This is a genomic window from Kitasatospora sp. NPDC001527 (assembly GCF_040298605.1).
Lineage (GTDB): Bacteria > Actinomycetota > Actinomycetes > Streptomycetales > Streptomycetaceae > Kitasatospora.
In genome coordinates this window covers 1-57,671 of record NZ_JBEPAM010000032.1, presented here as the reverse complement: position 1 = coordinate 57,671, position 57,671 = coordinate 1, and the positions used below count along the sequence as shown (strand labels likewise).

At 74.0% G+C, this 57,671-nt stretch carries 44 protein-coding genes and 1 pseudogene (1 of these 45 running past the window's edge); 38 read left to right on the top strand and 7 right to left on the bottom strand.

All coding sequences use genetic code 11. The features are described from left to right. Both ABT238_RS25530 and ABT238_RS25525 read left to right on the top strand, forming a co-directional pair. Positions 1 to 89 carry the end of a response regulator transcription factor gene (locus ABT238_RS25530; protein ID WP_350569093.1) on the top strand. 667 nt of this gene lie to the left of the window's left edge, so the window shows 89 of its 756 coding nt (coding positions 668-756); its start codon lies off the left edge, out of view; the stop codon is at positions 87 to 89. A 6-nt stretch (positions 90 to 95) separates the two neighbouring features. After that, a complete protein-coding gene (locus ABT238_RS25525) occupies positions 96 to 1,535 on the top strand; it encodes a sensor histidine kinase (RefSeq protein WP_350569092.1) in 1,440 nt (479 codons plus the stop codon). A gap of 36 nt (positions 1,536 to 1,571) precedes the next feature. On the opposite strand, the gene ABT238_RS25520 is transcribed toward ABT238_RS25525, so the two are convergent. Then, positions 1,572 to 2,579, bottom strand: a complete 1,008-nt coding sequence (locus tag ABT238_RS25520; RefSeq protein WP_350569090.1) for a TAXI family TRAP transporter solute-binding subunit — start codon at positions 2,577 to 2,579, stop codon at positions 1,572 to 1,574. Between the two features lie 73 nt (positions 2,580 to 2,652). Here ABT238_RS25520 and miaB point away from each other — a divergent pair, with 73 nt between their 5' ends. Further along, on the top strand, positions 2,653 to 4,155 hold the full coding sequence (gene miaB, locus ABT238_RS25515) for a tRNA (N6-isopentenyl adenosine(37)-C2)-methylthiotransferase MiaB (protein WP_350569089.1): 1,503 nt from the start codon (positions 2,653 to 2,655) through the stop codon (positions 4,153 to 4,155). Positions 4,156 to 4,237: 82 nt separating this feature from the next. Next, the gene (locus ABT238_RS25510) at positions 4,238 to 4,936 is read left to right on the top strand and encodes a class III extradiol dioxygenase subunit B-like domain-containing protein (protein WP_350569087.1); all 699 of its coding nucleotides are present in this window, start codon (positions 4,238 to 4,240) and stop codon (positions 4,934 to 4,936) included. 39 nt (positions 4,937 to 4,975) lie between these two features. Here the strand turns inward: ABT238_RS25510 and ABT238_RS25505 are convergent, their stop codons facing one another. Next, positions 4,976 to 5,269 carry an antitoxin gene (locus ABT238_RS25505; RefSeq protein WP_350792506.1) on the bottom strand — a complete coding sequence of 98 codons (294 nt, stop codon included), beginning with the start codon at positions 5,267 to 5,269 and terminating at the stop codon, positions 4,976 to 4,978. 147 nt (positions 5,270 to 5,416) lie between these two features. On the opposite strand from ABT238_RS25505, the pseudogene miaA reads away from it, so the two are divergent. From miaA to hflX, 5 genes and pseudogenes are all read left to right on the top strand, one after another. Continuing rightward, positions 5,417 to 6,352 (top strand): annotated as a pseudogene (gene miaA / locus ABT238_RS25500) (tRNA (adenosine(37)-N6)-dimethylallyltransferase MiaA); the annotation flags it as partial. Positions 6,353 to 6,603: 251 nt separating this feature from the next. Next, positions 6,604 to 7,155, top strand: coding sequence for a hypothetical protein (locus tag ABT238_RS25495; protein ID WP_350792494.1), 552 nt, complete (start codon positions 6,604 to 6,606; stop codon positions 7,153 to 7,155). Between the two features lie 92 nt (positions 7,156 to 7,247). Then, on the top strand, positions 7,248 to 8,159 hold the full coding sequence (gene dapF, locus ABT238_RS25490; RefSeq protein WP_350792482.1) for a diaminopimelate epimerase: 912 nt from the start codon (positions 7,248 to 7,250) through the stop codon (positions 8,157 to 8,159). A gap of 204 nt (positions 8,160 to 8,363) precedes the next feature. After that, positions 8,364 to 10,655, top strand: a complete 2,292-nt coding sequence (locus ABT238_RS25485) for a RelA/SpoT family protein (RefSeq protein ID WP_350792465.1) — start codon at positions 8,364 to 8,366, stop codon at positions 10,653 to 10,655. Between the two features lie 151 nt (positions 10,656 to 10,806). Further along, complete coding sequence (gene hflX, locus ABT238_RS25480; RefSeq protein WP_350569080.1) at positions 10,807 to 12,315, top strand: GTPase HflX; 1,509 nt, start codon at positions 10,807 to 10,809, stop codon at positions 12,313 to 12,315. Between the two features lie 72 nt (positions 12,316 to 12,387). Here hflX and ABT238_RS25475 read toward each other — a convergent pair whose 3' ends face one another. Continuing rightward, positions 12,388 to 13,578 (bottom strand): trypsin-like serine peptidase, encoded by a 1,191-nt coding sequence (locus ABT238_RS25475; RefSeq protein WP_350569078.1) that lies wholly within the window; start codon positions 13,576 to 13,578, stop codon positions 12,388 to 12,390. Between the two features lie 330 nt (positions 13,579 to 13,908). Here ABT238_RS25475 and ABT238_RS25470 point away from each other — a divergent pair, with 330 nt between their 5' ends. From ABT238_RS25470 to ABT238_RS25450, 5 genes are read left to right on the top strand one after another with little or no spacing between them, the layout of a single operon-like run. Continuing rightward, positions 13,909 to 15,741, top strand: coding sequence for an IucA/IucC family protein (locus ABT238_RS25470; protein ID WP_350792430.1), 1,833 nt, complete (start codon positions 13,909 to 13,911; stop codon positions 15,739 to 15,741). Next, a complete protein-coding gene (locus tag ABT238_RS25465) occupies positions 15,633 to 16,334 on the top strand; it encodes a GNAT family N-acetyltransferase (RefSeq protein WP_502884333.1) in 702 nt (233 codons plus the stop codon). The genes ABT238_RS25470 and ABT238_RS25465 overlap by 109 nt, the downstream gene beginning before the upstream one ends. Before the next feature lie 15 nt (positions 16,335 to 16,349). Continuing rightward, positions 16,350 to 17,762 (top strand): lysine N(6)-hydroxylase/L-ornithine N(5)-oxygenase family protein, encoded by a 1,413-nt coding sequence (locus ABT238_RS25460; protein ID WP_350569073.1) that lies wholly within the window; start codon positions 16,350 to 16,352, stop codon positions 17,760 to 17,762. Further along, positions 17,740 to 19,566: an IucA/IucC family protein gene (locus ABT238_RS25455; RefSeq protein ID WP_350569072.1), complete on the top strand. Its 1,827-nt coding sequence runs from the start codon at positions 17,740 to 17,742 to the stop codon at positions 19,564 to 19,566. Before ABT238_RS25460 ends, ABT238_RS25455 begins: the two co-directional genes overlap by 23 nt. Before the next feature lie 12 nt (positions 19,567 to 19,578). Further along, positions 19,579 to 21,711 carry an ATP-dependent DNA helicase gene (locus tag ABT238_RS25450; RefSeq protein WP_350792377.1) on the top strand — a complete coding sequence of 711 codons (2,133 nt, stop codon included), beginning with the start codon at positions 19,579 to 19,581 and terminating at the stop codon, positions 21,709 to 21,711. A gap of 100 nt (positions 21,712 to 21,811) precedes the next feature. On the opposite strand, the gene lexA is transcribed toward ABT238_RS25450, so the two are convergent. Then, positions 21,812 to 22,693, bottom strand: coding sequence for a transcriptional repressor LexA (gene lexA, locus ABT238_RS25445; protein ID WP_502891461.1), 882 nt, complete (start codon positions 22,691 to 22,693; stop codon positions 21,812 to 21,814). 344 nt (positions 22,694 to 23,037) lie between these two features. On the opposite strand from lexA, the gene nrdR reads away from it, so the two are divergent. The 13 genes from nrdR to ABT238_RS25380 all read left to right on the top strand — a co-directional run bounded on the left by nrdR (position 23,038) and on the right by ABT238_RS25380 (position 41,607). Further along, a complete protein-coding gene (gene nrdR / locus ABT238_RS25440) occupies positions 23,038 to 23,535 on the top strand; it encodes a transcriptional regulator NrdR (protein ID WP_350569069.1) in 498 nt (165 codons plus the stop codon). Positions 23,536 to 23,749: 214 nt separating this feature from the next. Further along, positions 23,750 to 26,632: a vitamin B12-dependent ribonucleotide reductase gene (locus ABT238_RS25435; RefSeq protein WP_350569068.1), complete on the top strand. Its 2,883-nt coding sequence runs from the start codon at positions 23,750 to 23,752 to the stop codon at positions 26,630 to 26,632. A 300-nt stretch (positions 26,633 to 26,932) separates the two neighbouring features. Continuing rightward, entirely contained in the window at positions 26,933 to 28,591 is a 1,659-nt protein-coding gene (locus tag ABT238_RS25430; RefSeq protein ID WP_350569066.1) for a sensor histidine kinase, read from the top strand. Continuing rightward, entirely contained in the window at positions 28,588 to 29,034 is a 447-nt protein-coding gene (locus ABT238_RS25425) for a roadblock/LC7 domain-containing protein (RefSeq protein WP_350569065.1), read from the top strand. Before ABT238_RS25430 ends, ABT238_RS25425 begins: the two co-directional genes overlap by 4 nt. After that, positions 29,031 to 29,420: a DUF742 domain-containing protein gene (locus tag ABT238_RS25420; RefSeq protein WP_350569063.1), complete on the top strand. Its 390-nt coding sequence runs from the start codon at positions 29,031 to 29,033 to the stop codon at positions 29,418 to 29,420. Before ABT238_RS25425 ends, ABT238_RS25420 begins: the two co-directional genes overlap by 4 nt. Next, positions 29,401 to 30,078, top strand: a complete 678-nt coding sequence (locus tag ABT238_RS25415; protein WP_350569061.1) for a GTP-binding protein — start codon at positions 29,401 to 29,403, stop codon at positions 30,076 to 30,078. Before ABT238_RS25420 ends, ABT238_RS25415 begins: the two co-directional genes overlap by 20 nt. Next, the gene (locus ABT238_RS25410; RefSeq protein WP_350569060.1) at positions 30,075 to 31,319 is read left to right on the top strand and encodes a cytochrome P450; all 1,245 of its coding nucleotides are present in this window, start codon (positions 30,075 to 30,077) and stop codon (positions 31,317 to 31,319) included. Before ABT238_RS25415 ends, ABT238_RS25410 begins: the two co-directional genes overlap by 4 nt. 59 nt (positions 31,320 to 31,378) lie before the next feature. Next, a complete protein-coding gene (locus ABT238_RS25405) occupies positions 31,379 to 32,590 on the top strand; it encodes a cytochrome P450 family protein (protein WP_350792282.1) in 1,212 nt (403 codons plus the stop codon). Positions 32,591 to 32,862: 272 nt separating this feature from the next. Then, the gene (locus tag ABT238_RS25400) at positions 32,863 to 34,302 is read left to right on the top strand and encodes an ABC transporter substrate-binding protein (protein ID WP_350569057.1); all 1,440 of its coding nucleotides are present in this window, start codon (positions 32,863 to 32,865) and stop codon (positions 34,300 to 34,302) included. 178 nt (positions 34,303 to 34,480) lie between these two features. Beyond that, entirely contained in the window at positions 34,481 to 35,473 is a 993-nt protein-coding gene (locus tag ABT238_RS25395; RefSeq protein WP_350792255.1) for a carbohydrate ABC transporter permease, read from the top strand. Further along, on the top strand, positions 35,470 to 36,387 hold the full coding sequence (locus ABT238_RS25390; protein ID WP_350569053.1) for a carbohydrate ABC transporter permease: 918 nt from the start codon (positions 35,470 to 35,472) through the stop codon (positions 36,385 to 36,387). The genes ABT238_RS25395 and ABT238_RS25390 overlap by 4 nt, the downstream gene beginning before the upstream one ends. A gap of 171 nt (positions 36,388 to 36,558) precedes the next feature. Continuing rightward, positions 36,559 to 39,753: an Ig-like domain-containing protein gene (locus ABT238_RS25385; RefSeq protein WP_350792230.1), complete on the top strand. Its 3,195-nt coding sequence runs from the start codon at positions 36,559 to 36,561 to the stop codon at positions 39,751 to 39,753. A 231-nt stretch (positions 39,754 to 39,984) separates the two neighbouring features. After that, positions 39,985 to 41,607, top strand: coding sequence for a DUF4153 domain-containing protein (locus ABT238_RS25380; RefSeq protein ID WP_350792219.1), 1,623 nt, complete (start codon positions 39,985 to 39,987; stop codon positions 41,605 to 41,607). A 95-nt stretch (positions 41,608 to 41,702) separates the two neighbouring features. Here the strand turns inward: ABT238_RS25380 and ABT238_RS25375 are convergent, their stop codons facing one another. Next, positions 41,703 to 43,241: an MFS transporter gene (locus ABT238_RS25375; RefSeq protein ID WP_502884332.1), complete on the bottom strand. Its 1,539-nt coding sequence runs from the start codon at positions 43,239 to 43,241 to the stop codon at positions 41,703 to 41,705. 167 nt (positions 43,242 to 43,408) lie between these two features. Here ABT238_RS25375 and ABT238_RS25370 point away from each other — a divergent pair, with 167 nt between their 5' ends. The 3 genes from ABT238_RS25370 (at position 43,409) to ABT238_RS25360 (ending at position 45,697) form a co-directional block, all read left to right on the top strand. Then, positions 43,409 to 44,101 (top strand): TetR/AcrR family transcriptional regulator, encoded by a 693-nt coding sequence (locus tag ABT238_RS25370; RefSeq protein WP_350569045.1) that lies wholly within the window; start codon positions 43,409 to 43,411, stop codon positions 44,099 to 44,101. Positions 44,102 to 44,184: 83 nt separating this feature from the next. Continuing rightward, a complete protein-coding gene (gene rnhB / locus ABT238_RS25365; protein ID WP_350792177.1) occupies positions 44,185 to 44,895 on the top strand; it encodes a ribonuclease HII in 711 nt (236 codons plus the stop codon). 100 nt (positions 44,896 to 44,995) lie between these two features. Beyond that, a complete protein-coding gene (locus ABT238_RS25360; RefSeq protein WP_350569042.1) occupies positions 44,996 to 45,697 on the top strand; it encodes a hypothetical protein in 702 nt (233 codons plus the stop codon). A gap of 82 nt (positions 45,698 to 45,779) precedes the next feature. Here the strand turns inward: ABT238_RS25360 and ABT238_RS25355 are convergent, their stop codons facing one another. Next, on the bottom strand, positions 45,780 to 46,469 hold the full coding sequence (locus ABT238_RS25355; RefSeq protein ID WP_502884329.1) for a hypothetical protein: 690 nt from the start codon (positions 46,467 to 46,469) through the stop codon (positions 45,780 to 45,782). A gap of 311 nt (positions 46,470 to 46,780) precedes the next feature. On the opposite strand from ABT238_RS25355, the gene ABT238_RS25350 reads away from it, so the two are divergent. Beyond that, on the top strand, positions 46,781 to 48,937 hold the full coding sequence (locus ABT238_RS25350) for a RecQ family ATP-dependent DNA helicase (protein ID WP_350569041.1): 2,157 nt from the start codon (positions 46,781 to 46,783) through the stop codon (positions 48,935 to 48,937). A gap of 147 nt (positions 48,938 to 49,084) precedes the next feature. Then, positions 49,085 to 49,432, top strand: a complete 348-nt coding sequence (locus tag ABT238_RS25345) for an ArsR/SmtB family transcription factor (protein ID WP_350792149.1) — start codon at positions 49,085 to 49,087, stop codon at positions 49,430 to 49,432. Between the two features lie 64 nt (positions 49,433 to 49,496). On the opposite strand, the gene ABT238_RS25340 is transcribed toward ABT238_RS25345, so the two are convergent. Further along, complete coding sequence (locus ABT238_RS25340) at positions 49,497 to 50,870, bottom strand: cation:proton antiporter (RefSeq protein ID WP_350792131.1); 1,374 nt, start codon at positions 50,868 to 50,870, stop codon at positions 49,497 to 49,499. Positions 50,871 to 51,131: 261 nt separating this feature from the next. Between ABT238_RS25340 and ABT238_RS25335 the strand changes: the two genes are divergently transcribed. The 6 genes from ABT238_RS25335 to ABT238_RS25310 form a co-directional block, all read left to right on the top strand. Continuing rightward, the gene (locus ABT238_RS25335; protein WP_350569037.1) at positions 51,132 to 52,181 is read left to right on the top strand and encodes a hypothetical protein; all 1,050 of its coding nucleotides are present in this window, start codon (positions 51,132 to 51,134) and stop codon (positions 52,179 to 52,181) included. Positions 52,182 to 52,298: 117 nt separating this feature from the next. Further along, complete coding sequence (locus ABT238_RS25330) at positions 52,299 to 52,652, top strand: ArsR/SmtB family transcription factor (protein WP_350792093.1); 354 nt, start codon at positions 52,299 to 52,301, stop codon at positions 52,650 to 52,652. Next, a complete protein-coding gene (locus tag ABT238_RS25325; protein ID WP_350569034.1) occupies positions 52,649 to 52,897 on the top strand; it encodes a hypothetical protein in 249 nt (82 codons plus the stop codon). Before ABT238_RS25330 ends, ABT238_RS25325 begins: the two co-directional genes overlap by 4 nt. Before the next feature lie 151 nt (positions 52,898 to 53,048). Further along, a complete protein-coding gene (locus ABT238_RS25320) occupies positions 53,049 to 55,346 on the top strand; it encodes an MMPL family transporter (protein WP_350569033.1) in 2,298 nt (765 codons plus the stop codon). Between the two features lie 230 nt (positions 55,347 to 55,576). Further along, a complete protein-coding gene (locus ABT238_RS25315; protein WP_350569032.1) occupies positions 55,577 to 55,795 on the top strand; it encodes an MbtH family protein in 219 nt (72 codons plus the stop codon). 91 nt (positions 55,796 to 55,886) lie between these two features. Continuing rightward, a partial coding sequence (locus tag ABT238_RS25310) for a condensation domain-containing protein (RefSeq protein ID WP_350792023.1) occupies positions 55,887 to 57,671 on the top strand: 1,785 nt, incomplete at its 3' end.

Below are 57,671 nucleotides of genomic sequence, written 5' to 3'. Positions count from 1 at the left end.
AGGCCGTCCGGGGCGTCGGCTACCGGCTGATACCCGAGTGCCCGGCCGCGGCCGGTGACACCCCGCCCCCGGCCCGCGCGGAGCGCTGACCGCACGTGCGCACCCGCCTGCTCGGCATCCTGCTCGCGCTGATGCTCTGCGTGCTCGCCGCGCTCGGCATGCCGCTCGCGGCGGCGTTCGCGGCCGCCGAGCAGAGCCGGGTGGTCGTCGACCGGCTCGACGACGCCGCCCGGTTCGCCCAGGACCTGCCGACCTCCGGGCTCTCCGGTCTGGAGTCGGCGCTCAAGGGGGACCCGCAGCCCGCCCCCGGCGACGTCAGCCGCCGGCACGCGCTGGACGCCGAGGTGGCGCGCTACCACGAGCTCTACGGGGTGCGGATCGGCATCTTCCAGCGCGACGGCATGCCGATCGCGGTGGCCCCGGCCGGCTGGGGGGTGCCCTCGGAGGGCTGGGGCGACCAGGCCTTCCAGGAGGCGCTGGACGGCCGGCGCAGCCACAATCCGCCGCAGGTGTGGCCGTGGACCCCGGACCGCACGCTCACCGTCGCCACCCCGGTGGTCCGCGACGGCGACGTGGTCGCCGTGGTGCTCAGCGAGTCCCCGACCGCCGCGCTGCGCGCCCGGGTGGTGCGCAAGTGGCTGGTGATCGGCGCCGGCGAGGCCGCCGCGATGATCGTCGCGGTGCTGCTCGCCGCCCGGCTCACCGAATGGGTGCTGCGTCCGGTCCGCACCCTGGACCGGGCCACCCACGACATCGCCACCGGCCGGATGAACGCCCGGGTGGCGTCCGGCGGCGGCCCGCCCGAGCTGCAGCGGCTGGCCCGCTCGTTCAACGAGATGGCCGACCACGTGGTGCTCGCCCTGGACCAGCAGAAGGCCTTCGTCGCCGACGCCTCGCACCAGCTGCGCAACCCGCTGGCGGCGCTGCTGCTGCGGGTCGAGGTGCTCGGTCTGGAGCTGCCCGAGGGGCACGAGGAGGAGCTCGGCGGGGTCCGCGAGGAGGGCGTCCGGCTGGCCCGGGTGCTCGACGACCTGCTCGGGCTGGCCACCGCCGAGCACGCCCGCCCCGAACCCGAGCCCACCGACCTGGCCGTGCTCACCCTGGAGCGGGTGGACGCCTGGCGGCCGCTGGCCGGTCAGCGCGGGATCGAGCTGGCCTGGGAGGGCCCGGCGCTGGCGCTCGGCCTGGCCGACCCGATCGGCTTCGGCAGCGCGCTGGACGCGGTGCTCGACAACGCGCTCAAGTTCGGCCCCGGGGGGAGCCGGGTGCGGGTGCTGGTCGCGGTGCGGCGCGAGGAGGTCGCGGTGACCGTCTCGGACCAGGGCCCCGGCCTCACCGAGGAGGAGCTGGCCCGGGTCGGCGACCGCTTCTGGCGCAGCACCCGGCACCAGAACGTGGACGGGTCGGGCCTGGGCCTGTCGATCGCCCGCACCCTGCTCCAGGCGGCCGGCGGCTCGCTCACCTTCGGGACGGCGACCCCGTCGGGCCTCGCCGTCACCCTCGCGGTGCCCCGGGCCGGGCGCAAGAAGGCCTAGCGGGAAGGACCGGCGGGAAGGCCCGGCGGGAAGGCCTCAGGGCTTCACCGAGCGGTAGTAGCGGGCGGCGCCCTCGTGCAGGGGGAGGGGGTCGGTGTAGACGGCGGTGCGCAGGTCGACCAGTTGGGCGGCGTGCACCTGGGCGCCGATCTGGTCGCGGCTGTCGATCACCGCCCGGGTCATGCCCTGGACCAGGTCGGCGTTCACGTCGGCCCGGGTGATCAGCAGGTTGGGCACGGCGACGGTGGCGACCTCGTCCTGGGGCTCGGCGTTGGGGTAGGTGCCCTTCGGCATGGTGGCCGCCCGGTAGGCGTCCGTGCCGCCGCCCTCGACCAGGTGGATGGTCTCGGCGAGGTCGCCCAGTGGCACGATCCGGATCCGGACGTGCTCGGACAGCGTGGTGAGCGCGCTGGTCGGCAGGCCGCCGGACCAGAAGAACGCGTCCAGCCCGCCCGCCCGCAGCTCGTTCGCGGCGTCGGTGATGCCCAGGAAGGCCGGGGCGATGTCGCGGTCGGGGTCCAGCCCGGCCGCCGCCAGCAGCCTGCGGGTCACCAGGTTCACGCCGGAGAGCGACTGGCCGACGCCGACCCGCAGGCCCTTGAGGTCGGCGGCGCGGCGCACCGGGGAGTCGGCCGGCACGACCAGCTGCAGGTAGTCGTCGTAGAGCCGGGCGATGGCCCGCAGCTTCTCCCGGCCGGGGCCGGTGTACTGGGCCACGGCGTCGGCGGTGGCGATCGCGAAGTCGTCCCGGCCCGAGGTGACCCGGGCCAGGTTGTCGATCGAGCCCTCGGAGTTGTCCAGCTCCAGCCGCACCCCCGGCATGGCCTTGGCGAGGTGGGCGTCCAGCAGTTGCCCGTACCGGTCGTACACCCCCTGCTTCACGCCGGTGGCCAGCCTGGTCTCGCCGCGCGGGTAGCCGGTCGAGCCGCTCTCCGACAGCCACCAGCCGCCCAGGCCCGCGAGCACCAGGACGAGGACCAGCACGATCCGCCACAGCGGCCGGCGGGCCGCGGCGCGTAGGCGGGAGGGAGTGCTGGGGGCCATGCAGGGATAGTGCCAGGCGGGGGAGAAGAACGGGAGGGGGAAACCTCTTCACCGGTGCCCGTACCCTGGTCGGGTGAGCGGTGACAGCGGATCGAAGAGCTACAAGGTCGTCACGTACGGCTGCCAGATGAACGTCCACGACTCCGAGCGGCTCTCCGGGCTGCTGGAGGACGCGGGGTACGTCAAGGCGGGGCAGGACGGCGACCCCGACCTGGTGGTGTTCAACACCTGCGCGGTGCGGGAGAACGCCGACAACAAGCTGTACGGCAACCTCGGGCAGCTGGCGCCGGTCAAGAGCCGCCACCACGGCATGCAGATCGCCGTCGGCGGCTGCCTGGCGCAGAAGGACCGCGACACCATCGTCCGCAAGGCCCCCTGGGTCGACGTGGTCTTCGGCACCCACAACATCGGCCACCTGCCGGCCCTGCTGGAGCGGGCCGCGGTCGAGCGCAAGGCCCAGGTCGAGATCCTGGAGTCGCTGGAGACCTTCCCCTCCACGCTGCCCACCCGCCGCGAGTCCGCCTACGCCGCGTGGGTCGCGATCTCGGTCGGCTGCAACAACACCTGCACCTTCTGCATCGTCCCCGCGCTGCGCGGCAAGGAGGAGGACCGCCGCCCCGGCGACGTCCTCGCCGAGATCGGGGCGCTGGTCGACGAGGGCGTCATCGAGGTCACCCTGCTCGGCCAGAACGTCAACGCCTACGGTTCCGACCTGGGCGACCGCGAGGCCTTCTCCAAGCTGCTGCGCGCCGCCGGGCAGATCGAGGGCCTGGAGCGGATCCGCTTCACCTCGCCGCACCCGCGCGACTTCACCGACGACGTGATCGCCGCGATGGCCGAGACCCCGAGCGTGATGCACCAGCTGCACATGCCGCTGCAGTCCGGCTCCGACCGCGTCCTCAAGGCGATGCGCCGCTCCTACCGGCAGGAGCGTTTCCTCGGCATCATCCGCAAGGTGCGCGAGGCGATGCCGGACGCGGCCATCTCCACCGACATCATCGTCGGCTTCCCCGGCGAGACCGAGGAGGACTTCGAGGAGACCATGAAGGTCGTCCGCGAGGCCCGCTTCACCAACGCCTTCACCTTCCAGTACTCCAAGCGCCCGGGCACCCCGGCCGCCGAGATGGACGACCAGATCCCGAAGGCGGTCGTCCAGGCCCGCTACGACCGGCTGATCGCCCTCCAGGAGGAGATCTCCTGGGAGGAGAACAAGAAGCAGGTCGGCCGCACCCTGGAGATCCTGGTCGCCGAGGGCGAGGGCAAGAAGGACGACCGCACCGACCGGCTCTCCGGCCGGGCGCCGGACAACCGGCTCGTTCACTTCACCCGGCCCGCCGAGCCGGTCCGCCCGGGTGACACGGTCACCGTGGAGATCACCTACGCCGCGCCGCACCACCTGCTGGCCGAGGGCCCGGCGCTCGCCGTGCGCCGCACCCGGGCGGGCGACGCCTGGGAGAAGCGCCAGGCCAAGCCCGCCGCCAAGCCGGCCGGCGTGATGCTCGGCCTGCCGTCGATCGGCGCCCCGACGGCGCTGCTGCCGGCCGCCCCGGCCGGCGGCGCCTGCTGCGGGGACTGACCGCGCCGGAGCACGCGGGACGGCCCGGTGGGACCCCTCGGTCCCGCCGGGCCGTCCCGCGTTCTTGGCTAGAGTGATCCACATGCTGGTTGCCGCCGCCGTCTGTCCCTGTCCGCCGCTGCTCGTCCCGGAGGTCGCCGCCGGGGCGGCGCCGGAGCTGGAGCCGCTGCGCGCGGCCTGCGACGAGGCGCTCGCGGTGGTGCTGGCGGCCGCTCCGGAGCTGCTCGTGGTCGTCGGCACCGGGCCGCAGGCCGAGGTGTGGACCGAGGGCGGGGCCGGGTCGTTCCACCGGTACGGCGTGCCGCTGGTGGCCGCGCTGCCCGGCGGCCGGGCCGAGGGGCCGGAACTGGCGCCCGCGCTGACCGTCGGCGCCTGGCTGCTCGGCCGGGCCGGGGTGACGCTGCCGACGCACGCCTGCGCGGTGCCCGCCGACGCGCCCGCCGACCGGATGCTCGGGCTGGGCCGGGGGCTGGCCGGGCTGGCCGACCGGGTCGGGCTGCTGGTGATGGGCGACGGCAGCGCCTGCCGGTCGCTGAAGGCGCCCGGCTACCTGGACGAGCGGGCCGAGGGCTTCGACGCCGGGCTGGCGCGGGCGCTGGGCTCGGCGGACACCACCGCGCTGGCCGCGCTGGACCCGGGGCTGGCCGCCGAGCTGAAGGCCGAGGGCCGGGCGCCCTGGCAGGTGCTGGCCGGCGCCGCCGAGGGCGCCGGCCTCACCGCGCGGCTGGGCTACCAGGACGCCCCGTACGGCGTGGGGTACCTGGTCGCCTCCTGGAGCTGAGCCTCCCGGAGCCGGGCCGCGGGGCCCCGGCGGGGCCGGTCAGGCGGTCGGACCCGGGGAGCCGTCCGTCGGAGTGCCGGGAGCGCCAGGAGCGCCGGGAGTGCCGGGAGTGCCGGGAGCGCCGGGCTTGTGGGCGAAGTCGTCGACGGCGTCCTTGGCCTTGCTGGTGCCGTGCTCGATCTTCTCGGTGTACTTGCCCTTGGTGGCCTTGTCGATCGCGCCGCCGGCCTTCTCCACCGCGCTCCCGATCTGATCGCTGTGCTTGCCGGCGAACTCGCTGGCCTTGTCCTTGAGCTCTCCGGCCTTGCCCTTGAGGTTGTCCATCAGACCCATGGCGCCTCACCCTTCCTCTCTGTCCCTCTCACAACGTCCGGCAGGACGGAACCGTTCGCAAGGGGACGGGCCGGTGGAAAGCGGGTGCAACCGGGGCGCGGCGGGCCGGGCCGACGGCGGGCCGGCGTTCCCTGGCAGACTTGACCGGTGAGCAGCTCCACCACCGCCCAGTCCGCCCGCCCCCGCGTCGTCTCGGTCGTCGGCGCGACCGCCGCCGGCAAGTCCGACCTGGCCGTCGCCCTGGCCCGCGCCCTCGGCGGCGAGGTGATCAACACCGACTCGATGCAGCTCTACCGCGGCATGGACATCGGTACGGCCAAGCTCACCGAGGAGGAGCGCGGCGGCATCCCGCACCACCTGCTGGACGTCTGGGACGTCACCGAGGCCGCCAGCGTGGCCGAGTACCAGCGGCTGGCGCGGGCCGAGATCGACCGCCTGCTCGCGGCCGGACGCACCCCCGTCCTGGTCGGCGGCTCCGGCCTGTACGTCCGGGCGGCGATCGACGAGATGGACTTCCCGGGCACCGACCCCGCGGTCCGCGCCCGGCTGGAGGAGGAGCTGGAGCTGGCCGGCCCGTTCGCGCTGCACCGGCGGCTGGCCGAGCTGGACCCGCCCGCCGCGGAGGCGATCCTGACCAGCAACGGCCGGCGGATCGTCCGGGCGCTGGAGGTCATCGAGATCACCGGGCAGCCGTTCACCGCCAACCTGCCGAGCAACACCGCCGTGTACGAGGCGGTCCAGATCGGCGTCGCGGTGCCGCGTCCCGAACTGGACGAGCGGATCACCCTGCGGGTGGACCGGATGTGGCGGGCCGGGCTGCTGGACGAGGTGCGGGAGCTGGAGGGGGCCGGGCTGCGCGAGGGGCGGACGGCCTCCCGGGCGCTCGGCTACCAGCAGGTGCTGGACCACTTCGCCGGCCTGTGCACGGAGGACGAGGCGCGCGCCGAGACGGTCCGGGCCACCAAGCGCTTCGCCCGCCGCCAGGAGTCCTGGTTCCGCCGGGACGACCGGATCCACTGGCTCGCACGGCCGGCCGGCACCGACCCGGTCGAGCTGCTGGACCGCTCGCTGGAACTGATCGACCATCAGGAACTCGCCGTCCGACAGGCGCTTTCCGGCCATCCGGCGGTGCAGTTGCGCGCGCAGACGGGCGTGCAGGACGGCATGGCGGTCACGGCCGGATCACGTGATGGCCACGGATCACCCGCCGACCCCGGTCAGGCCCGGAACGCCACTCTGGACATGCCATCATCGATGCCGTAAGGGTCGGCCCGGCGGGCCGGCCGTGCCCGGCCGCGAGTCCGCGCTCGTGTCGAACTGTCAGGGGAGGCCGCGTGTCCACGGGTACCGGCCCCGAGACCGGCCGGAGCGCCAGGTCCGCGAACGGCGCGTCCGGCAACGGCGGTGGCCGTGCCACGGCGCAGGCCGGCGACCTCGACGCCTCGACGCTGCCCGACCTGCCGGTGCTGCCCGGCCTCGACGCGCCCACCTCGTACGCGGTCGCCCTGCCGGCCCTGGACACCCGCGCCCCCTCCGGCGCGGTGCACGAGCGGGAGATCCGCCCGCGCCGCCGGCTGCGCTGGTGGCAGACCCTGCCGATCGCCCTGGTGGCCACCGCCGGCTCGCTGATGTTCGCCTTCCCGCTGGCCTTCGGCTCGGCCGGGGCCGGTTCGGCGATGATCGGGATGCTCGGCCTGCTGCTCACCGCGGCCTCGCTCGGCTGGGGCGCGATGGCGGCCCGGCACGCGGGGTACAAGTGGCCCGGCCTGCCGCGCCGCGGCACCGGGGAGCGGGCCGGGTGGAAGGCGATCGTGATCTACACGCTGATCGTGCTGGCCGCCTGCGCGCTGGCCCTGTGGCGGGTCGTCCGGCTGTCGGGTCGCTGAGGCGCCTGCGGGCCCTCCGGCTGTCGGGTCGGCAGCGGCTCGGGGCGGAACCGGAGGGCGCGGGTCCGGGGCGTCTCGGTACCATCGGGAGGGTGACCGCATCCTCCGCGCAGCCCGTCGGCCTCCCCTTCCTCAAGGGGCACGGCACCCAGAACGACTTCGTCATCGTCCCCGATCCGGACGGCCGGCTGACCATCGGTCCCGAGGCCGTGGCCGCGCTGTGCGACCGCCGGTCGGGCATCGGCGGTGACGGGCTGCTGCGCGTGGTGCGCTCCGCCGCCGACCCGGTCGCGGCGGGCCAGGCCGACCGGGCCGAGTGGTTCATGGACTACCGCAACTCCGACGGCTCGATCGGCGAGATGTGCGGCAACGGCATCCGGGTCTTCGCCCGCTACCTGGTCGAGGCCGGGCTGGCGAAGCCGGGCGAGCTGCCGGTGGCCACCCGGGCCGGTCTGCGGACCGTACGGGTCGCCGAGGACGCCGAGGACGGCACGCCCGGCGAGATCACCGTGGACATGGGGCACGCGCTGCTGCCCGGTCCGGACGGGATCGAGGTGGCGGTCGGCGGGCGCAGCTGGCCGGCCCTGAACGTCAACATGGGCAATCCGCACGCGGTCGCGTTCGTCGAGAGCCTGGACCACGCCGGCGAGCTGCGGACCGCGCCGCCGGTGAGCCCCGAGGGCGTCTACCCGCAGGGCGTCAACGTCGAGTTCGTGGTGGACCGCGGGCCGCGGCACGTCGCGATGCGGGTGCACGAGCGCGGCTCCGGCGAGACCCGCTCCTGCGGCACCGGCGCGTGCGCGGTCGCGGTGGCCGCCGCCCGCCGGGACGGCGTGGACCCGGCGGTCACCGGCGAGGCCGTGACGTACGCGGTGGACGTGCTGGGCGGCCGGTTGACGATCACCGAGCACCCGGACGGCCGGGTGGAGAAGACCGGACCCGCGGTCATCGTCGCCCGCGGCGAGCTGGACCCCGCCTGGTCGGCGCTGGTCCTGGGGATCTGACCCGCCGTCGGCCGCCCGGGCCCGCCCGCTGGTGCGGGCCGGGGGCCGGCCGACTCGCGTTTGCCCAATTCGTCCTCGATCGAATCCCCCCGTTCGGGTGATACCCCTGACGGACGGGAAGCGGGGCCCCACGGAACGTGCTCTGCTCGGTAGCATGGACCACCGGGTCGGCCCACGCCCCCGGTACCGCTGCCGGAGGTGCCGATGACCATCGAAGCCGGGCAGCCCCTGGCGGGGCAGCCGACGTCCGCACGGCAAGCCGGGCCCAGACGCCCGCTCGGAGAGCTGGGCCGGGCCGCGCTCGGCCGCGCCGGGCGCGCCGCGCTGCTGGCCACCGGCCGTCCGCCGGTGCCGGACGCGCTGGAACCGCTGGTCCAGGCCCACCGCCGGCACCATCCGCAGGCCGACCTCGGCCTGCTCGGCCGGGCCTACCGGCTGGCCGAGGCGAGCCACCGCGGCCAGAAGCGCAAGAGCGGCGAGCCGTACATCACCCATCCGCTGGCCGTCACCATGATCCTCGCCCAACTCGGCGCCGGGACCACGACCCTGGTCGCCTCGCTGCTCCACGACACGGTCGAGGACACCGAGTTGACGCTGGACCAGGTGGCCGAGGGCTTCGGGCCCGAAGTCGCCTACCTGGTCGACGGGGTGACGAAGCTGGAGAAGGTGGACTTCGGCGCGGCGGCGGAGGCCGAGACCTTCCGCAAGATGCTGGTCGCCACCGGGGACGACGTCCGGGTGATGGTCATCAAGCTCGCCGACCGGTTGCACAACATGCGCACCATCCGGCACATGAAGCCGGCCAGCCAGGTGCGGATCGCCAAGGTCACCCGGGACGTGCTGATCCCGCTGGCCGAGCGGCTGGGCATCCAGGTGCTCAAGGCGGAGCTGGAGGACATCGTCTTCGCCACCCTGCACCCCGAGGAGCACACCCGCACCCGCGCCCTGCTCGGCCGGCACGAGGCCGGTCCCGACACCCTGCTGGCGCCGTTCGCGCGTGACCTGGCCCGCCAGCTCGCCGAGGCCGGGATCGCCGCCGAGGTGACCGTCCGCCCCCGGCACTGCGTCTCGCTGCACCGGGTGCTGCTCAAGCGGGCCGCCGCCCCCGGGCCGGACGGCAGGCCGCAGGGTCCGCAGCCGGCCGACTTCGGGCGGCTGCTGGTGGTGGTCGAGGAGAACGCCGACTGCTACGCGGTGCTCGGCGAACTGCACACCTGCTGGACCCCGCTGCCGGGGGAGTTCAAGGACTTCGTGGCCGCGCCGAAGTTCAACCTGTACCAGTCGCTGCACACCGCGGTGGCGCTGGCCGGCGGCGCGGTGGTCGAGGTGCTGGTGCGCACCCGGCGGATGCACGAGGTCGCCGAGACCGGGGTGGTCGCGCTCGGTGACCCCCGGCAGCCCGGGGCCGGCGCCGGCGAGCAGGGCCGGGACGAACTGGACCGCACCGACCCGGCCCGGCCGGGCTGGCTCTCCCGGCTGCTGGAGTGGCAGCAGGAGACCCCGGACCCGGACGCCTTCTGGTCCGCGCTCACCGCCGACCTGGCCGGGGACCGCGAGATCACCGTGGTCACCGAGCGTGGCGAAACGCTTCAGCTCAGGGCCGGCGCCACCTGTGTGGACGCCGCCTACCTGCTCGGCGAGGAGACCGGCCACCGCTGCATCGGGGCCCGGGTGAACGGCCGGCTCGCGGCGCTCTCCACCGTGCTGCACGACGGCGACCGGGTGGCGATCCTCACCGAGGAGGCCGCCGGACCCGCGCCCGAGTGGCTGGCGCACGCCCGCACCCCCGGTGCCCGGCTGGCCATCGAGCGCTGGCTGGCCGACCACCCGCCGCGCCGCCCGGTGGTCCGCACCGGCCCGTCCGCCGGGCAGCCCGCGCCGCCCGACCGCCCGGTGGCCGCGGGCCGGCCCGCCGCGCCGGTCACCGTGGCGGGCCGCCCCGGGGCGCCCGTCCGGCTGGCCCGCTGCTGCACCCCGGTGCCGCCGGACGAGATCGCCGGCTACCCGATCCGCGGCGGCGCGGTCGCGGTGCACCGGGCCGGCTGTCCGGCGGGGGAGCGGATGCGGGCCGACGGGCGCGGCGCCCTGGAGGTCCACTGGCGTCCCGGCGGCGCCCCGGCGGCCGGCTACCGGGCCACCCTGCGGGCCGAGGCGCTGAACCGGCCCCGGCTGCTGGCCGACCTCACGGCCGCGATCTCGGGGGAGGGCGTCGGGATCGTCGCGGCCGAGGTGGAGCCGCCGCAGGAGCTGCGGGTGCGGCACACCTACACCGTGGAGCTGCCGGACCCGGCCGCGCTGGCCGCGGTGCTGCGGGCCATGCTGCGGGTCTCCGGGGTGTACGACGTGGAACGCCCGCACGCGCCGGCGGGCGGCGGCCCGGGCCGGGCCCCGGCCGCCCCGGCGAACGCCCCGGCGCCGCTGGAGGAAATGAGGATGACCGGCACGCGCCCGGCGTGCGACCATCATGGGGAATTCACGGCCGGACCGCGGCGTTGACCGGGCGGAGGAGTCTCAGCCCGTCCCGCGGCCCCGAGGGGTAGCTCACACCTCGCCCGAGTGCTAGACGGGGCGGCAGCTGGGCAGACTCCGGGCACGACCGTCCGTACGGTCGCGCACAGGCCACCCGTTCCAGCAGCCAAAGGACAGAATGACCTCCACGTTCGACACCCGCGACCACGCCGACGCCCCGCGCCGCCTCGGCGGTCTGCGAGCGGAAGCCCTCATGGACGAGGACCTCGCGGCCATCGACGAGGACCTCGGCCACCACTACGACGGCGACCAGTACGACCGCAGCGAGCGTGCCGCGCTCCGCCGTGTCGCCGGCCTCTCCACCGAACTCCAGGACGTCACCGAGGTCGAGTACCGCCAGCTCCGCCTGGAGCGCGTGGTGCTCGTCGGTGTGTGGACCGACGGCACCCTGGAGGAGGCGGAGAACTCGATGGCCGAGCTCGCCGCACTGGCCGAGACGGCCGGCTCCGAGGTGCTGGACGGCGTCATCCAGCGCCGCGACAAGCCCGACGCGGCCACCTACATCGGCTCCGGCAAGGCGCAGGAGCTGCGCGACATCGTCTCCTCCACCGGGGCGGACACCGTGGTCTGCGACGGTGAGCTCACCCCGGGCCAGCTGATCCACCTCGAGGACGTCGTCAAGGTCAAGGTCGTCGACCGGACGGCCCTGATCCTGGACATCTTCGCCCAGCACGCCAAGTCCCGCGAGGGCAAGGCGCAGGTCTCGCTCGCGCAGATGCAGTACATGCTGCCGCGACTGCGCGGCTGGGGTCAGTCGCTCTCCCGGCAGATGGGTGGTGGCGGCTCCGGCTCGTCCGGCGGCGGCATGGCCACCCGTGGTCCCGGTGAGACCAAGATCGAGACCGACCGGCGCCGCATCCGCGAGAAGATGGCGAAGCTCCGCAGGGAGATCGCCGACATGAAGAAGGGCCGCGACACCAAGCGCCGGGAGCGCAAGCGCCACCAGGTGCCGTCCGTGGCCATCGCCGGCTACACCAACGCCGGCAAGTCCTCCCTGCTCAACCGGCTCACCGGCGCGGGCGTGCTGGTGGAGAACGCGCTGTTCGCCACCCTCGACCCGACCGTGCGCCGGGCGCAGACCCCGAGCGGCCGGGTCTACACCCTGGCCGACACCGTCGGCTTCGTCCGGCACCTGCCGCACCACCTGGTCGAGGCGTTCCGCTCCACCATGGAGGAGGTCGCCGACGCGGACCTCATCCTGCACGTGGTGGACGGCTCGCACCCCGAGCCGGAGACCCAGCTGGCCGCCGTCCGCGAGGTCGTCGTCTCGGTCGACGCGCAGAACGTGCCGGAGATCGTGGTGATCAACAAGGCCGACGCGGCCGACCCGCACGTGCTGCAGCGCCTGCTGCGCCGGGAGCCGCACGCCATCGTGGTGTCGGCCCGCACCGGCGAGGGCATCGACGAGCTGCTCAAGCTCATCGACGAGGAGCTGCCGCGCCCGGCCGTCGAGGTGCACGCGCTGGTCCCGTACACCCAGGGCGCCCTGGTGTCCCGGGTGCACGCCGAGGGCGAGCTGCTCGCCACCGAGCACACCGGCGAGGGCACCCTGCTGCACGCCAAGGTGCCGGTCGAGCTGGCCGCCGAGCTGGAGCACTTCGCGGTGGCGCTGACGCCGCAGGGCTGAGCCGCGCCGCGCGGACGGGCCCCGGTTCCCTCCCGTGAGGGGGAACCGGGGCCCGCCCCGTGTCCGGCGCGGCTACTTCTTCTTCGCGATCCAGTCCAGCGCCTGCTTGGCGACCGTCTCCAGGTACGGCCCGCTCAGCGAGGTGTGCTCCTGGGTGCCGATCGAGGTGTTGGAGACCAGCGCCAGCCTGCCGTCCGGCATCGGCGCGAACCAGCCGCCGCCGCTGGAGCCCTGGGTCATGTTGCAGCCTATGGTCAGCATCGACGGGCGCTTCGGGTCGAAGGAGAGCCGGGTCGGCTTCCCGCCCTCGCACTTGTAGAGCTCCTGGCCGTCGAACGGCTTGTAGAGCGGGTAGCCGATCGCCGTCACGGCGAGCTTGTCGCGCGGCGCGTCGAACCAGACCGGGACGGCCCCGCCGACCGTCTCCTCCAACGACTTGCCGGTGTCGTTCTGGTTGTTCACCCGCATGATCGCGAAGTCGTACTGGTTCGCGGCGTCACCGGTGCCGCCGCCCTCGACCAGCCACTGCGGCGAGGTCACCACGTCCTTGGCCCACCAGGTGCCGAGCGGCGCCAGCTCGGACAGCGGGGCCTTCTTGCCGCCGCTGGAGGCGCCCGAGTTGTTGTAGGCCGGGACGAAGACCAGGTCCTTGAAGTAGCTGCCGCCCTTGCCCGGGTGGACGCAGTGGCCGGCCGTCCAGACCAGGTTGCTCTTCCCCGGGTGCGCCGGGTCCTGGATCACGGTGGCCGAGCAGTTGCCGCGGCCGCCCTCGGCCGAGAAGAAGACCTTCCCGGAGGGCTGCTTGGTGTACGGGCGCGGCACCGGCGCGGCCTTGACCACCGGCGGCTCGGGGTCGGTGACCCCGGCGTCCTCGGCGGGCTTGGCGGTGGGCGGTGCCGGGTCGGCCGGCTTGGAGTCGCCCATCTTGTCCGGGTTCCAGAAGTCCTTGACGATCGGGTTGTTGAAGACGTGCTTGGACGCCCAGTTGTCCCAGTCCTCGAACTTCCACTTCGTCAGGTCGTCCCAGCTCTTCGGCAGGCCCTCCAGCAGGCCGGTCGGAAGGCCCGAGGGCAGGGTGATGCCGCCGATCACGCCACTGCCGCCCCCCGCGGCGGTGGCGGACGCGGAGGCGGTGGCGCCGCCGGAGGGCGGCGGTGCTGCGGTGCCCCCGCCCGAAGGCCCGTCCGGGCCGCAGGCGGTGACGGCGAGCAGGGTCCCCGCGGCGAGGAGCGCCGCCGCGGCTGACCGGTGGATCGCTGGCATGGTGCTGTCCCCCTGGTAGTTCGGTGTGGGCGGCGGACCGCCGTCCTGGAGTCTGCCACTGGCCACCAGGACGGTCCCGGGCGGCCCCCGGGTTCCGCCCCGCCACGGGGGTCACCGATCCGTGACGCGGGGGCGGCCCGCTATACCCCGTGCGGCGGGCCCGGGAGTCCTCGCGAACCGTGAAACCGACGGTCTTCACCCGGACGAGTGAGCCCTCCTTGTGATCACCGCTCAGGGATAGGTAACCCTTACCTGACGCGACGGTGTGAGCGCCCGCCAGTTCCCTCCACCTCCTGCGCGTCGGCACTCCACGCGCCTCAAGGAGCAGCATTGAGCACCGCCCTGACCGGAGCCCCGCCCCGTCTCCCGGCCCGCCGCCCCGCCACCGCCGCCGCCCCGGCCCGGTCCGACCGGCTGCTCCACCCGGACCCGGCCGTCGCCGCCGAACAAGCCGCCCTGGAGGCCCTGCTGCGCTGCTGGGCCCGCGAGACCGGCGCCGTCCCCGGCCCCGACGGGTACCTGCGGATCGCCGTCCTCGGCGGCGCCGCCCGGCTCTCCGCCCCGGTCCGGCACTGGTCGCGGGCCGGCTGGCACCGGTTCGGCCCGGTCGGCCTGGCGGCCGGCGAGGCCAACGCGGTCGGGGACTTCGCCGAAGCCCCGGTGGACGCCGTCACCGCCGCCGCCCTGCTGGCCGCCGCGGCCGCCGAGCGGCCCGACCCGGGGCAGGTCGCCGACCTCGCCGCCAGGGTCGCCGACTCGGTGGTCCGCACCGCCGACATCCTCGCCCACCACCGCGCCGCCACCGCCCCGGTGCCCGGCGGACCCGAGCGCTCGGAGTTCCTCGCCGCCGAGCAGTCCCTGCTGCTCGGCCATCCGCTGCACCCCACCCCGAAGAGCCGCGACGGCCTGGGCCCCGCCCAGAGCGCCGCCTACTCGCCCGAACTGCACGGCTCCTTCCAACTGCACTGGTACGCCGTCGACCGCGACCTGCTCGCCGCCGGCTCCGCCGTCGCCCGGAGCGCCGAGCGGATCACCGCCGGGCTGCTCGACGACCCCGCCCTGCTGCCGCCCGGCACCGCCGCCCTGCCACTGCACCCCTGGCAGGCCCGGGAACTCGCCCACCGCCCGGCCGTCGCCGCCCTGTTCGCCGAGGGCCGGCTGCACGACCTCGGCCCGGCCGGCGCCCCCTGGTACCCCACCTCCTCCGTGCGCACCGTCTACCGGCCCGGCACCCCCTGGATGCTCAAGCTCTCGCTGGGCCTGCGGATCACCAACTCCCGCCGGGAGAACCTGCGCAAGGAGCTCCACCGGGGCCTGGAGATGCACCGGCTGCTGGAGAGCGGCCTCGGCGCCGAGTGGCGGGCCGCCCACCCGGGCTTCGACATCGTCCGCGACCCCGCCTGGATCGGCGTCGACCACCCGGACCTCGGCGACCCGGGCGGCCTGGACACCGTGCTGCGCGCCCAGCCCTTCGCCCCCGGGGACCGCGCCTACTGCGTGGCCGGGCTCGCCGCCGAACGGCCGCACGGCGCCCGCGGCGACACCGTCCCGTCCCGGCTCGGCGACCTGCTGCGCTCGCTCGCCGCCCGCACCGGCCGCCCGCTGCCCACGGTGACCGCCGAATGGTTCCTGCGCTACCTGGACGCCGTCGTGCTGCCCGTCCTGTGGCTGGACGGCACGGCCGGCATCGCCCTGGAGGCCCACCAGCAGAACAGCCTGGTGCTGCTGGACGCCGCCGGCTGGCCCGAGGGCGGCCGCTACCGCGACAACCAGGGCTACTACTACCGGCGCAGCGCCACCGACCGGCTCACCGCCCGGCTGCCCGGCCTCGGCACCCGGAGCGACACCTTCCTCGACGACCCGGTGATCGACCACCACTTCGCCTACTACCTGGGCATCAACCACGTGCTCGGGCTGGTCGGCGCGCTCGGCTCCCAGCAACTCGCCGACGAGGCCGTGCTGCTGGCCGCGCTGCGCCGGTTCCTGGCCGGGCCCGCCGCCACCGCCACCCGCTCCACGCTGCCCGGCCTGCTGCTGGACGCGCCGACCCTGCCCTGCAAGGCCAACCTGCTCACCCGGGTCCAGGGTCTGGACGAACTGGTCGGCCCGGTCGCCACCCAGTCCGTCTACGTCGACATCCCCAACCCGGTGGCCGGCGCGTGACCGGCACCGCGCCGACGGCCGGGCCGGACGCGGGCCGGGACCCGGCCCGGTGGGGCGCCATGCCCACCGCGGCCGGGGAGTTCCGGCTGCGCGGCGTGCGGCTGCCCGCCGACCTCGGCCTGCTCGCCGGCTGGATGAACGACCCCGAGGTCGCCGCCTTCTGGGAACTGGCCGGCCCGCCGGCCGTCACCGAGCGGCACCTGCGCGGGCAGCTCGACGGCGACGGGCACAGCCTGCCCTGTCTCGGCCTGCTCGACGGCGCCCCGATGAGCTACTGGGAGGTCTACCGCGCCGACCTCGACCCGCTCGCCGCGCACTACCCGGCCCGGCCGCACGACACCGGCCTGCACCTGCTGCTCGGCCCCGCCACCAGCCGCGGCCGGGGCCTCGGCGCCGTCCTGCTCGCCGCGCTGGCCGACCGCGTCCTGCGGGAGCGGCCGCGCTGCGCACGGGTGGTGGCCGAACCCGACGTCCGCAACCGGCGCTCCGTCCGCGCCTTCCGGCGGGCCGGCTTCCGGCTCGCCGGCGAACTCGACCTGCCCGGCAAACGGGCCGCCCTGATGGTCCGCGACCGCACCCCGCACCCCGCCTAGGACTGCACCCGCCTCATGGACACCCCAGCACCCCCGCCCGGGCCCTACGACCTGCTCGGCGTCGGCATCGGCCCGTTCAACCTCTCGCTCGCCGCGCTCGCCGATCCCGTTCCAGGCCTGCGCACCCTGTTCTGCGACCGCCGCCCGGAGTTCCGCTGGCACCCCGGCATGCTCGTCGAGGGCGCGCGGATGCAGGTGCCGTTCCTCGCCGACCTGGTCTCGCTGGTCGACCCGACCAGCCCGTGGTCCTTCCTCAACCACCTGCGCGAGCAGGACCGGCTCTTCCCGTTCTACTTCACCGAGCGCTTCCAGCTCACCCGCCGCGAGTACGACCACTACTGCCGCTGGGCCGCCGAGCGGCTCCCCAACTGCCGCTTCGGCACCGAGGTCACCGCGCTGCACTGGGCCGGCGACCGCTACCGGGCCGAGCTGCGCGAGCACCCCGGCGGGCGGGCGCGCACGGTCGAGGCGCGCAACGTGGTGCTCGGCGTCGGCACGCTGCCGGTGCGGCCCGCCGCCTTCGCCGCCCTCGGCGGCCACCCGCGGGTCTTCCACTCCGCCGACTACCTGGACCGGCGCGAGGACCTGGCCGGTGCCCGGGACATCACCGTCGTCGGCAGCGGGCAGTCCGGCGCCGAGGTCTTCCTCGACCTCTTGCGCCGCCACGACGGCGACGGCGTGCGGCTGCGCTGGCTCACCCGGACCAGGGCCCTGGCACCGATGGAGTACTCCAAGCTCGGTCTGGAGCACTTCACCCCCGACTACACCCGGTACTTCCACGGCCTGCCCGGGCCCGTGCGGGACACCCTGGTCGAGGCCCAGTGGCAGCTGCACAAGGCCGCCTCCGCCGAGACCCTGGCCGAGATCCACGACCACCTCTACGCGCGCACCGTCGGCCGGCCGGTCGGTGACGCGCCGGTCGAGATCACCCCCGGCACCGCCGTCACCGGCGCCCGCCCCGGGCCCTGCGGGGGATTCGAACTCGACTGCCGGCACACCGACTCGGGCACCGGGCACGTGCTGCGCACCGACGCCGTGGTGCTCGCCACCGGCTACCGGGCCGCCCGCCCGGCCGCCCTGGAACCGCTCGCCCACCTCGTCGACTGGGACGCCGCCGGCCGCTACCGGGTCGACCTCGACCACCGGGTGGCCACCCTGCCCGAGGTCACCGGCGGCCTGTACGTGCAGAACGGCGAGCTGCACACCCACGGGGTGGGCACCCCCGACCTGGGCCTCGGCGCCCACCGCGCCGCGGTGATCCTCAACGCCGTGGCCGGGCGGACCGTCCACCGGCTGCCCGGGCGCACCGCCTGGACCGGCTTCGCGCCGCCGTCCGCGCCCGCACCCGCCCCGGCGCCCGCCGCCACGCCCGCATCCGCCCTCCCCCGACCCCAGGAGCCGACCCGTGCCGCAACCGCCGGCCGCTGAACCGCCGCTGTACCTGCCGCCGCAGCTCACCGCCGGGAACTGGCAGCGGGCCGGCCGCGCGCTGCTGGCCAAGATGCTCGGCGAGTTCGCCTACGAGGAGCTCGTCACCCCCGTCGGGACCGGCGCCGCCGACGGGTACGCGCTCGGGCTGCCCGGGGCCGAGTACCGCTTCACCGCCCGGCGCGGCGCCTACGGCGGCTGGTCCGTCGACCCCGGCTCGGTCACCTGCGACGCGCCCGGGGGCCCCGACCCGCTGCGCTTCCTCCTGCACGCCCGGCACGCCCTGGGCCTGCGCGGCGAGACCACCGGCCACCTGCTGCGCGAACTCACCGCCACGCTGACCGCCGACGCCCACCTGCTCGCCACCGGGCTCACCGCCGCCGCGCTCGCCGACCTCGGCCACACCGAGCTGGAGGGCCGGCAGGGCGGCCACCCGTGGATCGTCCCCAACAAGGGCCGGATCGGCTTCTCCGCCGCCGACGCCGCCCGCTGGGCCCCCGAGGCCCGCACCCCGCGCCCGCTGCCCTGGATCGCCGTCCACCGCCGGCTCGCCGCGTACCGGGGCGTGGCCGGGCTCACCGACCCCGACCAGCTGTACCACCGCGAGCTGGACGACCCGGAGGCGCTGCGCGCCCCGCTCGGCGCCGCCGCCGACGACTACCTGCTGCTGCCGGTGCACCCCTGGCAGTGGGACGAGACCGTGCTGCCGCTGTTCGCCCCGTGGGTCGCCTCCGGCGAGATCGTCCCGCTCGGCACCGACGGGGACCTGCGGCTGCCCCAGCAGTCGATCCGCTCGTTCTTCAACGAGAGCCGCCCGGAGCGCTGCACGGTCAAGCTGCCGCTGGCCATCCTCAACACCCTGGTCTGGCGCGGCCTGCCCACCGAGCGCACGCTGGCCGCGCCCGCCGTCACCGCCTGGATCCACGGGCTGCGCGACGCCGACCCGTTCCTGCGCGACGAGTGCCGGGTGGTGCTGCTCGGCGAGATCGCCTCGGTCACCGTCGACCACCCGCTCTACCGCGAGCTGCCCGAGGCCCCGTACCAGTACAAGGAGCTGCTGGGCGCGATCTGGCGCGAGCCGCTCGGCCCCGCCCTGGAGCCGGGCGAGCGGGCCCGCACCCTGGCCGCCCTGCTGCAGACCGGCGCCGACGGGCGGTCGCTCGCCGCCGAGCTGATCGCCCGCTCCGGGCTCGCCCCCGCCGAGTGGACCGCCCGGCTGTTCGCCGCGATGCTGCCGCCGCTGCTGCACTTCCTCTACCGGTACGGGCTGGTCTTCTCCCCGCACGGCGAGAACGCCATCGTGGTCTTCGACGAGCGGGACGTGCCGGTCCGGCTGGCGGTCAAGGACTTCGTCGACGACGTCAACCTCAGCGACCAGGACCTGCCCGAGCTGCGCGGCCTGCCCGCCGAGGTGGACGCGGTGCTGCTGCGCGAGGACCCGCAGGGCCTGTGCCAGTTCCTGCACTCGGGGCTGTTCATCGGCGTGTTCCGCTACCTGGCGCCGCTGCTGGAGGCGCGGACCGGCCTGGCCGAGGCGCGGTTCTGGGCGCTGCTGCGCGCCGAGGTGCTGCGCCACCAGGCGCGCTTCCCGGAACTCGCCGACCGGTTCGCGCTGTTCGACCTGTTCCGGCCGCGGATCGACCGGCTCTGCCTGAACCGCAACCGGCTGTTGCTGGACGGCTACGGGGACCGCCCGCACCGCCCGCACGCCGCCCGGCACGGCACCGTGCCCAACCCGCTCGCCGCCGACGGGACGGTCCCGCCGCCCGGTCGGCGGGACCGGATTGTCACCCCCGCCCCGTAGGGTGGGAGGGTCATGACGAACGACTCCGAATCCCAGCTCCCCGCCGAGGACGCCGAGCCGGCCGGGAGCGCCGCGGACGCCCCGGTCGAGGCCGTCCCCCGCTCCCGCGTCCCCGAGCTGCTGCACGCCGCGGTCGCGGCCGTCGGCGGCGTCGAGCGCCCCGGCCAGCTCCGGATGGCCGAGGCCGTCGCCGACGCCGTCGACCACGGCGAGCACCTGCTGGTGCAGGCCGGCACGGGCACCGGAAAGTCCCTCGCCTACCTGGTGCCGGCGCTCGCGCACGGGGACCGCGTGGTGGTCGCCACCGCCACCCTGGCGCTCCAACGCCAGCTCGTCGAGCGGGACTTGCCGCGCACCGTGGAGGCGCTGCACCCGGTGCTGCGGCGCCGCCCGCTGTTCGCGATGCTCAAGGGCCGCTCCAACTACCTGTGCCTGCACCGGGCGAACGAGGGCACCCCGAGCGAGGAGGGCGAGGGCCTGTTCGACCCGGTCGAGGCGATGGGCGGGCCGGCCGGCAAGCTCGGCCAGGAGGTGCTGCGGCTGCGCGACTGGGCGGACGAGACGGAGACCGGCGACCGGGACGACATGACCCCCGGCGTCTCCGACCGCGCCTGGGCGCAGCTCTCGGTCACCTCCAAGGAGTGCCTGGGCGCCACCCGCTGCGCGTACGGGCAGGAGTGCTTCGCGGAGAAGGCGCGCGAGCGGGCCAAGCTCGCCGACGTGGTGGTCACCAACCACGCGATGCTCGCGATCGACGCGATCGAGGGCGCGCCGGTGCTGCCCGAGCACGGGCTGCTGATCATCGACGAGGCCCACGAACTGGTCAACCGGGTCACCGGGGCGGCCACCGCCGAGCTGACCGTCGGCGCCGTGAACCGGGCGGTCAAGCGGGCCGCGCGGCTCGCCAACGAGAAGGCCGTGGACGCGCTGCAGGCCGCCGCCGAGAACTACCACGGCCTGATGGAGACCGCCCAGCCCGGCCGGGTCGAGGAGCTGCCCGAGTACCTGGGGTACGCCGTCACCGCGATCCGGGACGCCGCCCGCCAGGTGATCACCTCGCTCGGCGAGACCAGGGACAAGGGGCTCAGCGACGAGGACGCCGTCCGCAAGCAGGCGATGGCCTCCGCCGAGGCGCTGCACGAGACGGCCGACCGGCTGCTCCAGGACTCCGAGTACGACGTGGTCTGGATCGAGCGCAGCGACCGCTACGGGCTGGGCACCGCCTCGCTGCGGGTCGCCCCGCTGAGCGTCTCCGGGCTGCTGCGCGAGGGGCTGTACAAGGAGCGCTCGGTGGTGCTCACCTCGGCCACCCTCAAGCTCGGCGGGGACTTCAACGGCGTGGCCGCCTCGGTCGGCCTGCCCTCCGAGACCCGGCTGCCGGACGTCCGCACCCCGGGCGACACCCCGGAGGCGGCGGGCGCGGGCTTCGGCGACGAGCCGGTGCCGCACTGGCGGGGGATCGACGTCGGCTCGCCGTTCAAGTACCCGAAGCAGGGCATCCTGTACGTCGCCAGGCACCTGGCCGATCCCGGGCGGGATCCCGAACGGCCGGACATGCTGGACGAGCTGGAGGAGCTGATCGGCGCGGCGGGCGGGCGTACGCTCGGCCTCTTCTCCTCGATGCGCGGCGCCCAGGCGGCCGCCGAGGCGATGCGCGGGCGGCTGGACCAGCGGATCCTGCTCCAGGGGGAGGACACCCTGGGCGAGTTGATCCGCGAGTTCGCCTCGGACGCGAGTACCTGTCTGTTCGGCACGCTCTCGCTCTGGCAGGGCGTGGACGTGCCCGGGTCGGCCTGCCAGCTGGTGGTGATGGACCGGATCCCGTTCCCGCGTCCGGACGACCCGCTGATGAGCGCCCGGCAGAAGGACGTCGAACAGCGCGGCGGGAACGGCTTCATGGCCGTCGCGGCGACCCACGCGGCGCTGCTGATGGCGCAGGGCGCGGGCCGGCTGGTGCGCGCCGCGGACGACCGGGGCGTGGTGGCGGTGCTCGACCCGCGGGTGGAGACCAAGCGGTACGGCGGCTTCTTCCGTTCCTCGATGCCGGAGTTCTGGTACACCACCGACCGCAACCAGGTGCGTCGCTCGCTGGCGGCCATCGACGCCTCGGCGGCGCCGGTGCGGCCGGTGGTGAAGCGGGGCTGAGGGCAGGCCGGAGGGGCTCCGCGCGGTGTGCGGGGAGCCCCTTCCTGCGGGCCGGACGCCGGGGGTGCCGGGGATGGGGGAGCGGGTGACGGGGCGGGCGTCAGAGCCGGCGGAGGACCGCCACGACCTTGCCCAGGATGGTCGCGTTGTCGCCGTTGATCGGCTCGTAGGCCGGGTTGTGCGGCATCAGCCAGATCCTGCCGTCCTCGCGCTTGAGGCGCTTGACGGTGGCCTCGCCGTCGATCATCGCGGCCACGATGTCGCCGTTCTCGGCGACCGGCTGGCGGCGGACGGTGACCCAGTCGCCGTCGCAGATCGCCGCCTCGATCATCGAGTCGCCGCGCACGGTGAGCGCGAACAGCTCGCCCTCGCCGACCAGCTGGCGCGGCAGCGGGAAGACGTCCTCCACCGTCTGCTCGGCCAGGATCGGCCCGCCGGCGGCGATCCGGCCGACCAGCGGCACGTACGAGGTGGAGGGGCGGCCGGCGGTCTCGGCGGTGTTCGGCCGGGCCACCTCGACGCCGCGGACCTCGTAGGCGCGCGGGCGGTGCGGGTCCCGCCGCAGGAAGCCCTTGCGCTCCAGCGCCATCAGCTGGTGGGCCACCGAGGAGGTGCTGGACAGGCCGACGGCCTGGCCGATCTCGCGCATGGACGGCGGGTAGCCGCGCCGCTGCACCGAATCCCGGATGACCTCGATCACCCGGCGCTGGCGCTCGGTGAGGCCGGCCTCGTCGGTGCGGATGCCGGGCGGGCGGCCCGGCGCCGAACGGGTCGGGGCGGGGTGGGCGTCGTCCAGCGCGGGGGAATGCTCGATGGGCTGGTCCGGAACGCGGCCGACGCCGGAAAAGCCCGGGCCCGGGGGTCGGTGGTCTTCGCTACGGTCCATGGGGATGTCCACACTCTGCTGATTCGTGGTGCGCTGCCCCACCTTGAGCTGGGAGTGTTCCTGCACCGGGATGGTGTTGCTTTCGACGGTGTTCACGGCGGCCCCTCTCGACGGCTGTCCTCTCCTTTTTCCAGCCCAACGCACCTCGTATCGAAAGGTTGCGCCAAACACACGTTCGAGTGAATTATTCGGGAGTTGGCTGACTCGATCAAGGCTTTGTTGTACATCGATTAAATGTTCGATCCGAAGGTGACCCGGGAATCCTAGTCCGCGCCGACACGCCCGCGCCTCCGCTTCCGCCACGAACCTAGATGTAGTGGTTAGAGTCCTCTCCGTGGCCCAGTACTTGTGGTCGAGGCCTCAAGATCGGGTTGCTACCAGCGCCCCCGGATCGCATAGACTCGACCAGTCCGCACGTCCTGCCAGGGAGGGATCCTCAGGTGCACTGCCCCTTCTGCCGGCACTCCGACAGCCGCGTCGTCGACAGCCGGACCACCGAGGACGGCAGCTGCATCCGCCGTCGTCGGCAGTGCCCGGACTGCGGCCGCCGCTTCACCACGGTGGAGACGGCCGCCCTGATGGTCATCAAGCGCAGCGGCGTCACCGAGCCGTTCTCCCGGGAGAAGGTCATCTCCGGCGTCCGCAAGGCCTGCCAGGGCCGCCCGGTCACCGAGGACGCCCTCGCCCAGCTCGGCCAGCGGGTCGAGGAGTGCGTGCGGGCCACCGGCAACGCCGAGCTCACCACCCATGACGTCGGGCTGGCCATACTCGGCCCGTTGAAGGAACTCGACGTCGTCGCCTACCTGCGCTTCGCCAGCGTCTACCAGGCGTACGACGGGCTGGAGGACTTCGAGGCCGCCATCGCGGAACTCCGCGCCGAGCGGCCCGCCCCCGAGGCGGACGGCACCCCCGTGTCCGTCGCCGCCGCCGCGCCCTAACCGGCCCGGCCCCTTCACCGGCCCCTTCCGGGGTCGGCAGCACCCACGGCCCCCGCAAGGGCCGACGTGTGCCCGAAAACGGCGCACAGACCATGACAAACCGTGCGTGGCCGGCGAGGACTCCCGCCTGCCCGCACACCGGAAGAGCGAACCAGCCGTGCCCGGACTTTTCAGGGCACTTCGGGCGTTTGCCCAACCAGGAGGAGGAACAGAAGTGACAGACACCACGAGCGGTTCCGCACGCGGGTCGAAGTCCGAGAAGGCCGCGGCCAAGGGCGGCGCCGGCAAGGCCCCCAAGGGCGGCCTGAAGATCGGGCGCATCTACACCACTCCTGGCGTGCACCCTTACGACGAGGTCCGCTGGGAGCGGCGCGACGTCGTCATGACCAACTGGCGCGACGGTTCGATCAACTTCGAGCAGCGCGGCGTCGAGTTCCCCGACTTCTGGTCGGTGAACGCCGTCAACATCGTCACGTCCAAGTACTTCCGCGGCGCCGTCGGCACCCCGCAGCGCGAGTGGAGCCTCAAGCAGATCATCGACCGCGTGGTGCTCACCTACCGCGCCGCCGGTGAGAAGAACGGCTACTTCGCGACCGCGGACGACGCCGAGGTGTTCGAGCACGAGCTGACCCACGCCCTCCTCCACCAGGTGTTCAGCTTCAACTCGCCGGTCTGGTTCAACGTCGGCACCAAGCAGCCCCAGCAGGTCTCCGCCTGCTTCATCCTGGCCGTCGACGACTCCATGGAGTCGATCCTCGACTGGTACAAGGAAGAGGGCATGATCTTCAAGGGCGGCTCCGGCGCCGGCCTGAACCTCTCCCGGATCCGTTCCAGCAAGGAGCTGCTGTCCTCCGGCGGCAACGCCTCCGGTCCGGTCTCCTTCATGCGCGGCGCCGACGCCTCGGCCGGCACCATCAAGTCCGGCGGCGCCACCCGCCGCGCGGCGAAGATGGTCGTCCTCGACGTCGACCACCCGGACGTCGAGGCCTTCATCGAGACCAAGGTGAAGGAGGAGGAGAAGATCCGCGCCCTGCGCGACGCGGGCTTCGACATGGACCTCGGCGGGGACGACATCACCTCCGTCCAGTACCAGAACGCCAACAACTCGGTCCGGGTCAGCGACGAATTCATGACCGCCGTCGAGAACGGCACCGAATTCGGCCTGCGCGCCCGGATGACCGGCGAGGTCATCGAGACCGTCGACGCGAAGAAGCTCTTCCGCAAGATGGCCGAGGCCGCCTGGGCCTGCGCCGACCCCGGCATCCAGTACGACTCGGTCATCAACCACTGGCACACCTGCCCGGAGTCCGGCCGGATCAACGCGTCCAACCCCTGCTCCGAGTACATGCACCTGGACAACTCCAGCTGCAACCTCGCCTCGCTCAACCTGATGAAGTTCCTCCGCGACGACGACTCCTTCGACGCCGAGACCTTCGCCAAGGTCGTCGAGCTGGTCATCACCGCGATGGACATCTCCATCTGCTTCGCGGACTTCCCGACCCAGAAGATCGGCGAGACCACCCGCGCCTACCGCCAGCTGGGCATCGGCTACGCCAACCTCGGCGCCCTGCTGATGGCCACCGGCCACGCCTACGACAGCGAGGGCGGCCGCGCCCTGGCCGGCGCCATCACCTCGCTGATGACCGGCACCGCCTACCGCCGCGGTGCCGAGCTCGCCGGCGTGGTCGGCCCGTACGACGGCTACGCCCGCAACGCCGCCCCGCACCAGCGGGTCATGAAGCAGCACGCGGACGCCTCCAGGGCCGCCGTCTCCTTCGACGACCTGGACGCCCCGGTCTGGGCCGCGGCCACCGAGGCCTGGAACGACGTGCTCCGGGTGGGCGCGCAGAACGGCTTCCGCAACGCCCAGGCGTCGGTGCTCGCCCCGACCGGCACCATCGGCCTGATGATGGACTGCGACACCACCGGCGTGGAGCCGGACCTGGCGCTGGTCAAGTTCAAGAAGCTGGTCGGCGGCGGCTCGATGCAGATCGTCAACGGCACCGTCCCGCGCGCCCTGAAGCGTCTCGGCTACCAGGACGAGCAGATCGAGGCGGTCGTCGCCCACATCGCCGAGCACGGCAACGTGGTCGACGCGCCGGGCCTGAGGGCCGAGCACTACGAGGTCTTCGACTGCGCCATGGGCGAGCGCTCCATCTCCCCGATGGGCCACGTCCGGATGATGGCCGCGATCCAGCCGTGGATCTCCGGCGCCATCTCCAAGACGGTGAACATGCCGGCCTCCGCGACCGTCGAGGACGTCGAGGAGATCTACTTCGAGGCGTGGAAGACGGGCGTCAAGGCGCTCGCCATCTACCGCGAGAACTCGAAGGTCGGCCAGCCGCTCTCGGCCAAGAAGAAGGACGAGGAGAAGAAGGCCGACGAGGCCCCGGCCGCGGTCGAGAAGGTCGTCGAGTACCGCCCGGTCCGCAAGCGCCTGCCCAAGGGCCGTCCGGGCATCACCACCTCCTTCACGGTCGGTGGCGCCGAGGGCTACATGACCGCCAACTCCTACCCGGACGACGGCCTCGGCGAGGTCTTCCTGAAGATGTCCAAGCAGGGCTCGACCCTCGCGGGCATGATGGACGCCTTCTCCATCGCCGTCTCGGTCGGCCTCCAGTACGGCGTGCCGCTGGAGACCTACGTCGCGAAGTTCACCAACATGCGCTTCGAGCCGGCCGGTCTGACCGACGACCCGGACGTGCGGATGGCGCAGTCGATCGTCGACTACATCTTCCGCCGCCTGGCGCTGGACTTCCTGCCGTTCGAGACCCGCTCGGCGCTCGGCATCCACTCCGTCGAGGAGCGCCAGCGCCACCTGGAGACCGGCTCCTACGAGCCGCTGGAGGCCGAGGAGGAGCTGGACACCGAGACGCTCGCCCAGTCCGCCCCGGTCGCGCCGGCCAGGCCGGCCGCCGTCCCGGCCCCGGCCCCGAAGGCCACCCCGGCCCAGGCCCACAACTCGACCGAGCTGATCGAGATCCAGCTGGGCCTGAACGCCGACGCGCCGCTCTGCTTCTCCTGCGGCACCAAGATGCGCCGCGCCGGCAGCTGCTACCTCTGCGAGGGCTGCGGCTCCACCAGCGGCTGCAGCTGAGCACGGCCCGCACTTCGCGGATGAGGTGAGCCACCGCTGAAGGCGGGGCGAGGACACGACGTCCTCGCCCCGCCTTTCGCGTGCGGGGTGACCGAGGGTGGCGGCGGGGTGCCGGGAACGGGGTGAAGTGGTATACGGAGCGTTGCGGGAGGAGACTGACCGTCAACTTGTCGGTTGAGAGCACCGTCTGAATGGATATGATCGGCCGACTGCGTGAACCGAAACACCGCCCGGAGACGTTCCACGACGTCGGCCGGGCGGTCGCGCATTCGCCCGACTTCTGCCGAGGACACCGCACCGATGACAGGACCCACCAGCCCCGACGGCGGGCCGCGCCGTCGACCCGATGTGCGCACCAAGGCCCTGACGGCGGCGGCCGCCCTGCTGGCGGCGGTGGCCGGGCCGGTCGGGGTCACGCGGGCGATCGACGCCGGCCAGCCGCTGACCGCGGGCGCCGTGGCGGCGGTCACGGCGCTCTGGCTGATCGCCGTCTGGCAGGCCGGGAGCGCCACCGAGCGGGCCCGGCGGCTGGAGACCGAGCTGGCCGGGAACGACGAGGAGGCCATGACGGCGCTGGTCGTCGCCGGCGCGGCCAAGCAGGCCGAGACGGCCGCCAAGGCGCGGGCCGCCGCCGCGGAGGCCGAGCGGGACGAGGCGCGCACCGCGCTCGGGCGCGCCGAGGAGGAGGTCACCGCCGCCCGTGCGGAGGCGGCCCGGGCCCGGGCGGAGGCCGAGGCGGAGCGCGCCGAGCGGGCCGCCCTGGACCGGCTGGCCGACGAGGTGCTGCCCGAGCTGGTGAAGCGGCTGCGCGGCGGCGCGACCGTGGACGGCGCGCTGGCCGCCCACCGCGAGCACCCCCAGCGCGCGCTGCTGCGCGCCGTCGCCGAGGAGATCGGCCGCGGCGAGAAGCTGCGGGCCGCCGCGCTGGCGGTCTGCGCGACCGCCGCCGGCCGGGTCCAGGCGCTCGCCACGAGCATGCACGCGGAGCTGCGCGAGATGCAGCACCGGCACGACGAGGAGGTCCTCGGCGATCTGCTGAGCCTGGACCACTCCACCGCCCAGGCCGGCCGGATGGCCGACAGCATCGCGGTGCTCACCGGCGCCCGCTCCGGCCGGCGCTGGGGCAAGCCGATCCCGGTGGAGTCGGTGCTGCGCGGCGCGCTCGGCCGGATCGGGGCCTACCAGCGGGTGCGGCTGCACAGCGCGAGCACCGCCGCGGTGGCCGGGTTCGCCGCCGAGGGCGTGATGCACGCGCTGGCCGAACTGCTGGACAACGCGGCCACCTTCTCCGCCCCGCCGGCCGAGGTGCACGTCTACGTCGAGGAGGTGCCGGCCGGTCTGGCGATCACCGTCGAGGACAGCGGCCTGGGCCTGAGCGACAGCTGGCTGCGCCGCGCCGAACGGGCCGTCTCGGCCGAGCCGCTGGACCTCACCACGCTGTCGGCGGGCACCCGGATCGGCCTCGCGGTGGTCGGCGTGCTGGCCCGCAAGCACGGGCTGCAGATCTCCTTCCGGCCCTCGGCGCGCGGCGGTACCGGCGTGGTGATGCTGATCCCGCAGCAGCTGATCACCCACCCCGCGCCCGACCCGGCGGCCGTTTCCGCACCCGCCGAGCGGACCGCCCGGCCCGTCCCGGGCGCCGCGCGCCCCGCGCTCACCCCCGCCCGTCCGGCGTCCGCCGTTCCCGCCGCGCCGGTGACGGACAGCGGACTGCCGCAGCGCCGCCGCGGTCAGACGCTCGGCTCGGCCGCCCCCGCGGCAGCCCCGGCCGAGCGGCCCGCCCGCCCCGGCGCGGCGGACGCCGCCGCCCGGTTCGGCGCCTTCCGCCGGGCCGCCCGGCCGGCCGCGGACCGTCCGCCGGCCGGGGACACCGCCCCGGCCGAGGACACCCCGGGCACCCGGTCCGCCACCGACCCCGCGTCCGACGTATCCCCCGTCACCGAGAAGGACTCCCGATGAGCAGTGCCACCGACCGCGACCTCGACTGGCTGTTGGAGAACCTGCTGACCAACACGCCCGGCACCCGGCACGCCCTGGTGCTCTCCGCCGACGGCCTCAAGCTCTGCCACACCGCCGGCCTCGGCAACGACCGGGCCGACCAGCTCGCCGCCATCGCCTCCGGCCTGCAGAGCCTGGCGCACGGCGCCTCCATCGAGTTCGGCGACGGCACCGGCGGGGTGCGGCAGTCGATGACCGAGTTCCACGGCGGCGTGCTGTGCATCGTCGCGGCCGGCGAGGGCGCCCACCTCGCCGTGGTCACCGACGAGGACGCCGACGTGGGCGTGGTCGGCCACAACATGCACGGGCTGATCGAGCAGATCGGCGTCCACCTCAGCGCCCCGGCCCGGGAGGACGGCGCGGGCGCCGGGGCCCCGGCCGCCGACGGGAGCGCCCGGGCATGAGCGGGGGCGGGGGGAACACCGACGGGCGTCCGGTCGTGCCGGGCCGGGACGACGACCCGGACCGCCTGTACACCATCACCAGGGGCCGCAGCCGGGCCCCGGAGAACGCCTTCGACCTGGTCACGCTGATCGTCGCCGAGCAGGCGCCGGCGTCGGGCATGCAGTCGGAGCACGCGCGCATCCTGCGGATGTGCGAGGCGCCGACCGCCGTGGTGGAGCTCGCCGCGGAGCTGGCGCTGCCGGTGTCGGTGGTGAAGATCCTCCTCGGCGACCTGCTGGAGGCCGGGTCGATCACCGCCCGCCACCCCCGGTTCGCACCGACCAGGGCCCGGCTGCCCGATCTCGACACGCTGAAGCAGGTACTGCATGGACTCCAACAGCTCTGAGGGCCGGGACGTGCCGGGGACCGGGCGCACGCCGCTGCGCCGCACCGCCGACAACGCGCTGAAGATCGTCGTGGTCGGCGGTTTCGGCGTGGGCAAGACCACCCTGGTCGGCGCGGTCAGCGAGATCCGTCCGCTGAACACCGAGGAGATCATGACCAGGGCCGGTGAGGGGATCGACGACCCCGCCGGCGCCTGGGGCAAGCGGTCGACCACGGTGGCCTTCGACTTCGGCCGGATCACCCTCTCCGCCAGCCAGGTGCTGTACCTGTTCGGCGCGCCGGGACAGGAGCGGTTCTGGTTCCTCTGGGACCGGCTGTTCACCGGCGCCCTGGGCGCGGTCGTGCTGGTGGACACCCGGCGGCTGGAGGACTCCTGGTACGCCATCGACCGGCTGGAGCACCACGGCACCCCGTTCGTCGTCGCCCGCAACAACTTCGGCGAGCCGACCCACACCCTGGCGCAGGTCCGCGAGGCGCTCGACCTGTCGCCCGGGGTGCCGCTGCTGGACTGCGACGCCCGCGACCGGGCGTCCGGCAAGCGGGTGCTGATCGAGCTGGTCCGCCATCTGACCGCCCGGGTCGAGGCCGGGGCGGCGGGCGCCCCCGCCGCCGGCGCGGCCGACCCCGTCCGTGACGTCCTTGAGGAGAGCACCCCGTGACCGAGCCCGCCGCCACCCCGCCGCCGGGCTGCCCGGCGCACGCCGGTGCCGTCCCGCTGTACGGGCCGCGCTTCCAGACCGACCCCTCCCAGGTCTACCGCGAGATGCGGGCCGCCCACGGCCCGGTCGCCCCGGTCGAGCTGGCCGGCGGCGTGCCGGCCTGGCTGGTGATCGGCTACCGCGAACTCCAGCTGGTGACCGGTCAGCCGCAGCTGTTCGGCCGGGACTCCGCCCGCTGGACGGGCTGGTCGGCGATCCCGGAGGACTGGCCGCTGAAGCCGATGATGGCCCCGGTGCCGTCGATCCTCTACACCGAGGGCGAGGAGCACGTCCGGCGCTCGAAGGCGGTCACCGACGCGCTGGCCGCCGTGGACCCGTACGAGCTGCGCAAGCACTGCGAGGAACTGGCCGACCGGCTGATCGACGGGTTCGCCGGCCGCGGCGAGGCGGACCTGGTCGCGGAGTACGCGCACCGGCTGCCGCTGCTGGTGCTCTGCCGGGTGCTCGGGCTGAGCGAGGAACGGGCGCCGGTGCTCATCGAGAGCCTGCTGACCATGCTGGACGGCGGTCCGGACGCGCCGGCCGGCGCGCAGCGGCTGCTCGCGGTGATGCTGGAGCTGGTGGAGGAGAAGGTCCGGTACCCGGGCGACGACATCGCCTCGCGGATGCTGGCGCACCCGGCCGGCCTGACCCACGAGGAGGTCATGCGGGACCTGCGGGTGCTGCTGATCGCCGGTCACCAGCCGTCCTCGTACTGGGTCTCCAACGCGCTGCGGCTGATGCTGACCGACGAGCGGTTCGCCGCCTCGCTGTCCGGCGGGCGGCGCAGCATCAGCCAGGCGCTGAACGAGGCGCTCTGGGAGGACACCCCGACGCAGATCTTCGCCGGCCGCTGGGCGGTGCGGGACACCCGGCTCGGCGGGCAGCGGATCGCCGCCGGGGACATGCTGCTGCTGGGCTTCGCGGGCGCCAACGCGGACCCGTCGGTGCGCCGGCCGGACGGGCGCCCGGCCGAGGGCAACCGGGCGTACCTGAGCTACTCGTACGGCGAGCACGGCTGCCCGTTCCCGGCCCAGGAGGCGGCCGAGGTGATCGCGACGACGGCGGTCGAGGTGCTGCTGGACCGGCTGCCGGACCTGCGGCTGGCGGTGGCCGAGCACGCGCTGGTGTGGCGGCCGTCGGCCTGGGTGCGCGGGTTGGTGGCGCTGCCGGTGTCGTTCACCCCGGGGTACGCGGGCTGACCCGCGAGCGCGGCAGGACGAGCCCCCCTGGACCCCGAAGCGAAGGAGATCCTCAAGCGATGACCGCCCCTGCCCCGATCGCCCTCGACCCGCTGGCGCGGGACAACGCCGCCGAGGGCGCGCTGCTACGCGCCGCCGGCCCGGTGGTACCGGTGGAACTGCCCGGCGGTGTCGCCGCCTGGGCGGTGACCCGGCACGCGGCCGCCCGTGAACTGCTGACCGATGCCCGGCTGGTGAAGGACGCCCGGCACTGGGCGGCGTACCGGCGCGGCGAGGTGCCGACGACCTGGCCGCTGATCGGCCTCGCGGTGCCGGGCCCGAGCATGGTGACCACCGACGGTGCCGAGCACCGCCGGCTGCGCGCCCTGGTGGCGCACGCGTTCACCCCGCGCCAGGTGGAGCTGATGCGCCCGCGGGTCGCGGCGATCACCGGCGGGCTGCTGGACGGCCTGGCGGCGGGGGAGCCGGTGGTGGACCTGAAGTCCGCCTTCGCCTTCCCGCTGCCGATGACGGTGATCTGCTCGCTTCTGGGCGTGCCCGAGTCGGAGCACGCCCACCTGCGGGACCTCTACGAGCGGTTCTTCGGCGCCCGGCCGAACCCGGAGGGCATCCAGGCGACCATCGCCGGGCTGAACGCCTTCGTCAACGGCCTGGTGGCGCGGCGCCGGGCGACCCCCGGCGACGACCTGACGAGCGTGCTGCTGCTGGCCGACGCGGAGGGCGGGGCGCTGACCGACGCCGAGGCGGCGGCCACCCTGCGGGTGATCATCGCGGCGGGCCACGAGACCACGGTGAACCTGATCGGCAACGCGGTGCGGGCGCTGCTCTCCCACCCGGACCAGCTGGCGCTGGTGCGGGAGGGGAAGGTCGGCTGGGACGCGGTGGTGGAGGAGTCGCTCCGCTGGACGCCGCCGACCAGCAACTTCCTGTTCCGCTTCGCCGCCGAGGACGTGCCGGTCGGGGACGCGGTGATCCCCCGGGGCGAGCCGGTGCTGATCTCGTACAACGCGATCGGCCGGGACCCGGCGCAGCACGGGGTGACCGCCGAGCTGTTCGACGTCACCCGGGATCCGATCCGGCACCTGTCCTTCGGCCACGGTCCGCACGTCTGCCCGGGCTCGCCGCTGGCCCGGCTGGAGGCGGGGATCGCGCTGCCGGCGCTGTTCGAGCGGTTCCCGGGGCTGTCCCTCGCGGTGCCGGACGAGGAGCTGCGGCCGAGCGGCTCGCTGGTGGTGAACGCGCTGAAGGAGATTCCGGTCCGGCTCTTCTGAGGAAGAATCGTTTCTTCGCAGAGTGGAGCCGTCGTCGCCCGGCCCCCGTTCGGCCCCGTCCGGTCCTTCCGGGCGGGGCCGTCGGCGTCCTGGGTCACAACTGGGGCACGCGGGAGTGAAGGGCGGGTCCGGACCTTGGCGACAGGTGGCCGCTGCGTTAACGTCTTTGGATCGGCCGGCCGCCGCGTCCATGACGAATGTCCAACTCCTGTACAGCGCATTGTCGTTCCGTCGTACAGCCGAGCGCTCACGCCCTGGCGAGGAGGACCGCGTTGACTCCCACCCCGACCGTGCCGTCCACGACCGAGCCCGTACCGCCCGCTTCCCGCGCACCACAGGCCGCCCGTCGGCGCAGACGCCGCCCGCTCGCCGCGGTGGCGCTGCTGGCCGCCGCGGCGCTGACCGCGGCCTGCTCCAACAGTTCGGACAGCTCCGGGAGTTCGGGGGGTTCGGGAGACGCCGGCCAGACCCTGTCCGGGGACTGCGCCAAGTACCAGCCGTACGCCGGGCACGCCGGCAAGACGGTGACGATCTTCGCCTCGATCCTCAGTCCGGAGTCGGACAACCTGGAGAAGTCCTGGGCGGAGTTCAGCAAGTGCACCGCCATCAAGATCAGTTACGAGGGCAGCAACGACTTCGAGTCCCAGCTGCCGGTGCGGGTGAGCGGCGGCAACGCCCCGGACTTCGCGATCATTCCGCAGCCCGGCCTGCTGGCGCAGATGGTCAAGAGCGGCAAGGTGGCCAAGCCGCCGGCGCAGACCGTCGCCAACCAGGAGAAGTGGAGCCCGGTCTGGAAGACCTACGGCTCGGTCAACGGCACCTTCTACGCCGCGCCGATGAGCGCCAACATGAAGTCCCTGGTCTGGTACTCGCCCAAGGCGTTCAAGCAGGCCGGCTACGCCGCCCCCAAGACCTGGGCCGACCTGATGGCGCTCAGCGACCGGATCGCCAAGGCGGGCGGCGGCAAGCCCTGGTGCGGCGGCATCGCCTCCGGCACGGCCACCGGCTGGCCGGCCACCGACTGGCTGGAGGAGGTGGTCCTCGGCTCGTACGGCGGTGAGGTGTACGACCAGTGGGTGAACCACCAGGTGAAGTTCTCCGACCCGAAGATCGCCGCGGCGATGAAGACGGTCGCCGACTGGATGCAGAACCCGGCCTGGGTGAACGGCGGTTACGGTGACGTGAAGTCGATCGCCACCACGACCTTCCAGGACGCGGGCGCGCCGATCCTCAGCGGCAAGTGCTTCATGCTCCAGCAGGCGTCCTTCTACAAGGCGCAGTGGCCCAAGGACACCAAGATCGGCCCGGAGGGGGACATCTTCGCCTTCCAGTTGCCCGCGGTGAACCCGTCGGTGGCCAGCCCGGTGGAGGGCGGCGGGGAGTTCCTCACCGCGTTCGCGAGCCGGCCCGAGGTGCAGGCGGTGCAGAACTACCTGTCCAGCAGCGACTGGGCGAGCAGCCGGGTGCGGACCGCGACCGGCTGGGTTTCGGCCAACCAGGGCGTGGACAAGAGCCTGTACACCGATCAGATCGACCGGCTCTCCGCCGACGCGCTCACCGACCCGGCGGCGACGTTCCGGTTCGACGGGTCGGACCTGATGCCGGCCGCGGTCGGTGCCGGGCAGGAGTGGAAGTCGCTCACCGCCTGGTTCGCCGAGGGCCAGTCGATCCAGAAGACCGCCGCGGACATCGACGCCGCCTGGCCGCAGTAAGGGCGCACGCCGTCGCGCCGGCGGCGCGCCGCAGGACCACCTGCCGAAGGGCGGTGCGGGGCCACCCACCCGCACCGCCCACCCCTCGCCGACCCGCTCCGCACCGCGCGCGGGGAGGCACCGCTTGCGCATGTCCCGGTTCCCCGTTCCGCCCTCCGTTGGGAAAGGACGTCCCGCCATGTCCCTCTCCGCCGGCGCCTGGGGCGACGCGATGGTCAAGTTCGGCAACAGCTTCGGAGCGATCGCCGGCTTCCTCGGCATCCTGTTGCTGGTCTTCCTGGTCGCCGGCCGCGCCTCCGGCCGGATCGCCCGCCCGCTGGCCGTGCTGGTGCTGCTCGGCCCGGCGCTGGTGCTGCTGCTGGTCGGCCTCGTCGCTCCACTGGTCCGCACGGTCTACCTGAGCCTCTACAGCGACGACAGCAGCCGCTTCGTCGGCGGCGAGAACTTCGGCTGGGCGCTCACCAGCGACTCGGTGCGCGACGTGCTGGTCAACACCCTGCTCTGGCTGGTGATCGCCCCGCTGGCGGCCACCGGGCTGGGACTCGTCCTGGCCCTGCTGGTGGACCGGATGCGCGGCCAGGCGCTCTACAAATCGCTGATCTTCATGCCGATGGCGATCTCGCTGGTCGGCGCCTCGATCATCTTCAAGTTCGTCTACGAGTCGCGCGATCCCTCGCAGAAGCAGATCGGCCTGCTCAGCCAGCTGGCGATCGCGCTCGGCTGGGACGATCCGCCGAACTGGATGCTCTCCCAGCCGCTCAACACCTTCCTGCTGATGGCCGTCATGGTGTGGGTGCAGACCGGCTTCGCGATGGTCGTCCTCTCGGCGGCCATCAAGGCGATCCCGGACGAGGTCACCGAGGCGGCCCGGCTGGACGGCGCCCGGGGCGTGCGGCTGTTCTGGTACGTCACCGTGCCGATGATCCGCACCACGATGGTGGTGGTGCTGACCACGGTGATGATCACCACCCTGAAGGCCTTCGACATCGTCCGCACCATGACCGGCGGCAACTTCGGCACCCAGGTGCTGGCCAACGAGATGTACTCGCAGTCCTTCGTCCAGTTCAACACCGGGCGGGGCAGCGCGCTGGCGGTGATCCTCTTCCTCGCGGTGCTGCCACTGGTGGCCTACAACATCCTCCAGCTGCGCAAGGAGCGTGCGGTCCGATGAGCGTACGGCGCGACGGCAACGCCGTCCGGAAGGCCTTCTCCTCCCCGCTCGCCTCGGTCTTCGTGATCGCGGTGACGGTGCTGTGGACCCTCCCCACCGTCGGGCTGCTGGTCACCTCGCTGCGCCCGAAGCAGGACGTCACCGCCGACGGCTGGTGGAACGCCCTGCTCCACCCCGACCTCGGCCTGGACAACTACCACACGGTGCTGTTCGAGGGCGGCTCCGGCGTCTCGACCGGTCTGATGCCCTTCCTGGTGAACTCGCTGGCGATCAGCGTGCCGGCCACCCTGTTCCCGCTGGCGCTGGCGGCGATGGCCGCGTACGCCCTGGCCTGGGTGCGGTTCCGGGGCAGCGACACGCTGTTCTTCGTGGTCTTCGCGCTCCAGGTGGTGCCGCTGCAGATGGCGCTGATCCCGCTGCTCCAGCTGTTCTCGGGCGGGGCGCACCTGGGTTCGCTGACCCTGCTGCCGGCGCTGGACCTCAAGGGCACCTACGCGCCGGTCTGGCTGGCGCACACCATGTTCGCGCTGCCGCTGGCGATCTTCCTGCTGCACAACTTCATCGCCCAGCTGCCGCGCGACCTCATGGAGGCGGCGGTGGTGGACGGCGCCTCGCACTTCAAGATCTTCCGGTCCATCGTGCTGCCGCTCTGCACGCCCGCGCTGGCCTCCTTCGCGATCTTCCAGTTCCTCTGGGTCTGGAACGACCTGCTGGTGGCGCTCACCTTCGCCGGCGGCACACCGGAGGTGGCGCCGATGACGGTCCGGCTGGCTCAGCTCTCCGGCTCCTTCGGCGGGCGGTGGGAACTGCTCACGGCGGGGGCGTTCCTGTCGATCGTGATCCCGCTGGGGGTGTTCTTCGCGCTCCAGCGGTACTTCGTGCGAGGCCTGCTGGCGGGTTCGGTCAAGGGGTGAGCCCGGTCAAGGGGTGAGCCCGGTCCGGCCGGGAGCCGGGGTGGCTTTTGCCGGGGGAACGTCGGGGTTCACGCCGTTCGGCGGCGAATGCGGCGGTTCCGTGGACAGGGTCGGCGGCCAACCGGTACACCGTTGGGGGGAGTTGGCCGAGACGGCACAGGGGGGGCGGTCATGGCGGACACGGACACCGGCACACCCGCACGGGCGGGTACGAGCGAGGGCAGGGGCGGCCGGGGGTGGTGGCGGCGGGCCGTGGGCCTGCTGGCGGCCCTCGCCGCGGCGGCGGCGCTGGCCGGCGGGCCGGGCGCGCCCCCGGCGGCGGCCGCCACGGCGACCCTGGGCAGCACCGAGCCCGGCACCGCCACCGACTCCGCGGACTCCCACCACCTCAACGCCTCGCGCTACGTGACCGGTTCGTCCGGCGGCACGGTCAGCAGCATCTCGGTGTACGTGGACAGCGTGGACGCCGCGCCGAACAACCGGTTCCAGACGGCGATCTACCGGGACAACGGCGGCAGCCCGGGGGCCCTGCTGGCGAGCAGTGACACCGCGACCCTCACCGGGCCGGGCTGGAACAGCGTCCCGGTGGCGGCCACCCTGGCCGCCGACACCCCCTACTGGCTGGCCTACAACACCAACGGCTCCGGCCCGGCCGTCAACAACCTGCGCTACCGCCCGGGCGGCACCAGCGCCTACAACGGCGGTCAGGCGTTCGGCAGTTGGCCGGCCACCGCGGGCGCGGTCACCACCGCCGCCGTGAGCTTCTCGATCCACGCCACGTACACCGCCGAGGTGGCCCCGCCGGCCCCGGCCCCGGGCGCCGGACCGGGCGCGGAGGGCCCGATCCTGCTGGTCACCAGCCAGGCCAACCCGTACACCCGCTACCTGGCGGAGATCCTCAAGGCGGAGGGCCTGAACGCCTACCGCCAGGTGGACATCTCGGCCGTCACCGCGGCGGTGCTGGCCTCCGCCGACGTGGTGCTGCTCGGCGAGATGCCGCTCACCGCCGCCCAGGCGAACCTGTTCGGCAGCTGGACCAACGGCGGCGGCCGGCTGGTGGCGATGCGCCCGGACAAGCAGCTCGCGCCGCTGTTCGGACTCACCCCGGCGGCCGGCACCCGCGCCGACGCCTACCTCAGGGTGAACACCGGCGCCGCGCCCGGCGCGGGGATCACCGGCGAGACCATGGGCTACCACGGCGCCGCCGACCTCTACACGCTGAACGGGGCCACCGCCGTCGCCACCCTCTACGAGGACGCGGCGACCGCGACCGCCAACCCGGCCGTCACCCTGCGCGCGGCCGGCAGCGGCCGGGCCGCCGCGTTCAGCTACGACCTGGCCAGGTCGGTGGTGCTGACCCGCCAGGGCAACCCCGCCTGGGCCGGCCAGCAGCGCGACGGCGTCGACGGCTACCAGGCCAGCGAGATGTTCTTCGGCACGGGCGGCCAGCCGGACTGGAACGACCTCGACAAGGCGCTGATCCCGATCGCCGACGAGCAGCAGCGGCTGCTCGCCAACCTGCTCACCCAGCTGGCCTCCCACGACAAGCCGCTGCCCCGGTTCTGGTACTTCCCGCGCGACGTCAAGGCCGTCGTGGTGATGACCGGCGACGACCACGGCGTCGGCGGCACGGCCGGCCGCTGGGACGGCTACCTCGCGCAGAGCCCGCCGGGCTGCTCCGTCGCCAACTGGGAGTGCGTCCGGGGCTCCTCGTACGTCTACACGGACGACCCGCTCACCCCGGCCCAGGCCAAGGCGTACAGCGACCAGGGCTTCGAGATCGGCGTGCACGTCACCACCGACTGCCGCCCCTGGGGCAGCACCTCGGCGCTGCAGGGCCGCTACCGCGACCAGCTGGCCGCCTGGCGGGCCAAGTACCCGAACCTGCCGAACCCGTCGAGCAGCCGGACGCACTGCGTGGAGTGGGACGACTGGGCCACCCAGGCGAAGACCAAGCTGGCCAACGGGATCCGGCTGGACACCGACTACTACTTCTACCCGTCGAACTTCACCCAGGACCGGCCCGGTTACTTCAACGGCACGGCCCAGATCATGCGCTTCGCGGACACCGACGGCAGTGTGATCGACGAGTACCAGGCCACCACCCAGCTCACCGACGAGTCCGGCCAGACGTACCCGGACACCGTCACCACCCTGCTCGACGCCGCGTACGGCTCCCAGGGCTACTACGCGGCGCTGACCGCCAACCTCCACACCGACTTCGCGGCCTCCGCCGCCTCGGACGCGGTCGTCGCCGCCGCCAAGGCACGGGGCGTGCCGGTGGTGTCCGGCCGGCAGATGCTCACCTGGCTGGACGGGCGCAACGGCTCGGCGTACTCCGGGCTCTCCTGGCACCCGGGCGGGTCGGGCGGGGGCTCGCTGACCTTCGACATCACCGGCGGGGCCACCGGGCTGCGCGCCATGCTGCCGTTCGACGCGGCCTCCGGCACGCTCACCGGCATCACCTCCGGGGGCCGGCCGGTGCCGTACCGGATCGAGACGGTCAAGGGCGTGGCGTACGCGTTCTTCGACGGCGCGGTGGGTTCCTACACGGCCGAGTACGGCCACGACTCCACCGCGCCGACGGTGATCGGCACCACCCCGGCCGGCGGTGCGGAGGGGGTGGCGCCGGGGACGGCGGTGCGGTTCTCCTTCGGCGAGCCGCTGGACCCGGCGAGCGTGACCGGCGCCTCGGTCACCCTGCGGCCCTCGGCGGGCGGCGCGGCCGTCGCGGGGACGGTCGCCCACGACGCGGCCGCGAGCGGCGTGGTGTTCACCCCCGCCGCCCCGCTGGCGCTGACCACCGGGTACACCGCGACCGTCCAGGGCGTCCGGGACCTCGCCGGGAACGCGCTGGCGGGGCCCTACGCGTTCGCGTTCACCACCGGGGGAGCGGAGCCGCGCAGGATCGGCAACGCCACGGTCGGCTCGCTGATCGACGACACCGACTCCAACCACCTGAACGGCAGCCGGGTGACGACCGGCGCCGAACCGGTGCGGCTCACCGCGCTGAGCGTGCACGTCGGGCCGGTCGGCGCGGGGCCGAACGACCAGTACCAGCTGGCCGTCTACACGGACGCGGGCGGCTCGCCCGGGTCGCTGGTCGCCCGCACCGGGACCGGCACGCTGACCGCCAACGCGTGGAACTCGCTGCCGGTGGACCTCACGCTGAGCGCCGGCACCTCGTACTGGTTCGTCTACAACAGCAACGGGACGAGCTCCGCGGTCAACAACATGAACTACTCGACGGGTGCCGTCGGGCAGGGCGCGTACAGCAACACCGTGGTGCCGTTCGGGACGTGGCCGGCGGACTTCGGCCCGGCGGTGAAGGACGCGTTCCGCTACTCGCTGTACGGGACGTACTGACGCGGGAGCCCCGGGCCGACTCCGGTCCGGGGCGGTGCCCGGGCAGCGGACCCGGCTCTGTCACAGGGGTGTGACAGAGCCGGGCCGAACGTTTTTGAACCTGTTCAGAATGGTCTACAGTCGGCTTCGGCCGTGGTGCCCGGTGCTCTCGCCGGTCTGGTTCCGCGTGCCCGTCGGCGGACCGCCCGGAGGGTGGGTTCCGCACGCCCACCCGACCTCTGAGGGGGACCCATGTCCGGATTCAGCGCACCCGCGGCGGACGGAACGCCGCCCGGCGGTGCCGGGGGCGGACCGGGCCACGGTCCCGCCGCCGGGCCGTACCGGGCGCCCGGTACGCCCGCGCCGCAGCCGTTCGCCTGGCTGCGGCCCAGCGAGCCGGAGCGCAAGGCCCCGGCCACCGGCCGGACGGTGGCGGCGGCGGTGCTGACCGGTCTGCTCACGTCCTGGCTGCTGGCCGCCGGACTCGGCGTCAACCTGCTGCTCTGCGCCGCGTTCGCCGCCACCGGCGCCGGGATCGCCGCCCGCACGGCCGGCCGCCGCCCGCGCGTCTGGACCTTCGCGTGGAGCGCGCTCGCGCTCGCCCTGCTCGCCGTCCCGGCGCTCTGGGAGGCCGGCTGGCCGGTGCTGCTGAGCACGGTCTGGGCCGTCGGCCTGGCCTCCCTCGCGCTGCACGGCGGACGGCGCTGGAGCGGCGTCCTGCTCGCGCTGCCGGGCCTGCTCTGGCAACTCCTCCCGGGCCTGGTGTGGGCCCGGGGGGCCCTGCGCGGGCACGGCGCCGCCGGTCGCGGCCGGGCGGTCGCGGCGCTCAAGGGGGGCCTGGTGGCGGCCGTGCTGCTGGTCGTCTTCGGAGCCCTGTTCGCCGGCGCCGACGCGGCCATGGCCGACGTCCTCGGGAGTCTGGTGCCCAGCGTGGAGCTCGGCGAGTTCCCGCTCCGCGCGGTCCTGTTCGTCCTCGGCCTGACGACCGCGCTGGGCTTCGCCCACATCGCGGCCGGCCCGCGCCGCTGGGACCGCACGCCGGTCCGGCCGGGCCGGGCCAGGGGCCGGCTGGAGTGGGCGCTGCCGCTGGCCGCGCTGAACCTGATGTTCGGCGCCTTCGCCGTGGTGCAGGCGGTGGTGGTGCTCGGCGGCGGGGAGGCGGTGCTGGAGCGCACCGGGATGAGCCGCTCCGAGTACGCCCGGCAGGGCTTCTGGCAGCTGCTGGTGGTCACCGTGCTGACCCTGGTGGTCGTCGCGGTCGCCAAGCGCTGGGCGCCGCGCGCGACCGAGGCCGACCGCCGGCTGGCGCGGCTGCTGCTCGGCGCGCTCTGCCTGCTGACCCTGGTCGTGGTGGCCTCGGCGCTCGGGCGGATGTGGTTCTACGTGGACGCCTCCGGGCTGACCGTGCTGCGCCTGTGGGTGCTGGCCGTCGAGATCTGGCTGGGCGTGGTCTTCCTGCTGCTGATCACGGCGGGCCTGACGCCGTCGGCCGGCTGGCTGCCGCGCGCGGTGGTGCTCAGCGCGGCGCTGGCCGCCGCCGGGTACGGGCTGATCGGGCCGGACGCGCTGGTCGCGGAGCAGAACGTGGCCCGCTTCGAGCGGACCGGGACGATCGACCTGCGCAACGTCCGCAGCCTCTCGCCGGACGCCGTCCCGGCGCTGGACCGGCTGCCGGGGGACTACCGGACCTGCGCGCTGGGCGTCATCGCCGCCGGCCTGGAGCACGACGGTCCCACCCCCTGGTACGCCGGCAGCCTGGCGGGCGCGCGGGCCCGGGACATCCTCGCCGGGCGTCCGACGGCCGACCGCCTCGTGGACCGCGGGTACGCCTGTGACCGGGTCGGGCTGCGCCACGGCGAGGTCTTCGGGGGCTGAGCCCGGCGGGGACGGCAGGGGGCCGGCCGGGAGCAGAACGCTCCCGGCCGGCCCCGTGCCGTCCGTCCGCCCGCCCCCCACGGGCGGGCGGCCGGTCAGTGCATCGCGACACCGGCGGTGTCCGACGGCAGGTCGGCGGCCTTGGCCTTGACCACGACGGCGGCGACCACGAAGGCGACGACCGCCATCACGGCGCCCACGATGAAGCCGTGCGAGATGCCCTGCGCGAGCACCTCGTTGGCCGCGGTGGTGCCCTTGGGGAACTCGTGCTTCTCCGCCAGCCAGGCCTGTTGCTCCGGGGTGGCGGTGGCCAGGAAGCCGGGCAGCTGCGCCGCGCCCTCCTTGGTCGCGTAGTGCGCGAACACCGTGGTCAGGATCGACAGGCCGAGCGAACCGCCGATCTGCTGCATGGAGTTCAGCAGACCGGAGGCGGCGCCCGTCTCCTGGCCGGAGACGCCCGCGACGGCGAGCAGCATCACCGGGACGAAGACCAGGCCCATGCCGAAGCCGAAGACGACCGTGGGGCCGAGGATGCCGTCCACGTAGCCGCTGTCGGCGTCCATGAAGGTCAGCCAGCCGAGCCCGACGGCGACCAGCAGCGAGCCGCCCGCCATGAACGGCTTCGGGCCGTACTTGACCTGCAGGCTGGAGGCGAGCTGGGCGGCCACGATGATCGACGCGCTGATCGGCATGAACGCGAAGCCGGCCTTGAGCGGGCTGTAGTCCAGCGGACCCTGCACGAAGAGGGTGATGTAGAAGAAGATGCCGAACATGGCGGCGGCCAGGCAGAGCATCATCACCAGGCCGCCGGTGCGGTTGCGGTCGGCGAACAGCTTCAGCGGGGTGATCGGCTGCGCGGTGCGGGTCTCGATGACCACGAACGCGGCCAGCAGGATCAGGCCGGCGGCGAAGGAGCCGAGCGTCAGCCCGTCCGACCAGCCGTCCGACGCCGCGCGGATGAAGCCGTAGACCAGGCCGACCAGGCCGAGCGTCGAGGTGAGCGCGCCGGGCAGGTCGAAGCGGCCCGGGTGGCGCTCCGACTCGGCGATGAAGCGCGGCGCGGCGAACGCGATGAGGACGGCGATCGGCACGTTGACGAAGAACACCCAGCGCCAGTCGAGGTACTCGGTGAGCACACCGCCGGCCAGCAGGCCGATCGCGGCTCCCGAACCGGCCACCGCGGAGAACACGCCGAAGGCCCGGTTGCGTTCGGGCCCTTCGTCGAAGTTGGTGGCGATCAGCGCGAAGGCGGTCGGCGAGCAGATCGCGCCGCCGATGCCCTGGAGCGCGCGGGCGGCCAGCAGCATGCCGCCGTCCTGCGCGAAGCCGCCGAGCAGCGAGGCCAGGCCGAACAGCAGCGTGCCGGCGATGAAGACCCGGCGCCGGCCGAGGATGTCGCCCGCGCGCCCGCCGAGCAGCAGCAGGCCGCCGAAGGTCAGCGTGTAGGCGTTGATCACCCACGACAGGTTGGTGGTGGAGAAGTCCAGCGCGTCCCTGATCTGCGGCAGGGCGATGTTCACGATGGTGGCGTCGAGCACCACCATCAACTGCGAGGCCGCGATGACGGTCAGCGTGATGCCCTTGTTCGGGCTGCGGCCGCTTCGCGACGGGGTCTTGCTGAGCGTGTCGGAGATAGCCAAGTTGATGCCCCCTGCTGGCTATTGCTTCGTATGCTGCGGACCCTCGGGTCCGGCGCGGCCCGACGGCGTCCCGCGGGCTATGAAGGAACGGAATCGTTCACTACTGTGGACGATAGCGTTGGCGAGATTATGAACGCAAGCGTTCCTTAGGGTTGGTGACGATGGATCAGTTGGTTCGGCAGCAGGCGGCGGGCCGCCCCGCCGGCCCGGCGGCGCAGCGGGCGCCCGAGGCCGTGCGGTCCTCCTGCCCCGTCCAGGTCGTCGCCGGGGCCCTGGGCCGGCCGGCGCGGCGGCGGGGGAGGGAGCTGGAGCTGGCGATCTTCGAGGCGACGCTCGATCAGCTCACCTCCGGCGGGTTCGCGCGGCTGACGATGGAAGGCGTCGCCGGCGCGGCGCGGACCGGGAAGGCCGCGCTGTACCGGCGGTGGGCGTCCAAGGTGGAACTGGTCATCGACGCCCTGGACTCCACTCTCCCACGCCCTGCCGACACCCCCGCGCTCGGGTCCGCCCGTGAGGAACTGCACCACCTCGTCGAGGGTTTCGTCTCCGTCGCGAGCTCCCGGGCGGGCGGTGCGATGAGCGCGGTGCTGGCCGAGCTGGACCACGAGCAGGCGGAGCTGTTCAAGGACTTCATGGCCCAGCGGATGCTGCAGCCGACCAAGGACGTGATCCTGGACATCCTGCGCCGGGGTGCCGCCCGCGGCGACGTCCGGGCCGACGCCGCCACCCCGGTGGTCGCCGACGTCGTCCCGGCGATGCTGCTGTACCGGGTCAAGGTTCTGGGCTGCCGGATCGGCCCCGAGTTCGTCGACCAGCTGGTCGACGAGGTGCTGGTCCCGCTGATCCGGCCCTGAGCGTCCCCGGGCCCGTCCGGGGCCGCCCGGGCCTGCGGGCGGTTGGCATAGGCTGGAGGCCGACCAGCTGAACGGATCCCCTCATGCCCATCGTCCCGCCGACGCATTCCGTCGAGCGCTCGCTGCGCCGCGCCGGCGCCAGGACCGTCGTCGGCCTCGACGAGGTCGGGCGCGGTGCCTGGGCCGGGCCGGTCACCGTGGGGGCGGCCGTCACCGGCCTGCGCCGGCCGCCGGAGGGGCTGACCGACTCCAAGCTGCTCACCGAACCGCGCCGCCGCGCGCTCGCGCCCGTGCTCGCCGACTGGGTCACCGCGTACGCGCTGGGCCACGCCTCGGCGCTGGAGTGCGACGAGCTCGGGATGACCGCCGCGCTGCGGCTGGCCGCCGTCCGGGCGCTGGAGGCGCTGCCGGTGGAGCCGGACGCGGTGATCCTCGACGGCAAGCACGACTACCTCGGCGGCCCCTGGCGGGTGCGCACGGTGATCAAGGGCGACCAGTCGTGCATCTGCGTGTCCGCCGCCTCGGTGCTCGCCAAGGTCCACCGCGACGGCCTGATGGCCGGCCTCGGCGAGGAGCACCCCGCGTACGGCTTCGCCGACAACGCCGGCTACCCCTCCCCGGTCCACCGGGCCGCGCTGGAGGAGCTGGGCCCGACCGAACACCACCGCCTCTCCTGGTCCTACCTCGACGGGCTGCCCCGGTGGCGCCACCTGAAGCGGATCCGGGTGCTGCCCGGATCCGGCGGAGCGGGCTCCGCGGAGGCCGCCGGGGAGCAGCTCGCGCTCGGATTCTGACGGTTCGTCGGGAAGCTCCCGCGGTGGTGCGCGGGGCGCGCGGTGCCCAAGGGGTGGGGCGCCCGTGCGCGTTCGACCGGCATTTGATAGATATCCGGGTATGCCTGTCTTCCCCGAGGAGCCGGAGATCAAAGAGAGCCTCCCGGGCCCCGGCGTTCCCAGCCCCCGCGAGTCGGACGCACAAGCCCTCCGCGCGCCGGCCACCGGCGCGACCGCCGCCGTACCGTCGGCCACCGGCGTCACGCCGGCGCCGGTGCCGGGCCCCCGCCCCGCGCCGCCGCGGCCGGCACCGCCGCGTGCGGCGGCCGCGCGTACGGACCGTCCGGGGCCTTCGCCGCGCCCGAACCCGATTCCCAAGCCCAGCCCTCCGCGGCCCGCGCCCCGCCCGGCGCAGGTCGAGGTCCGGCACGTCCCCGCCGCGGAGGCGGAGGCGCTGGACCGCGCGGACGAGACCGTCGACCTGCTGCTGGAGGCCGGCCGCGACCCCGGTGCCGTCCTGGTGCTGACGGTCGGCGCGGCGCACCCGTGGCAGCAGCACGAGCTCTCCTTCGGCGAGGAGCGCTACTGGGCGCAGCTCGCCGAGGGCGGCGACGTGTTCTACGCCGACGCCGGGCTGACCCGCCCGGCCCGCCGGCCGGTGGTCGTGCTGGTCGTCAACGGCGGCCCGGCCGACACCGCCGCGGCGGTGTACACCAAGGCGCTGCGGCACGCGGAGTCGCTGCTGGTGGTCTGCGGCGGAACCGACCCGGCCGCCGCCGGTGCGCCGCTCGCCGCCCCGGCCCCCCGCAAGCTGCCCGCCTGAGAACCGTCCCGGCCCGGTACCCCCCGCGGTGCCGGGCCGCGGCGTTCCCGCCGCCCGCCGGCGCCCGGGAGCGGCCGGCCGGTCAGCGGGTGCCGGTGCGCCGGGCCGGGCCGATCGCCGCGACCCGGGCGGGCCAGGCGCGCTCGGACTGGCGGGAGCGCGGTGACCGCTCGCCGCGCTGCGGGCGCTGGCCGCGCGGGGGCTCCAGCGCCGTGCGCGGCGGCAGCTCCGTCACGGTGTGGACCGGCCCGTCCGCCCACGAACCCGCGTGCGGATTGCGCCCGCCGCGCCCGTCGCCGAGGACCTGCCAGCCGGCCGGGGTCAGGGCGACGTACGCCCCGCAGCGCAGCCCGTGCAGGCTCGCCGCGTCCCGCAGGGCCCACATCCAGGCGCCGTCCTGGTCCGTCCAGCCGGCCGCGCCCTCGCGGCAGCGCAGCAGGACGGCCGTCCGTTTCGGGGCGGGCAGCCGCAGGTCGTGCGGGGTGACCTGGCGCAGCTGGGTGAGGACCGCGTTGCGGTGCTGCCAGCCGTCCGTGTCGTGCGGCCAGGGCGCGAACGAGGCCGAGGCGGTGACCCGGTGCAGCGCGTCCAGGACGGCGACCACCACGGTGCCGGGCTGCGGCAGGTGGCGCCGGTGCAGGTCCAGGACGAGTTCGCGGGGGTCGCGGAGCAGCGGGATCCCCGAGGCCGCCCAGGTCTCCAGGCCGAGCTCCCGTCTGGGGGCCGAACTCCGGACGGGGGGATACTGACCTCGGTCGTTGCCGCTGATCACGACCCTCCTTCCGACCCACGGGCGCGCGGGTGTCTGCGTACGCCGGAGGAACGGTCCGCAGGACCAGGCTCCGGGTACGGTCCAATTCTCAGGGCAGATGGGGTGGAGCGGCAACGATGAAATGATGAACGCCGCCCGAAAGCCCATGTTCTGCCGGAATTATTCACCGGGCGCAACACTCTCCGGCCGGCGCCCGGCGACTGCTCCGTTCGGGTGGGCCGGACCGCTTCCCGGCCGCCCGCGGGCCCCCGCCGGCCCGGCGGTCCGGGCCGAGGTGGCGGATTGTCCCCGCCGTCGGGTTGCATGGGGGCATGAACGATCTGGAGCTGCGCACCGAAGCCGATGCCGTCCTCGCCGAGCTGGTCGGTGATCCGACGGGGACGGCGCGGCTCCGGGAGGACCAGTGGCAGGCGGTGGCGGCGCTGGTCAGGGAGCGCCGCCGCGCGCTGGTGGTGCAGCGCACCGGCTGGGGCAAGTCGGCGGTGTACTTCGTGGCCACCGCCCTGCTGCGCCGGCGCGGCTCCGGCCCGACGGTGATCGTCTCGCCGCTGCTGGCGCTGATGCGCAACCAGGTCGACGCGGCCTCGCGTGCCGGCATCCACGCGCGCACCATCAACTCGGCGAACCCGGAGGAGTGGGAGACGATCCACGCCGAGGTCGAGCGCGGCGACGTCGACGTGCTCCTGGTCAGTCCCGAGCGCCTCAACTCCGTCGACTTCCGCGAGCAGATGCTGCCCAAGCTGGCGGCCACCACCGGCCTGCTGGTGGTGGACGAGGCCCACTGCATCTCCGACTGGGGGCACGACTTCCGCCCCGACTACCGCAGGCTGCGGGCGATGCTGGCCGAGCTCGCCCCGGGGGTGCCGGTGCTGGCCACCACGGCGACCGCCAACGCCCGGGTCACCGCGGACGTGGCCGAGCAGCTGGGCACCGGCGGCGGCGAGGCCCTGGTGCTGCGCGGCCCCCTGGAGCGGGAGAGCCTGCGGCTGGGCGTGGTGCGGCTGCCGGACGCCGCGCACCGGATGGCCTGGCTGGCGGAGCACCTGGACGAGCTCCCGGGCTCCGGGATCGTCTACACGCTCACCGTGGCCGCGGCCGAGGAGGCGACGGCGTTCCTGCGCCAGCGCGGCCTGGTGGTCTCCTCGTACACGGGCCGGACCGAGAACGCCGACCGCCAGCAGGCCGAGGACGACCTGCTGCACAACCGGGTCAAGGCCCTGGTGGCCACCTCCGCGCTGGGCATGGGCTTCGACAAGCCCGACCTCGGCTTCGTGGTCCACCTCGGGTCGCCGTCCTCCCCGATCGCCTATTACCAGCAGGTGGGCCGCGCCGGCCGCGGTGTGGAGCACGCGGAGGTGCTGCTGCTGCCGGGCCGTGAGGACGAGGCGATCTGGCGGTACTTCGCCGAGACCGCCTTCCCGCCGGAGGCCCAGGTGCGCCAGACCCTCGCGGTCCTCGCCGAGGCGGGGCGGCCGCTGTCCGTGCCGGCCCTGGAGACCTCGGTGGACCTGCGCCGCAGCCGGCTGGAGACGATGCTGAAGGTGCTGGACGTGGACGGCGCCGTGCGGCGGGTGAAGGGCGGCTGGACGTCCACGGGCGCCGACTGGGCGTACGACGCGGAGCGGTACGCGCGGGTGGCCCGGCAGCGCGCGGCCGAGCAGGAGGCGATGCGCTCCTACGTCACCACCACCGGCTGCCGGATGGAGTTCCTGCGGCGCCAGCTGGACGACGAGGAGGCCGTGCCGTGCGGCCGCTGCGACAACTGCGCGGGCGCCTGGGCCAGCGCCACCGTCTCCACCGAGACCGTGGCGGGGGCGACGAAGGAGCTCGGCCGTCCCGGGCTGGAGATCGAGCCGCGCCGGATGTGGCCGACCGGCATGCCGGCGCTGGGCGTCGACCTCAAGGGGCGCATCCCGGCCCAGGAGCAGTGCTCGCCCGGCCGGGCGCTGGGCCGGCTCTCCGACATCGGCTGGGGCAACCGGCTGCGCCCGCTGCTGTCCGAGCAGGCGCCGGACGGGCCCGTCCCCGAGGACGTGCTGAAGGCGGTCGTGACGGTCCTCGCCGACTGGGCGCGTTCCCCGGGCGGCTGGCTGGCGGGCGGACCGCAGGCCCCGGCCCGGCCGGTCGGGGTGGTCGCCGTACCGTCCCTGTCCCGCCCCCGGCTGGTCTCCTCGCTCGCGCAGGGGGTCGCGGGCATCGGGCGCATCCCGTACCTGGGGGAGCTCGCGTACACCGGCCCGGGCGGTGCCCACGTGGCGCCGCGCAGCAACTCCGCCCAGCGGCTGCGGGCGCTGGCCGCCGCTCTCACCGTCCCCGGGGAACTCGCCGCCGCGCTGGCCGGCGACCCGGGGCCGGTCCTGCTCGTGGACGACAGCACCGACTCCGGCTGGACCCTCGCGGTGGCCGCCCGCCTGCTGCGGCGGGCGGGGGCCGGAGAGGTCCTGCCGCTGGTGCTCGCGGCGGGCTGACCGTCCCGCCCGCCGGGAGGGCCGGCGCCCCCGTCCGGGGCGCCCGGGGCGGTAACCGGAGGCGAGTCGCGCAGATCGTTTGACATCGGCACGGAGCGTGGTAAGCCTCGACGGACGGTAGACCACGGATTCAGGGGGGCGTGGGCCATGTCCAGCATCGAATTCTTAGCCTTACTGGCTGCGGTGGGGCATCCGCAGAGGCTCAGAATCATCGCCGCACTCGCGGAACGGCGGATGTACATCAGCGAGCTGGCCCGCCGTCTGGGGATGTCCCGCCCGCTGTTGTACATGCATCTGGACCGGTTGGAGAAGGTCGGCCTGGTGGAGGGGAGCCTGGACCTGTCCGAGGACGGGAGGGCGCTGCGGTACTTCGAGCTGGTGGAGTTCGAGCTGGACGTGGACGTCGAGACGATACTGGCCGCCGTGCGGTCCGACGAGGAGCAGGGGGCGGTGGAGCCCGCGTCGAAGGACGAGGAACCGCCGCCCGGACCGTAAGGGTCTGTCTCTCGGATCCTTGCCGGGGCTGATCCGACAGAATCCAGGAGACAGACCCCGGGCCTCAGACCCCGGCCCGCCGGGCGCCGGAGGGCGGACCCTGGCTCCCGACCTCCAGTCTCGGGTTCCCGGAGCCCGCCCCCGGTGCCGGGGAGGGCTCCGTTCCGTCGCCCGCGCCGCGCAGCCGGTTGAGCGCCGGGGAGGTGAGGGCCGTGGTGACGAGGGCCATCAGCACCAGCATGGTGAACAGGTCCTGGCCGATGACGCCCAGTTCGAGTCCGATGTTGAGGATGACGAGCTCGGTCAGTCCGCGGCAGTTCATCAGCGCGCCGACCGAGAGCGAGCTGCGCCAGCTCTGTCCGCAGGCGCGCGCCGCCGCGGCGCTGCCGCCCCACTTGCCGAGCACCGCGACGGCGAAGACCGCGAGGGCCCACAGCCACAGCGCCGGGTCCGACCCCAGCATGCCGATGTCCGTGCGCAGCCCCGTGTGCGCGAAGAAGAGGGGCAGCAGCAGCGGCACCACGACGGTGCGCAGCCGGGAGGCGGCGCGGTGGATCTCCGGTGACGTGCGCGGCATGACCATCCCGAGGGCGAACGCGCCGAACAGGGCGTGCAGGCCGATGCGGTCGGTGGCCAGCGAGGACAGGCACAGGCCCGCGAACAGCGCGAGCAGGACGAGGTTGTCCCGCCCGCCCTCGGCCGGGTCCCCGTCGGCCCCGGCCGTCCGCGGTCCCGCGGTGAGGGCGGCCCGCCGGGCCAGCCGGTCGATCAGCGGCCGTACCGCGTACAGCATGAGCGCGATGAAGCCCGCCGACATCAGGGCGGTGAGCACCGGCTCGAAGGCGGAGCCGCTGTGGGTGACGGTCACCACGATCGCGAGCAGACACCAGGCCATGGCGTCGTTGACGGCCGCGCAGGCCATCGCGAGGGCGCCCAGCGGCGAGTGGTAGATGCCCCGGTCGGTGAGGATCCGGGCCAGCACCGGGAAGGCCGTGATGCTCAGGGCCACGGCGATGAACAGGACGAACGGCAGCCGTCCGACGCCGTCGGGGGCGAGCGGGCCGTACATGCCGAGCGCGAGCGTCGCCCCGAGGGCCAGCGGCAGGAGGATCCCGGCCTGGCTGACGGCCAGGGCCGTCCGGCCGAGGCCGCGCAGCGTCCCCAGCTCCAGTTCCAGGCCGATGAGGAACATGAAGACCAGCAGGCCGAGCTGGCCGAGCACCCCGGTGTACGGGATGGACTGCGGGGGGATCAGCAGCCGCTGCGCCTCGGGCCACAGCTGGCCGAGCAGCGAGGGGCCGAGCAGGATGCCCGTGGCGATCTCCCCCACGACGGGCGGCTGTCCGACGCGGCGGGCGAGGGCGGCGCCGGCCCGGCAGGCGACGATCACGGTCGGAACGGCGATCAGGAGTCCGGGCAGCGGATCGGTTGCGGACACGGGCGGTTCCTTCCGGGCGAAGGGGCCGTCGGGCGGGGCCGCCGGGCCTTCACGGTGGGCGAGGTGGGCGACGGATCGGGCGGGTGCCCCCACGAGGCGCTGCGGGAGCGGGCGGAGCCGGAACCCGTCCAGGGTGGGAGCGGGACCTATACCTGCCCTATAGGGCCCGCGGGTGCGGCGGCGGGGCGGAGGGCGGCAGAGACGGAATATAGGGCGGGCTCGGAGGCTGGGAGGCCGGTAACCCCTCTTCGGAAGGAAGCCATGAACCGCACACAGCGCTTCGCCCTGACGGCCGCCGCCGTCATGGCCGCCACCGGCCTCGGCGGCCTCGCCCCGGTGGCCCAGGCCGCGCCGGCGGCCTGCACCTACCGGCCCAGCCAGCTGCCCGTCCCGGCCGGCGCCACCGCGGGCGTGGTCACCGCGATGGCCGGTACGGACGTCTACGCCGGGCGGATCGAGTACCCGGTCTCCGGCGGGACCCAGCCGCACGCGGCGATCTGGTCGGGCGGCACCGTCACCGACCTGGGAGTCGTGACCGGCGCCGACACCACGCTCGGCGTCTTCGACGTGAACGCCTCCGGCGTCGCGGTCGGCTACGCCTGGCAGCTCACCGGCTCCGACGACGGCTGGCCGACCGGGAAGGACTTCCCGATCCGCTCCCGCAACGGGCGGCTGGAACTGCTGCCGCTGCCCGCGGGGGCCTACGACGTCGTGGCGCGGGTGGTCACGGCGAACGGCGACATCTACGGCGACGGCTACGCCGATGACCCCAACCACCGGGTCGTCTTCCACTGGCCCGCCGGCAGCACCGGGCCCGCGGTCCGGCCGTCCGGGTTCCCGGTCGGCAGCCGGGTCGAGGGTGTCGACACGGACGGCACGGTCGCGGTCACGGCCGTCGACGACATCAAGGGGACCACCCGCCCCTACCTCTGGAAGGCCGGTGTCGCGCGGGCGCTGCCGATTCCGTCCGGGGCGGTGAACGCCACCATCTCGGCGATCTCCAACGGCGTCGTGTCGGGCGACGGCCAGGCCGCGGACTTCAGCCGGTTCGGCGTCGTGTGGGGCGCCTCCGGCCAGGCCGCGCGGCTGACCGACAGCTACGGGACCTCGGACGTCAACAGCACCGGCCTGATCCTCGGCACCTCCGGCAGGTCCCGCTCGACCACGCTGTGGCAGGGCACCGCCACGGCGGCCACGGTCGCCGGCGACGGCCAGGTGTACGCCCTCAACGACGGCGGGACGCTGGGCGGAGCGAACGCTCCGGCCGGCACCACCTACCCCAGGTTCCCCGCTGTGTGGCGCTGCTCCTGATGCCCGGTCAGCACTGAGGAAGGGGCCCGGCCGTCTCGGCCGGGCCCCTTCTGCATTGGCAGATGACAAGAGAAATGAGTACCTGCTAACGTTCCTTTGCATGTGCTGGGTGTTGCGATGAAGACGCCACTGCCAACCGGTGATGAGCTGGTGCTGATGTTGGCGACCCTGGCCAACCCGCACCGCCTTCGGGTCGTCGCGGTGCTGGCCGGGGGGCGCAAGTACGTGAGCCAGTTGGCTCGGGACATGGGGATCAGCCGCGCGCTGCTCCAGGTCCACCTGAAGAAGCTGGAGACGGCCGGGCTCGTGTCGGCGCAGCTGGAGATCTCACCCGATGGGAAAGCGATGAAGTTCTACGAGGTGACACCCTTCGCGGTGCACCTGACGCCGGAGTCGATCGCGGCCGTGATGCCGACGCTGACCAGTGCCGAGGCGGCGCCGGGGCGCGAGGAGAAGGGGGGGGACCGATGAACGGGTCCGACTGGACGGAGATCATCGGGGCGCTGGGCCTCTTCCTCCTGGTCACCGTGGTGCTCGCGGTGCTCATCTGGCAGTTCGGTGCCACCTACCGAGCCAAGGCGGCGCTGGCCCGCGAAGGGGAGTACCGCAAGCTGGCCGAGACGGCCGTCGCGGTCCAGCAGGACACCGAGCGCGAACTCTCCGAGATGCGCGGGCGGCTGGAGTCGCTGGAGCGGATCCTCAAGGAAGTCGAGTAGGAGGCGGGCGCGCGTCGCCTTCGCGCACCACGCGACACATCGAGCGGGGCCGCCGAGCGGCAACTCGGCGGCCCCGGTTTCGGAAGGCATCTCCCTCGCCGACAGGCGAGTTTTCCCTGGACAAGCACCTCCATCTCAAGGAGAGCAGTTCATGCTGCGCAAAGGCAAGCCGGATGCCGCGCCTTCCGGCGGCGGGACACCGGACGTGACGGCCGCCAAGGGCGGCGTCGTGGAATCCGTCGTCGGCTGGTCGGTCCGCCACCGGACGCTGGCGATCACCGGCTGGCTGGCCCTCGTGATCGTCGCCGTCCTCTCCAGCTCGTTGATCAGCGGGCGCGACGCCCGCTCCACCGACCCGGGCGACGCCGGGAAGGCCCAGCGGATCGTGCGCGCCGAGGACGCCGGCGACTCCATCCGCGAGAACGTCCTGATCCAGGCCCGCGAGGCCGGCGGCCCCGCGTTCCTGTCCAGCCCCGAGCTCAAGGAGGCCGCGCAGAGCCTGGTGACGGCGCTGCAGGGCACCGGAGAGGCGGTGGCCGACATCGGTTCGCCGCTGGGCGCCGACGGCGGACGCTGGATCTCCCAGGACGGCCGCTCCGGCCTCGTCACCTTCGAGCTCGCCGGCCCCCTGGAGAACCGCAAGCAGAACTACCGCGCGGTCCTCGACCTCGTGAAGAAGGCCCAGGACACCCATCCGCAGCTGCGGATCGTGCAGGCGGGCGACCGCAGCCTCAACGCCGTCGTGGACGACGCGATCAAGGACGACTTCAAGCGCTCCGAGGTCACCTCGCTGCCGCTGACCCTGGTGATCCTGCTCGTGGTCTTCGGTTCGCTGATCGCCGCGGGCATCCCGCTGCTGCTGTCGGCGACGGCGGTCATCGCCACCTTCGGCCTCCTGCAGACCATCGGCAAGGTGGTGCCGGTCAACAGCGCCGCCTCCTCCATCGTGCTGCTCATCGGCATGGCCGTGGGCATCGACTACTCGCTGTTCTACCTGCGCCGGGAGCGCGAGGAGCGGCTCGCCGGACACGACACCCGCACGGCGCTCGCGATCGCGGCCCGCACCTCCGGCCACGCCGTGGTGGTCTCCGGGCTCACCGTGATGGTCTGCGTGTGCGGCCTGCTGTTCACCGGGCTCGACGTCTTCAAGGGCCTGACGGCCGGCACCGTGGTGGTCGTCGGCCTGACGGTGGTCGGCTCCGTGACGGTGCTGCCGGCGCTGCTGGCCGCCCTGGGCCACCGCGTCGACAAGGCCCGCATCCCGTGGCTGGGCCGGCGCCGGACCGCGGCCCGCGAGTCGCGCACCTGGTCGTCCATCGCCCGCGGCGTCGTGCGGCGCCCCGCGCTGACCGGTGGCATCGCCACGCTCGTCCTGCTCGTCATGGCCCTGCCCGCGCTCGGCATGCACCTGCAGGACCCGGCCACCACCGACAGCCTGCCGCGCAGCGTCGCCCCCGTGGACGCCGCGGTGCGCATGAACGAGGCGTTCCCCGGTTCGGCGAGCCCCGCCCGGGTCGCGATCGCCGACCGCTCCGGCGGGAAGGTCGACACCCCCGCCCTGCGCGAGGCGGTCGGCGCCCTGCACAAGCAGGCCGCCACCCCCGGCAGCGGCATCGCCGAGCCGATCACCGCGGTGCCGATCGGCGACGCGATGGTGGTGCGGGTGCCGCTGGTCGGCAAGGGCACCGACGACACCTCCAACCGGTCGCTGGAGAAGCTCAGGGACACCGTGCTCCCCGCCACCGTCGGCGCGGTGCAGGGCGTCGACTACGCGGTCGGCGGCAAGACGGCGCAGCCGTACGACTTCGCCCAGCGGCTGAACGGGCGGACCATCGCGGTCTTCGCCTTCATCCTCGCCCTGGCCTTCGTGCTCCTGCTGGTCGCCTTCCGCTCCTGGGCCATCCCGCTGGTGTCGATCCTGCTCAACCTGCTCTCGATCGGCGCGGCCTACGGCGTGCTCACCTGGGTCTTCCAGGACGGCAACCTGGCCTCGCCGCTCGGCTTCACCTCGTACGGCGGTGTGGTCGCCTGGCTGCCGCTGTTCATGTTCGTGATCCTGTTCGGCCTGAGCATGGACTACCACATCTTCATCCTCAGCCGGATCAGGGAGCGCTGGGCGAAGGGCGCCAGCTCGAAGAACGCGATCATCGGCGGCATCGGCAGCAGCGCCGGCGTGGTCACCAGCGCCGCCGCCATCATGACCGCCGTGTTCACGGTGTTCGTGAGCCTGACCGCCATCGAGTACAAGATGATGGGCGTCGGCATGGCCGTGGCCATCCTCATCGACGCCACCGTCGTGCGCGGCGTGCTGCTGCCCGCGGCGATGGCCCTGCTGGGCGACCGCGCCTGGTCGGCCTCCGGGCGCGGCCGGCACCGCCCGGCGGCGCAGGAGTCCGCGGCGCCCACCCTTGAGCCGGTACGCCCCGCCCACCATTCCCCCGTGTCGTAGGCGGGGCGTACCGCACCACCGAAGCGCCCCGTCCCGGGAGTCAGGCATCCGCCGGCTCCCGGGGCGGGGCGCTTCGCGCGTCCGCACACCGGCCGGGGCGCGCCCGCGGACGCCCGCGGACGCCCGCATAGCTCCGGTATAGGCGAAGTATCGGGCGGTCGAGAAAGCTTCAGACGTTGATCGACGAGCATCCGAGAATCCGAACTCCGTCTCTCATGTGAGGACTTCTGATGGCTGAAGAGCGGGACGACGCCGAGATCTACCTGGTCGTGGTCAACGACGAGGAGCAGTACTCCGTCTGGTGGGCCGACCGGGAGCTGCCCGCCGGGTGGCGTGCCGAGGGCACCACGGGAACCCGTGCCGCCTGCCTGGAGCACATCGGCGAGGTGTGGACCGACATGCGTCCGCTGAGCCTGCGCCGGCGCATGGAGCAGCAGCCCGCGCACTGAATTCCCGGCCGCCGGAGGCCGGTCGAGGAAAAGCGAGCAAGGTCCCACATCAAGTCGGCTACGCAGTAGCGGTGGCAGAGGAGCAGCTGAGATGAGCGCCGGTAACAACAGGGACGGCGCTGCCGTCGACGCCCTTCGGGAAGAGCTCCTCCGCCGCCGGCTCAGCGGGGCGGCACCGCGCGGAGGCCGGCCGGGCATCGGTCCCGCGGACCGGACCGCCCCGCTGGTGCTGTCGCACGGGCAGCGGCAGATGTGGTTCCTCAACCGGCTCGAACCGGGCAGCCCCGAGTACCTGGTGCCGTTCGCCTTCCGGCTGCGCGGCGCGCTCGACGTCGCCGCGCTGCGCCGGGCCTGGACCGAACTGACCGCCCGGCACGAGGTCCTGCGCACCCGGTACGCGCTGGCCGGCGCGGAGCCCGTGCAGCTCGTCGACGACGCGGCCGCCGAGCCGGAGCTGCCGCTCGTCGAGGCCACCGGCGCCGCGGCGGACCGGATCCTCGCCGAGGAGGCCGTCACCCCCTTCGACGTCGAGCGGCAGTGGCCCGCGCGGGCGCGGCTGATCCGCACCGGCCCCGACGAGCACATCCTCACCGTGGTCTTCCACCACATCGCCTTCGACGCCTGGTCCACCGGCGTGCTCGGCGGCGAACTCGCCGCCCTCTACGAGGCGTTCCGCGAGGGCCGGCCCTCCCCGCTGCCCGCCCTCCCGGTCCAGTACGCCGACTACGCGGCCTGGCAGCGCGCGGAGCTCTCCGGCGACGCGCTGGAGCGGCACCTGGCGTACTGGCGCGAGCGGCTCGCCGGCCTGCCGTCGACCGACCTGCCCGCCGACCGGCCGCGCCCGGCCTTCCGCAGCTCCGCGGGCGGCGACGTCTCCTTCCCGGTCTCCGCCGAACTGTCCGCCGCCGTCCGGGACATCGCGCGCCGCCACGGGACCACCCCGTTCGTCGTGCTGCTCTCGGCGTTCCAGCTCCTGGTGTCCCGCTACACCGGTCTGCGCGACGTCCCGGTCGGCACGACCGTCTCGGGCCGCGTCCACCCGCAGCTGCAGGACATGATCGGCTACTGCGTCAACAGCCTGGTGATGCGCGGCCGCTGGCAGGAGGACACCGGGTTCGACGACCTGGTGGCGCTCAACCGGGCCGCCCTCGCCGACGCCTACGACCACCAGGCGGTGCCCTTCGCCCAGCTCGTCGACGAGCTGCGGCCGGAGCGCGACATGTCGCGCACGCCGCTGTACCAGGTGGCCCTCACCATGCACCAGCGCGGCGACGGCGGCCTGAGGCTGGCGGACCTCGACGTCGTCCCCCACCCGATGACCAGCCGCATCGCCAAGTGCGACCTGGAGCTCCAGGTCGACGACGCGGGACAGGACGGCTTCCGGGCCCAGCTGGTCTATGCCACTGCCCTGTTCGACGAGGCCACCGTCGAGCGGATGGCCGGGCACTTCGTACGGCTCCTGGAGTCCGCCGTCGCCGAGCCCGGCCGTCCGGTCGCCCGGCTCGGCATGCTCGGCGCCGGTGAGCGGGAGTGGTTGCTGGCGGCGGGTGGTGAGGGGTCCGTCGCGGCGGATCCGCGGGTCGTGCACGAGGTGTTCGAGGCGCGGGTGGCGGTGGCTCCGGAGGCGGTGGCGGTGGTCGCCGGTGGTGTGGAGCTGACGTATGCGGAGGTGAACCGGCGGGCGAACCGGTTGGCGCACCGTCTGCGGGCGCTGGGTGCGGGTCCGGAGTCGTTGGTGGGTGTGTGCCTGGAGCGTGGTGTCGAGCTGCTGCCGGCGCTGTTGGGTGTGCTGAAGTCGGGTGCGGGTTATGTGCCGCTGGATCCGGCGAATCCGGTGGAGCGGTTGGGGTATGTGCTGGCGGATGCCGGTGTGGGG

Excerpts from the sequence above, each read along its gene's own strand:
- ABT238_RS25520 (WP_350569090.1), bottom strand. The coding sequence starts at position 2,579 with ATGGCCCCCAGCACTCCCTCCCGCCTACGCGCCGCGGCCCGCCGGCCG.
- ABT238_RS25510 (WP_350569087.1), top strand. The coding sequence starts at position 4,238 with ATGCTGGTTGCCGCCGCCGTCTGTCCCTGTCCGCCGCTGCTCGTCCCG.
- ABT238_RS25505 (WP_350792506.1), bottom strand. The coding sequence starts at position 5,269 with ATGGGTCTGATGGACAACCTCAAGGGCAAGGCCGGAGAGCTCAAGGAC.
- ABT238_RS25485 (WP_350792465.1), top strand. The coding sequence starts at position 8,364 with ATGACCATCGAAGCCGGGCAGCCCCTGGCGGGGCAGCCGACGTCCGCA.
- hflX (WP_350569080.1), top strand. The coding sequence starts at position 10,807 with ATGACCTCCACGTTCGACACCCGCGACCACGCCGACGCCCCGCGCCGC.
- ABT238_RS25475 (WP_350569078.1), bottom strand. The coding sequence starts at position 13,578 with ATGCCAGCGATCCACCGGTCAGCCGCGGCGGCGCTCCTCGCCGCGGGG.
- ABT238_RS25460 (WP_350569073.1), top strand. The coding sequence starts at position 16,350 with ATGGACACCCCAGCACCCCCGCCCGGGCCCTACGACCTGCTCGGCGTC.
- ABT238_RS25450 (WP_350792377.1), top strand. The coding sequence starts at position 19,579 with ATGACGAACGACTCCGAATCCCAGCTCCCCGCCGAGGACGCCGAGCCG.
- ABT238_RS25430 (WP_350569066.1), top strand. The coding sequence starts at position 26,933 with ATGACAGGACCCACCAGCCCCGACGGCGGGCCGCGCCGTCGACCCGAT.
- ABT238_RS25425 (WP_350569065.1), top strand. The coding sequence starts at position 28,588 with ATGAGCAGTGCCACCGACCGCGACCTCGACTGGCTGTTGGAGAACCTG.
- ABT238_RS25420 (WP_350569063.1), top strand. The coding sequence starts at position 29,031 with ATGAGCGGGGGCGGGGGGAACACCGACGGGCGTCCGGTCGTGCCGGGC.
- ABT238_RS25415 (WP_350569061.1), top strand. The coding sequence starts at position 29,401 with ATGGACTCCAACAGCTCTGAGGGCCGGGACGTGCCGGGGACCGGGCGC.
- ABT238_RS25405 (WP_350792282.1), top strand. The coding sequence starts at position 31,379 with ATGACCGCCCCTGCCCCGATCGCCCTCGACCCGCTGGCGCGGGACAAC.
- ABT238_RS25395 (WP_350792255.1), top strand. The coding sequence starts at position 34,481 with ATGTCCCTCTCCGCCGGCGCCTGGGGCGACGCGATGGTCAAGTTCGGC.
- ABT238_RS25390 (WP_350569053.1), top strand. The coding sequence starts at position 35,470 with ATGAGCGTACGGCGCGACGGCAACGCCGTCCGGAAGGCCTTCTCCTCC.
- ABT238_RS25385 (WP_350792230.1), top strand. The coding sequence starts at position 36,559 with ATGGCGGACACGGACACCGGCACACCCGCACGGGCGGGTACGAGCGAG.
- ABT238_RS25380 (WP_350792219.1), top strand. The coding sequence starts at position 39,985 with ATGTCCGGATTCAGCGCACCCGCGGCGGACGGAACGCCGCCCGGCGGT.
- ABT238_RS25370 (WP_350569045.1), top strand. The coding sequence starts at position 43,409 with ATGGATCAGTTGGTTCGGCAGCAGGCGGCGGGCCGCCCCGCCGGCCCG.
- rnhB (WP_350792177.1), top strand. The coding sequence starts at position 44,185 with ATGCCCATCGTCCCGCCGACGCATTCCGTCGAGCGCTCGCTGCGCCGC.
- ABT238_RS25360 (WP_350569042.1), top strand. The coding sequence starts at position 44,996 with ATGCCTGTCTTCCCCGAGGAGCCGGAGATCAAAGAGAGCCTCCCGGGC.
- ABT238_RS25350 (WP_350569041.1), top strand. The coding sequence starts at position 46,781 with ATGAACGATCTGGAGCTGCGCACCGAAGCCGATGCCGTCCTCGCCGAG.
- ABT238_RS25345 (WP_350792149.1), top strand. The coding sequence starts at position 49,085 with ATGTCCAGCATCGAATTCTTAGCCTTACTGGCTGCGGTGGGGCATCCG.
- ABT238_RS25335 (WP_350569037.1), top strand. The coding sequence starts at position 51,132 with ATGAACCGCACACAGCGCTTCGCCCTGACGGCCGCCGCCGTCATGGCC.
- ABT238_RS25330 (WP_350792093.1), top strand. The coding sequence starts at position 52,299 with ATGAAGACGCCACTGCCAACCGGTGATGAGCTGGTGCTGATGTTGGCG.
- ABT238_RS25325 (WP_350569034.1), top strand. The coding sequence starts at position 52,649 with ATGAACGGGTCCGACTGGACGGAGATCATCGGGGCGCTGGGCCTCTTC.
- ABT238_RS25320 (WP_350569033.1), top strand. The coding sequence starts at position 53,049 with ATGCTGCGCAAAGGCAAGCCGGATGCCGCGCCTTCCGGCGGCGGGACA.
- ABT238_RS25315 (WP_350569032.1), top strand. The coding sequence starts at position 55,577 with ATGGCTGAAGAGCGGGACGACGCCGAGATCTACCTGGTCGTGGTCAAC.